The organism is Billgrantia bachuensis (genome assembly GCF_011742165.1).
In the GTDB taxonomy this organism is placed as follows: Bacteria; Pseudomonadota; Gammaproteobacteria; order Pseudomonadales; family Halomonadaceae; genus Halomonas; species Halomonas bachuensis.
Genome location: NZ_JAAQTO010000040.1, coordinates 1 through 56996 on the forward strand (window position 1 = coordinate 1; position 56996 = coordinate 56996).

The window sequence follows — 56996 nt, forward strand, 5'->3', positions numbered from 1 at the left end:
AGGGCAGCACCGCTGGCGGCAACGCCGAAGCCGGCACGCCGATGATCCAGGTCGAAAAGCTCTCAAAGACCTACGGCGACGGCTTCCAGGCGCTCAAGGAGGTCGACCTGACGATCCGCCGCGGCGAAATATTTGCCCTGCTGGGCCCCAACGGGGCCGGCAAGACCACGTTGATCAGCGTGATCTGCGGGCTGGTCAATGCCAGCGGCGGTAGCGTCAAGGTGGGCGGCTTCGACAACGTGTCGCACTATCGCGAGGCCCGGGAGCGTATCGGCCTGGTTCCCCAGGAGCTGACTAATGAAGCGTTCACTACGGTGTGGGATACGGTCAGCTTCAGCCGTGGCCTGTTCGGCAAGCCCAAGGATCCGGCACACATCGAGAACGTCTTGCGCGCCCTGCCCCTGTGGGACAAGCGCGACAACCGCCTGCTGGAACTCTCGGGCGGCATGAAGCGGCGGGTGCTGATTGCCAAGGCGCTGTCGCACAAGCCGCAGGTCTTGTTCCTCGACGAACCCACCGCAGGCGTCGACGTTGAGCTCAGACGCGAAATGTGGGAGGTGGTACGCGGCCTGCGAGATCAAGGCGTGACCATCATCCTTACCACCCACTACATCGAGGAAGCCGAGGAGATGGCCGACCGCATCGGCGTGATCCGCCGCGGCGAACTGGTACTGGTGGAGGAGAAGACCGCGCTGATGCAGCAATTGGGGCGCAAGGAGCTGACACTGCATCTCGCGTCCCCGCTGGAAACCGTACCCGCCGCCCTGGCCGGCCACGACCTGACGCTGGCCGAAGAGGGCCATGCGCTGGTCTACACCTATGATGTCACCCGCCTGGACGAAGGCACCGGCATCGCGGGACTGCTGGCCGACCTCGAAGCCACCGGCATCCGCGTCAAGGACTTGCATACCCGGCAGAGCTCGCTGGAAGAAATCTTCGTCAATCTGGTCAGGGAGAGCGCATGAACCTGCAGTCGGTCAAGACCATCTATCAGGCCGAGATGGCCCGCAGCCTGCGTACCGTATTGCAGAGCATCGTCTCGCCGGTAGTCTCGACCTCGCTCTACTTCGTGGTGTTCGGCGCCGCCATCGGTTCGCGCATCAGCGAAGTCGACGGGGTGAGCTACGGCGCCTTCATCGTGCCGGGCCTGATTATGCTGATGTTGCTGACACAGAGCGTCTCGACATCCTCGTTCGGCATCTTCTTTCCACGCTTCTCGGGAACCATCTACGAGATACTCTCGGCGCCGATCTCCTATTTCGAGGTCGTACTCGGCTTCGTCGGCGCGGCGGCCACCAAGTCGATGATACTGGGCCTGATCGTGCTGGGCACGGCACGTCTGTTCGTGCCTTTCTCGATCCAGCACCCGCTTGTGATGCTGCTGTTCCTGACACTGACCGCGCTGACCTTCAGCCTGCTCGGCTTCATCATCGGCATCTGGGCCGACGGCTTCGAGAAGCTCCAACTGGTACCGCTGCTGATCGTTACGCCACTGACCTTTCTCGGCGGCACCTTCTACTCCATCGACATGCTGCCACCCTTCTGGCAGGCCGTGACCCTGCTCAATCCAGTTGTCTACCTGGTCAGCGGCTTCCGCTGGAGCTTCTACGGCACCGGTGACGTCAGCATCTGGGCCAGCCTCGCCATCATCACGCTGTTCCTCGGTATCGCGCTGGCGGTCATCAACTGGATCTTCCGCACCGGCTACCGTCTCAAGCCCTGAGCATGGCCAAAGCGTTTGGCGTTTGAGCATAGTTATACCTGGCGCTCATGGTGGTTCTTGACCATCATTCAAAGGCATTACCTCCCGTTACAGTGACGTGAGGAAAGAGTAAGTACATAACCAGTCAGTTCAGGAAAAAACCAAAACAGAGCCGTTGGATGATGCCGGACGACATGGCGTCATCTCTCAAGGGAATCACCGATGACTGCTGGCAAGAACGAGGCTGGGGTGGGGGCTTCGCTCAATTGGCGTGACGAGTTCCACGACTCGGCGCTGGAAACCCTTTTTCGCCGTACCATGCAGATCCAGGACTCGGAGCAGCTGCGCCGAGCGCTGTGGATCGTCGCCGGCATCTTCCTGCTCTTGATCGTGGCGGATTATCTGCTGCTCGGGGCCGGAGCCGAGTTTCTGGCCTTGGCTGCCATACGTTTCGGCGTCGCACTCTGCTGCCTGGCACTGGCGCGCTTCATTGGCCATCACCCAGCCCACGCGCATTGGCCACTACCGCTCAACCTGGTTTACCTTGCCGCCAGTACCGGCCTGCTCCTGACGATTCTTCTCTACCCGGGCAGTATCGGCCTGCACGTTTCCAGTATCGTGATGGCCAGCCTGGCTATTTATCTGCTGGTTCCCAACCGCTTGACATGGATATTGACCTGGAGCGGCTACCTGGCGTTCGGGTTCGTTCTGGTAGCCGCACTATGGAAGCCCCTCTCCCCCGGGATGCTGGCAAGCAGCATTCTGATGCTCGGCTTCGCCAACCTGATGGGCTGGTTGACCTACAGCCGCCTGAACCGGCTGCAGCGCAGGCAGTTCGCGCTGCTGGTGGATGAGCGCGAAGCCAACCGCAAGCTGCAGCAGGAGATCGAAGAGCGTCAACTGCTGGAGGCCCAGTTGCGTCACATGGCCAGCACCGATCCCTTGACCGGCATTGCCAACCGGCGCCACTTCTTCGAGCAAGCGGAGCGCGAATTCCACCGGGCCCAGCGGGAAGGCACCCCTCTGACCATCTGCATGGTCGATATCGATCTGTTCAAGACCCTCAATGACCACCACGGGCATGCCGTGGGCGACCTGGTGCTGACCACCGTCGCCTCCTGCTGTGCCTCGGTGCTGCGTGAAACGGACCTCATCGGCCGCTATGGCGGCGAGGAGTTCGTCATCGCCCTGCCCCAGGCCGACCTCGAGACCGCTACCTTCATCGCCGAACGCCTGCGTCACAAGGTAACTTCCCTGCGCCTGCCGATGCTCGACGAGAGCCAGCGACTCTCGGTCACGGTAGGCATCAGCCAGGTTGAGCCCGACGAGGCGAAACTCGAATCGGCGCTGCAACGCGCCGACGATGCGCTCTATGCCGGCAAGTCCCAAGGCCGCAATTGCGTGATCGTAGCCGACGAGGCCGACCCTTCCCTTGCTGCCCGAGCCTGAGGCTGCCGGCCGATGGCTTGAACTCGCCCTTGGGCCCGGTATCATTCGCCTTTCGCTTGCCTGGCACTCTCCATCCGTGCCGCTGAGCCCTTGATCATCCTCGTCACAGGATAACCGGCCATGCCGATACAGCACTGCATCGTCCACGACATCGACAAGGCCGGAAGCGATCAGTCGGCCAGCCTGCGGCCGGCTGCCACGGAGCTGGCGACTTCACCGCTCAACGAGGACCTGCTCTCGCGCTTCCACGATGCCTACCATGCCAAGACCAAGGCGTGGGGACACTTTCTCGACGGCGGCGAACTCGAAGCCGGCTCGACCCCTGCCTTCACCCAGGCACTGGGGGCTTACCTGGATGGCGGTAGCGATTTCGTCGCCTTTACCCGCGACGTCGCCGAACGACTCCTGCCCCTGGTCGATGCGCACCTATCGGTGTCGGGCCACTTGTTGTGCGTGGACTATCAGCATGGTGAGACCCACTACCTGAGCCTGGCGCTGCTGCACCAGCGGGAGGGTTTCGGCGTGACCGAGTCGCTGCAGATCGTGCCCGCCGCCCAGCTCAATCTGGCACGCATGAGCCTGGGCCTGCGCATCAATCTCACCCAGTGGCGCGACGGCACCGCCTCACGGCACTACCTGTCCTGGATCCACGACCGAGGCGGCAAGAAGCTCTCCGAAGATTTGGCGACCCTGCTGGGCGCCACCGAGGGTATCGACGCCACCGGCGAGACGCGCACTCTGCTCAAGGCCTTCAGCGATTACGTGGAGAAGGAGGACATGGCCGAGGAACAGAGCCGGGAAAAAACCGAAGCGCTGATCGACTATGCCAACGAACAGGCCAGCCGCGGCGAGCCGATCACGCTGGAGGAACTCTCCGAAATGCTCGACGAGCAGCAGCCCAAGGCCTTCTACGACCACATTCGCAACGCCGACTACGGTCTTTCACCTGAAATCCCCCCCGACAAGCGCACCTTGAGGCAGTTTCGTCGTTTCACCGGCCGTGCCGGCGGCATGTCGATCAGCTTCGACTCCCACCTGCTCGGCTCCAGCATCGAATACGACGAGAGCCAGGACCGGCTGATCATCAAGCAAGTCCCCAAGCAGTTGAAGGAGCAGTTGAAGCAGCGCAAGGAGTAGCGCTCCGCGTCATTCGATGCCGTAAGCAGCTTCCGCATTGGCCAGCCATTCGCGCAGTACCTGCTGGCCTCGCTGCTTGAGGCCTTCGCCATGTCGCTGGGCCCGTTCGCGCAGCTCGACCGGATCGATTTCCGCCGCGGCCAACTCGGCGGCGTGGCCGATCAGCCAGGGCTCGATACTCGCCGGGTCCACCTCGAGATGAAACTGCAGGCCAAGTACCTGCTCGCCCACGGCAAAAGCCTGGTGGGCACAGGGATGACTGTACGCCAGGCGAGTGGCGCCGGGAGGCGTCTCGAACATGTCGCCATGCCAGTGCAGCACCACGTCGGGGTTGCCGATATGCCGCAGCGGCCCCTCCTGCCCTTCGCGAGTCAGGTAGACGTCGGCAAAGCCGATCTCCTTCTCGGGCATGGGAAACACCCTCCCGCCCATCGCCCGGGCGATAAGCTGGGCGCCGAGGCAGATGCCGAGTAGCGGGCGCCCCGAATCGAGACGATGTCGAATGGCATCCAGTTCGGCGCCGAGGAAGGGATAGAGCGCATCGTCGTTGGCACCGATGGGCGCGCCCAGCACCACCATCAGCTCGGGGCTGGCGACATCCAACGCCTCGAGGGCATCGGGGCCCAGCTGGCCCGGGTCGAGATAGCGGATCCGATAGCCGAACTCCTCGAGAATCGGCTCGAAGATACCCAGATCCTCGAAGGTAACGTGACGAATGGCAACGACACTCTTCATGCGCAAGAAGCTCCTTTTCCCTTGCTGACGGTACGGCACACGACCTGATCAAAGCCAGTGCATGTCTCCCTTCTTGTACTGAGAATGGCACAAGGCGACAAGTCGCGTTTGCCGTGACGGCGCAAACCCGACTAGCTTGAGTGTGCAGCAGCACGATGCGCTTCAAGCCGCCAAAGGAGGGAACCCTGGCCATGCAGGACAAGGAAGTGGCAACCCAAGGGAAACCGCTGGTCATCATCACAGGGGCTTCGGGGGGCGTGGGAACGGCCCTGACCCATAGCCTCAAGCAGAACTATCGCATCATCGCCCTGGACAGGAGCAAGGCCGAAGAGGCCGACGACAGCTACGAGTTCGACCTGACCGATGTCGATTCCATCAAGGAGGCGATGGGCAAGATCGCCGAGCGCCACGGCACGGACATCGCCGCAGTCGTGCACCTCGCCGCCTACTTCGACTTTACCGGCGAGGAGTCTCCGCTCTACGAGAAAGTCAATGAACAGGGCACCCGGAACCTGCTCGAGGCACTCGAGGGCATGAACGTCGAGCGTTTCATCTATTCCAGCACCATGCTGGTCCATGAGCCTCAGGTGCCGGGGCACAGAGTCACGGAAGACACGCCTATCGGGCCCACCTGGCCCTACCCGCAATCGAAGGCCAGGACCGAGGCGGTGATTCGCGAACATGCCAGTATGCCCTACACGCTGCTGAGGCTGGCCGGCATGTACGACGAGAAGACCAGCGTGCCCACCCTGTCACACCAAATTGCACGTATCTACGAGCACACCTTCAAGAGCCACTTCTACTCCGGCAACACCAATGCCGGCCAGGCCTGTGTGCACAAGGAAGACATGATCGACGCCTTCCGCCGAACCATCGACCGCCGCCGCGAGCTGCCCGAGCACAACGAGATCCTCATCGGTGAGGAGCACGCCGTCAGCTACGAGGCGCTGCAGAACCGCCTTGGCGAGCTGATACATGGCAAGAAGAAGTGGAAAACCGTGGTCATGCCCAAGCCGCTGGCCAAGACCGGTGCGCTGCTCGAGGAAAAGAGCGAGCCGCTGGTGCCGGATGATTTCGACAAGGGCGAGAAACCCTTCATCCGGCCTTTCATGATCGACATGGCCGACGACCATTACGAACTCGACATCCGCCGCGCCCGCAAGCAGCTCGGCTGGGAGCCGCGGCATGAGGTCTTCGATACCCTCGAAGCCATGGTCGATAACTTGCTCGCCGACCCTCACGGCTGGTACGAAGCGAATGGCATCACCCCGCCCGACTGGATCGAAGAGGCCGAGGAGAAGGGCCAGAATCCGGAAAGAGTGCTCGAAGATTACCAGGCCCATGCCCAGCGCGAGCACTTTCGCTTCTTGTGGGCGCACTTCTTCAACGTCGGCCTGGGGGCTTGGCTGGTCGCCTCCCCTGCCACGCTGGGCTACGGCGGCGGCATGGCCTACAGCGACATGGCCTCGGGGTTGCTGCTGGCGCTGTTCGGCGCCCTCTCGCTGTCATTGAAACTCAGCTGGGCACGCTGGGCCTGCGCGGCTATCGGCCTGTGGGTGCTGTTCGCCCCGCTGGTGTTCTGGAGCGAGAGTGCCGCGGCCTACCTCAACGGCACCCTTGTCGGCACCCTGGCTATCGGCTTCTCGGCTCTGGTGCGACCGGCACCCGGGATCTCCCCGGCGGCGGCGATGACCGGCCCCACCATGCCACCCGGCTGGAACAACAATCCCTCGAGCTGGTTCCAGCGCATGCCGATCATCGCCCTGGCCTTCATCGGCTTCTTCGTCTCGCGCTACCTTGCCGCCTACCAGCTCGGTCACATCGACGCGGTGTGGGATCCGTTCTTCGACGGCACCCGAGGCGGACTCAACGGCACCGAGGACATCATTACCTCGGCGGCCTCCGAGGCTTGGCCGGTGCCCGACGCCGGCCTGGGCGGCATCGTCTACATGCTGGAGATCCTGCTCGGCTTCATCGGTGCGGCCAACCGCTGGCGTACCATGCCCTGGATCGTGGCCTCCTTCGGCGTATTGATCGTGCCGCTCGGCGTGGTCTCGGTGACCTTCATCATCATCCAGCCGATCCTGATCGGCACCTGGTGCACCCTGTGCCTGATTCAGGCCGGCGCGATGCTGCTGCAGATCGCCTACGCCTTCAACGAATTCGTCGCCACTGGCGAATTCCTCAAGCGTCGCCGCCAGGTGGGTGCCCCGGTGCTCAAGATCTTCTTCACCGGCGACACCGACGAAGGCCCCAACGAAACAGCCGACGAGGACTTCCAGCGCAAGCCGAGCGCGATCGTCGGCGATGCCCTCGGCACCGGCGTGAACCTGCCCTGGAACCTGGCACTGTGCATCCTGATCGGTGCCTGGCTGATGTTCACTCGCATTACTTTCGGCGCCGAAGGCGCACTGGCCAACTGGGACCACTTGGTCGGCGCGTTGATCATCACCGTGGGCGTGGTCGGCATGGCCGAATCGGCACGCCCAGTGCGCTGGCTGTTGATCCCGCTGGCTGCCATGTTGTTCTTCACTCCTTTCCTGCATGGAGCCGGCATGCTGGCCACCGTCAATAGCCTGGCCTGCGGGGCTGCGGTGATCGCGTTGAGCCTGCGCCGTGGGCCGATCCGTGGTGAGTACGGTAGTTGGAGCCGACTGCTGGGCTGAGCGAACCGGGACAAGGTGCCCCGAGGCGCCTTGTCTCCATGTACTCTCCATGCACACATGCGGCAGCGCTGGTATCGTGTCGGCATGCCTGCCACGAGCGACCGCCCCGCCATGACTTCACGCCCCGATCCAAGGGTTCTGCTGCGCCTACTGGCGCTGTTGTCACCCTATCGTACACGGCTGGCCATGGCCGCCCTGGCGCTGTTGGTGGCCTCCGCCAGCGTGCTGCTGTTGGGACAAGGGCTGCGCCTGGTGATCGACCAGGGCTTCCTGGCCGAGGACGCCAATCGGCTCAATCAGACCCTTGTCGGCATGTTCGCCGTGGTCAGCCTGCTGGCCGGGGCTTCGGCGCTGCGCTACTACCTGGTGAGCTGGATCGGCGAGCGGCTGGCTGCCGACCTGCGCCGGCAGGTCTTCGATCACCTGCTCGAGCTCGAACCGGCCTTCTTCGAGAGTGCCGCCCACCGCGACCACGGCGCCGCCGAGATCACCTCGCGCCTGACTGCCGATACCAGCGTCCTGCAGACCCTGTTCGGTTCGTCGATCTCGCTGGCGCTGCGCAACCTTGTGATGCTGCTGGGGGCCGTGGCGTTGATGCTGGTGACACAGCCCTGGCTCTCGGCGCTGGTGCTGATCGGCATTCCCGCCACGGTACTGCCGATCCTGTGGTTCGGCCGCCGCGTGCGCCGCCTCTCCCGCTACAGCCAGGATCGAGTGGCCGAGCTGGGCCGCTACGCCAACGAAGCGCTGGACGGCATCCGTACGGTGCAGGCCTTCACCCACGAAACGATCGACCGTCACGATTATGGCGAGCGCGTCGAGCAGGCCTTCGATACCGCCGTGGTGCGCACCCGGCAGCGCGCCTGGCTTACCGGTGCGGCCATGCTGGCGGTATTCGCCGCGGTAGGGTTGATGCTGTGGCAAGGCGGCCAGGCGGTGCTCGCCGGCGAGATGAGCGCGGGCGAACTCTCGGCCTTCGTCTTCTATGCAGTGCTCGCAGCGGGGGCGGTGGCCACCCTGGCCGAAGTCGCCGGCGACGTACAGCGGGCCGCCGGCGCCGCCGAACGTCTGCTCGAACTGCTCGACGCCGAGCCCGGTATTCGCCCGCCGGCAAGGCCGATGCCCCTGCCCCAGCCGCTACGCGGCGAGATTCGCCTCGAGGGCGTCAGCTTCACCTACCTCGGGCGCGAGACGCCGGCGCTCGATTCACTCGACCTGTGGATACGTCCCGGCGAGCGCGTCGCCCTGGTGGGCCCCTCCGGCGCCGGCAAGAGCACCCTGCTGGGGCTGCTGCTGCGCTTTCACGACCCCGACCGGGGCCGCTTGACGCTGGACGGCATCGACCTGCGCGAGCTTGACCCGAAGGCACTGCGTGCCAGCATGGGCCTGGTGGCCCAGGAGCCGGTGCTGTTCACCGGCACGGTGGCCGAGAACCTGCGCTACGGCAAGCCCGACGCCACTCTCGATGAGCTACGTGGCGCCACCCGCGATGCCAACGCCCTGGGCTTCGTCCAGGCTCTGCCGCGCGGCTTCGACACTCAGCTCGGCCCCGGCGGCGTACAGCTCTCCGGCGGCCAGCGTCAGCGCCTGGCAATTGCCCGCGCGCTGCTCAAGAACCCGCGCGTACTGCTGCTCGACGAAGCCACCAGCGCGCTCGACGCCGAGAGCGAGCGCCTGGTGCAGCAGGCGCTCGACCGGCTGATGGCCGGGCGAACCAGCCTGGTGATCGCTCACCGTCTGGCCACAGTGACCGCCGCCGACCGCCTGCTGGTATTCGACGAGGGACAGCTGGTGGCCGCCGGCCGCCATGCCGAGCTGCTCGAACAGAGCCCGCTCTACCGCCACCTGGCGGAGCTGCAGTTCGGTCGACATCACCCCGCCCTGTAGATGGTGTTGCGCAGCCCCAGCTCGTACGGGTGCGGGTCCAGATAGGTCAAGCACCCTCACGAAGAGGCCCGAGTCGGCATGGCTCGGCAGGCAGGCGCTGATACCGGTATCGCCTTCGACGCTGTCGTATCAGCCAAGGCCAAGCCTTTATTGCCTGTTCACCGATTCATCGTCGCCTGCCCGCCGCTCACTGGCAAGCGCCTGCCGACCTGCAACGTTTCACCTTTACTCCCACGACGTTCGCCACTCCCAACCATCCTTTTCGAGGTAGGCGTGCCAGACGCGTTGGCTTTCCAGCCCCTCCAGGTAGTCGCGGATCTCTTCGCGGGGCTTGTCGAGTCCCGTCGTGGATGGCAGCCACGACGCGTCGATCCCCGGCACATCACGTGCTGGCCGCACGAAGTCGTGGCTGAGGACCATGAGAAAGTTCTCCAGCGAAAAGAGAGTGGCTTGGAGTTTGAAGCGTACCGAGGAGGACAGCGAGGTACTGCCATGGCAAATGATGGCAAGGGCCTGATAGAAACGGAAAAGGGCTACCGGCAGGGCTTGCTCGGCATAGCCTTGATGGTAGTAGTGCAAGATTGGGTAGGCGAGATGCTGCTGACCGACGCTGATGATGGTCGATTTCAGCGAGTCGGCCTGTTCGGCCAACTCGCTGAAATCGCCTTCTCCTTCCAGGCACTGCACGATCGCTGCCGGCGTGCTGCCAAGCGCGTGGATCGAGAGTGCCAGTTGACGTTTTTGTACCACGGCGGACATGACCGAGAGAATATAAGTCACGGCGAGCGTCAGCAGGAAGAAGCCGTTCGCCGCCGCCAGCACCGCAAATACCTGCCACCTGCCCGTACCGGCCACGAAGTCGCCGTAGCCCAGCGTGGTGATGGTATAGCCAACGAAATAGAGCCGCTCCAAGGGGTTGGCATAGGTGCCGGAGCCGGGATGAAACACCGCTGTCTCATGGCTGTTGAAGACCAGCCACCAACCCAGCCAGACCAAACCCATCCACACCGACAACAGCCCGACAGTGACCCAGGGTCCAACGGCTTGGAGCAATCCGTGCCGCGAGAAACGCCGGTACAACCACAATGCAGTAAACCAGGCGAACCGCCCCAGAAGGCGGGTAATGGGTCCCGACCTAGATGCCGAGAGCGTCGTCTGTACGGCATCGTGGATTACCAGACCCACCAGAACAAAACCGCTTAGCGCAATGAATGTCGACATAGCGCTTCCTTTGCCTAACGAATGGATTCCCTTCGATACCCTAACCCAGGTCGGGGCCATTCAGCTCGGTTTGACGCTGCATGCGCTTGGAAAATCACGGATCGTAAAGAGACTTGCCGCTGTGGGCAATCTTTCGTTAGGAAGCCCTACTTTTCTTTTCATTAGGAAACCCGACACGGGTTGATATACCGGTTGTCCGTTCCTACGTTTAACCGTGATGGCAGACGGACGCCAGCAGTGCCGGAAAACCGGTAAATGGAAGTACGCTTTCGCTTGTGTTCAACAGGCAAACTAGGAAGGAGATCTGACATGGCACAGCGCAACCAGAATCCGGGCAACTTTGCCAACGATCCGCAGAAGGCCTCAGAGGCCGGCCATAAAGGTGGCCAGCACAGCGGTGGTAACTTTGCCAACGATCCGCAGAAGGCTTCAGAGGCCGGCCAGAAAGGCGGCCATGAGAGTGGCGGTAACTTCGCCAACGACCCGCAGCGCGCCTCCGAGGCCGGTCACAAGGGCGGCCAGCAAAGCGGTGGCAATTTTGCCAACGATCCGCAACGCGCTTCCGAGGCCGGTCAGAAGGGCGGACATGAGAGCGGTGGTAACTTCGCCAACGACCCACAGCGCGCCTCCGAAGCCGGCCATAAAGGTGGCCAGCACAGCGGTGGCAATTTTGCCAATGACCCGCAGAAAGCCTCCGAAGCCGGCCAGAAAGGCGGCCAGCACAGCGGTGGCAACTTTGCCAACGACCCGCAGAAGGCCTCAGAAGCCGGCCGCAAGGGTGGCAAGAACCAGGGCCGCTGATACGGTTACGGTCCATTCCGTTCCAGTTATCAGGAACTGGCAAACGAGACACGGAAGTTTCAGAACGGAAGCGTAACACCGTCTCGAAGGCTGTCAGGGTTAGCCCTGGCAGCCTTTTTGCTGCTTCTTCAGGATTCACCATGCACGACCAAGGTCGAGTTGCGGCATGCATAGTGAGCGCGCACCCTACCCAGAAATAAAAAAGACCCCCCGAAGGGGGTCAGGTGGAGCACGCCAGCTCACATCGGTATATCGCCCGCTGTTCGTTCAGCCGTTGGCGATGTTGCCCAGGAAGGTGAAACTCGGATCGACCTCCCTGCAGCGTTGTTCGGTATCAATGATCGTTTATTCAATACAATGCGATAGCCGCGCCAACAATCATAAAATCACTTAAAAACAAAGACCTGCAAGAAGAACAGCACGCAGGCTTTGTGCCATTCCCCACCAGCTCACCCCACCTGCACCACCGAAGCCCATTTAATGGCTATTTTGCCGCATTTTGATGCATTGCAAAATCAGCGAAGCGGCATAAATCAGCCGAACGTCTCGGCGCATTCGGCCCATCGCTACAACAACTCGCGGGTGACATTCATTACACGGCCGTCCACCGTGCGCTGCACCTTGTCCTCGATCTCGCTGCACAGTGACTCGATCTTCTGCCGCTCGTTGCCCACCGCCACGAAGGTCCACTCGCTCGCTTCCAGCCGATCGTGTTCACCGCTCTCGCATACCGCCACCGCAGGATTACGGCCGAAGCGTTCGTGCAAGCCGCCCATGCGCTGCCGTTTCTCCTTCAGCGATGCGCAGCCGGGCAGCGAAACATGCAGGGTCAGAATGGCTATATGCATGCGTCTTCTCCTTAGGTGATCCCTGACCAGTCCCGCACGGGACATGGCTTCACGCTAACACATGCGTCCCCACCCATGGCCGGAAGCGCTTCGCGATGCCCTTCGTCCCCCATGCAAAACTGGCATGGGCCAGCGACATCGCACCAATATCGCAACGCAGCATTGCATGATATATAAGCGCTGAGTTCTTCCGCTCCTCCTCAGGACACACCACCATGCTTCTCGGCTGTTCATCCTCCGCCTGGCCTCGAAACCTTCGAGGCCCGGCTTTGCTGTTGCTCGTCGTTGCACTTACTACCGCCAGCCCGTTGGCGCATGCCGCCACCGGACCGCTTGTCCTGACGAATTCTCTGGTCGGCTTCGCCGCCGTTGCGCTATTCGTCCTGGCCTATGCCCTGGTGATGGCCGAAGAAAAAATTCATATGCGCAAGTCCAAGCCGGTGCTGGTCGCCGCCGGCCTCATCTGGTTCTTGATCGGCTGGGTCTACGTCCAGGCCGGCATGCCTGACGAGGCCGAACACGCCTTCCGCGAGACGTTGCTCGAGTTCGCCGAGCTGATGCTGTTCCTGCTGGTGGCGATGACCTACATCAACGCCATGGAGGAGCGACGGGTCTTTGATGCGCTGCGGTCCTGGATGGTGCGCAGGGGTTTCAGCTACCGTCAGTTGTTCTGGCTCACCGGTGGGCTCGCCTTCGTCATCTCGCCGGTGGCTGACAACCTGACTACCGCCATGCTGATGTGTGCGGTGGTGATCAAGGTGGCCGAGGGCGACAAGCGCTTCATCAACCTGGCCTGTATCAATATCGTGGTAGCGGCTAACGCCGGCGGTGCCTTCAGCCCGTTCGGCGATATCACCACGCTGATGGTATGGCAGGCCGGCATGCTGCAGTTCTACGAATTCTTCGCCCTGTTGCTACCCTCGCTAGTCAACTTCCTGGTGCCGGCAGTCGCCATGAGCCTGTTCATCGGCAATCGTACTCCCAAGGGTGACGAAGAGGAGGTCGACCTCAAGCGCGGAGCCAGGCGGATCATTCTCCTGTTCCTGCTCACCATTGCCACCGCCGTGGCCTGCCACTCCCTGCTGCACCTGCCTCCGGTGCTGGGCATGATGACCGGCCTGGGATATCTGCAGTTCTTCGGCTATTACTTGCGCCGTACCCTGCCCCGCTCGCTGGAACGTAAACGCGAGCACTACACGCTGACGGGTGACGAACGCCGCCTGGCTCAGCTTGGCAGCGTAGTGCCGTTCGATGTATTCAACCGTGTGGCGCGAGCTGAGTGGGATACCCTGCTGTTCTTCTACGGCGTGGTGATGTGCGTCGGCGGTCTGGGCTTCCTGGGTTACCTGAGCTTGGTGTCTGAATTGCTATACGGCTGGGACGCCACCTGGGCCAACATTGCGCTGGGCCTGGTCTCTGCCGTGATCGATAACATTCCGGTGATGTTCGCGGTGCTGACCATGCAGCCGGAGATGTCCCATGGAAACTGGCTATTGATCACGCTCACCGCCGGGGTCGGCGGTAGCCTGCTCTCCATTGGCTCCGCCGCTGGTGTCGCCCTGATGGGCCAGGCCCGTGGCTACTACACCTTTGCTGGGCACCTGCGCTGGGCGCCGGTGATCGCCCTGGGCTACGTCGCCAGTATACTGACCCACCTGTGGCTGAATGCCGATAGCTTTCACGTCTTCAGTTGACCGAGCCACCGTTCGGTAACGGCGCCAGGGAGGGGCGCCGTTCTCTTATCGCTCCGGCGGCACCACCTGGTACGACGGTATTGACTCAGACATTGATGACGAGGTCCGGTACGAACAAGGGTGGCTCGAACTCCCCCGGGTAACCGCCAGGGTTGGCCAGCACCCGCGTGCCGGCCACTTCACGATCCAGCGGCTCGTGGACGTGGCCGTGAATCCACAGGTCCATGCGCCCCATCATCGCCGGCAGGTGAGAAGCGAAGGCCGGCGACAGCGCATCGCCCCGGTAGCGAGGCGGAATGCACTCGGCCAAGGGCGCATGGTGGCTGACTACCACCCGAGGCCCGTCGAAGGGCTTGTCCAGCTCGACGGCAAGCCAAGCCAAGGCCTCGGAGTGCAGCCGCTGGCTCTCCCCCGGACTGAAGGTCTCCCCCTCAGGCTGCTCTATGATGCTGAAATCGGGCATCAGCCAGCGCGCCTTCTCCTCGGTCAGCGCAGGGTCGTGGCTCGGGTCATCGGCATAGAGCGCGAAGTCGGTCCATAGCGTCGTGCCGTGAAAGCGCACGCCTCCCAGCGTGAGCGAACGGTTGTCGAGCAGGTGAATGCCCCATCGCTCGGCTTCGGCCGCCAGCGCCTGGCGCAGCAGCGTCATGGAAGCACCGTAGTACTCATGATTGCCCGGTACGTAGAGGATCGGCATCCCGGCGAAGCGCTCGGCCGCCCAGGCCAGCCCCTCCGCATGGCGGTGAATGTCCCCCGCAAGAATCACCGCATCTGCCACCACTTCCGGTAGCTCGCGCCCTTCGTCGAAATGTTCCAGATGCAGATCCGACAGCACCCTGAGCCGCATGACTACCCCCTTGTTCTACGCATCGGACCATCCCTCGGCCCCTCGGTAAGAGGTTCAGCATAAGCGGTATACGGAAAGCTCCGCCAGGCTTGGCTCATACGCCAGCTCGCGTCTATGTTGAAGTGGCCTGTTGCTAAAGGCGCAACGACTCAATGGAGGAGTCTCATGAACGTGCAGAACACCACCGCGTCCGCTCAGGACGTCGTTGACATTCTCACCATCGACCATCGCGAAATGGAGGATCTGCTGGACCAGATCCAGCGCGCCCCGGATGCCGAGCAGCGCCGCGACCTGACCGATACGCTTATCGCCGAGGTGATGCGTCACGCCGTCGCCGAGGAGATGTACGTCTATCCGACGATGGAAAAGCGCATCCCTAATGGCGAGGAGGAAGCCGAGCACGACAAGGAGGAGCACGACGAGATCGTGCAGGTGATGAAGCAGTTGGAAGACGCCGATGCCGCCGAGCCGGCCTTCATGGATCGCGTGCACAAGCTGGACGAGCTGCTACGCCACCACGCCAAGGATGAGGAAGCCGATCAGTTTCCCAAGCTGCGTCAACGCATCGCCGGCGAGGACCTCGTCGAACTGGGCAAGAAGGTGGAGAAAGCCAAGCAGATGGCACCGACCCGCCCCCACCCTAGCGCGCCCCACTCCGAGCTGTTTCACAAGACGGTGGGGCCCGGTGTCGGCATGGTCGACCGACTGCGCGACCAGCTCAGCGGCCGAATGACCGGCTGATCGTCAGACCTTAGCTTCCCCCGGCGCCAGTTTCGCTACGGCGCCGGGGCGCTAATTCAACGGCACACAACGTTCATTCGCCAATCGCTGCCTCCCGCTGCCGACGGTATGTGTCGTAATCCGGCGGAAGTCGCTCGAAACACTCCTCTCTCTGGCTGGACGGCACCTGATGGCACTCAAGAGCATTGCTGTGTTTCAGCCCCTCGTACGTTCCGCGCTGGGAACAACCCAGCAAGAACCAGGGCAAGCAAAAGAAGAAAACGATACGCCAAAAGCCGCTCATCTCACGCCCTCCTTTCCGCGACCTGACTCAAGGCCAGTTTTCGGTAGCGATCCAGAATGTAGGGCCAGCCATACTCGGAGGCCATGGCGTCACGATACTCCTCGGCACCATCGCCGTGGTTTCGAAAATCGTGGTGCTCGAGTATCAGGCGGGTAGCATTCGGCCCACTCTCATGGAAACGAAATTCCACGGTGCTGGCGTTCGTGGGATCGGGCTGCGGTACTCGGCTGGGGCCGATCTGCCAGGTAATGGTCAAGCGCTCGGGCGGCTCCCAGGCCAGCACGCGCCCCCAATCCATCTGAAAGCCGCGCGGCCCCACCTCGGTACAGCGGCCATTCAACCGCGGCTCGATGCCGATAGTGTCCAAAGCCGATTGTGACCAGGTGTATTCCGCCGGCCACCGGTCAGAGAACCGTTCGGTGAAGAGCTGGAAGGCGTGTCTCTGCGCCAATGGCACGTCGACCTTGTGAAACGTCGAGTCGCTTGATGAGGGCATGGCAGGCTCCGCTTTTCGTCCTGATATGAAGCGTAGCCATACACAGGCACCTTGGCTGCACGGGAAGGGATGGCGATGCCCCCTCAGGATCGTGCCGCTGATTCTGGTATAACTTGAACTCGGTGCGTGATGCGGGGCTCATAGAACCGGCCTAAGGCTATTTCGATGTTTACCAGGAGGTACTGATGGGCGATATCGTCCGGGTGCAACGCGGCGAGATCCGCAATGCACTCTGAGTCCATCGTAGCGGTAGTGCTGGCCGCCGGTCTTTCGCGGCGCTTCGGCAAACAGGACAAGCGCATCGCCCAACTGCCGGACGGTCGCGGAATTTTGGCGGCCACTGTGAGCCGGGCGGGTGAAGCCTTTCCCGTGCTGCGCGTGGTACTACGCGAAGAGGACGATCGGAATGCCTTGGGATTGCTCTCGACCACGCCCATCATACGTGCCACACGAGCCGAGCATGGTCTGGGGGCAAGCCTCGGTGAGGCCATCACGGCCATTGGCCGCGATACCTCCCTGGCTGGCATCGAAGCTGCGGCCATTCTGCTCGGCGACATGCCCCGTATCGGCTTAGAGACCCTCCTCACCTTACGGCGCCAGGCTGGGCGCTCCCGCATCGTGCGTCCTTGCCATATGGGTAAGGCCGGCCATCCAGTGCTCTTCGGTCGTGAGTTCTGGCCCGCACTCGAAACCCTGGACGGAGACGACGGGGCCAAGAAAGTTCTCCATCATCACCGAGCTCGGCTTATTACCTGCAGTGTCGAGGATCCCGGCGTCTGCCTGGATATCGACAGGCAAGAAGACCTCATCGAAGACAAGATATGACACCACCTCGCCTCGAGTTGAAAGGCACAGTCCTCGGGCTCCCTTTTTCTTGCGCTTGTCCTCAAGCGTAGCCATGCCTAAACCAACTGGCCGCCCTTCTCGCCTCCTTGCCTTCGTGCCAAGCCGAGCTGCTAGAGTCAACGAAAGGATTCGTCACCGATACTCGGCTCAGTCAGGAGGACGCCATGGCAAACAGCATACCGGCCCCGGATCATGGGGGTGCTTTCGATATCATGGCGCGATGGGGTTACGCCGCACGTGGCATCGTGTACCTGCTTGTTGGTGGCCTGGCCATGCTGGCGGCGATTGGGCAAGGAGGCGAGACAACGGACAGCCGCGGTGCGCTGGAGAGCCTGATGGGCGCCGCATGGGGCGACGTACTGCTCGTTGCCATCAGCTTGGGCCTGTTGGGATATGCCTTGTGGCGCTGCATACAGGCCATCAAGGACACCGACCACCACGGCACCGACGCCAAGGGCATGGCCATCCGTTCAGGCTTGCTGGTGAGCGCGGCCACGCACACACTGCTGGCGTTTTTTGCCGCGAGCCTGATCTTCACCCTGGGCGGCAATTCCGGAGATTCCGGCGGTGGCTCGGAGGGCCTGGCCAGTTGGTTGATGCAACAGCCATACGGTCGCTGGCTAGTAGGCGCCGTGGGCCTGGCCATCATCGGTGCCGGCGTTGCCCATGGTATTAAAGGCTGGAAAGCGAAATTCGATCGTCACTTCGACATGTCGGCGCGAACCCAGCGCTGGGCCTACCCCATCTGCCGCTTCGGCCTGGTGATTCGCGGCCTGGTATTCCTGCTCATCGGTGCGTTCTTCATCATTGCCGCCTACCAGGTGGATCCCGACCAGGCGGGTGGTCTTGCCGAGGTCTTCAGCACCTTGCGCAGCCAGGCCTTCGGCCGCTGGCTATTGGCCTTCGTTGCCCTGGGCCTGTTCGCCTTCGGTCTCTATAGCCTGCTCGAAGCCATATACCGGCGCGTTAACCCCTAGAGAGGACGTTACGCCAAGACGGTTGCGGTTGAGCCTATCGAACGCCCTGCCTGGGCAGTTGATGGAAAACACTTCCATTGTGCATGCTAGGCGCTCCGCTGGCTGGCCAACCTGGAGAAACGAAATGACTCAACCCCGCCTCGGCTTCATCGGCATCGGCCTGATGGGCGACCCCATGACGCGCCGCCTGCTGGGTGCCGGCTTCGATGTGACGGTATGGAACCGCACTGCGGCAAAGTGCGAGCCGTTGCTAGAAGCTGGCGCTACGGTAGCCGGCTCCATCGCCGAGTTGATGCAGCGTGTCGATGTAGTGATGCTGTGCCTGGCCAATACCGACGTGGTGGAGGGTGTCGTGTTCGGCGAGGACGGCGTGGCGGCCCATGGCCAGGCGGGACAGCGACTGATCGACCTCTCCAGCAGCGATCCGGCAGCAACGCGCGCCTTTGCCGAGAAGCTGGAAGAAGAGAGTGGCATGCATTGGGTCGATGCGCCGGTCTCCGGCGGCGTGGCGGGAGCCGAGGCTGGCAGCCTGGCGATCATGTGCGGCGGCGCGGAAGCGGACGTCATGGCCGTGCAGCCCCTGCTCGCCACGCTCTCGGCACGGGTCACGCACATGGGTCCGGTGGGCGCCGGCCAAGTCACCAAGGTGTGTAACCAGATGATCGTCGGCTGCCAGGCAGCGGTGATTGCCGAGATGGTAGCCCTGGCAGAGGCCAGCGGCGTGGACGCCAGCCGCCTGACCGAGGCGCTGGCAGGTGGCTTCGCCGATTCCAAGCCGTTCCGGATCCTCACCCCGCGCATGGCGGCCAGCGAGTACGCCAACCCGGCCTGGCACTTGCGCACCCTGCTCAAGGACCTCGACATGGCCACGGCCCAGAGCCAACGCACCGGTAGCGCCACGCCAATGAGCGGCCTTGCGGCACAGCTGATGCGCGCCCACGTCAGCCATGGCCACGCCGAGCACGACCCGGCGACGCTGGTGGAAACTTATCGCCGAAAGGAGGACTAACCTTGCGACTCCTGGCCGCGGTTCTGCGCGGCGGGAGGCCTGGGATTCAGCAAAGGCTGGATCAGCATGCGATCCAGCCTCAGCTCACGGGGCTCGCGGAATGCCTCGATGCCAAGCGTCATGCCGTGGTGGCCTGCATCGGGCTGATCGCGATAGGTGCCGAATAGCCGGTCCCACCAGGGCAGGTTGAAACCGAAGTTGCTGTCGGTTTCGCGGCGCACGATCGAGTGATGAACACGGTGCATGTCCGGCGTCACCACCAGGAGGCGCAGCCGACGGTCGACCCGCTCGGGCAGGCGTATATTGCCGTGATTGAACATGGAGGTGGCATTGAGCAAAACCTCGAAGATCAGCACCGCTACGGCCGGCGCCCCCAGCAGCGTTACCGCGGCGATCTTGATCCCCATCGAGATCAGGATCTCCAGCGGATGGAAGCGCAGCCCGGTGGTCACGTCGAACTCCAGGTCTGCATGGTGCATGCGATGCAGGCGCCACAGCCAGGGCACGGCATGAAACAGCCGATGCTGGAAGTAGATTGCCGCGTCCAGCAGCAGCACGGATAGCGGCAATGCCAGCCACAGCGGCGCCGCAACCAGATGGAAGAGCCCCCAGCCGCGCTCGGCGGCCACCAAGGCAGCCCCCACCGCCGCCAGAGGAAAGACCAGGCGAACCGCCAGGGTATCCAGCACGACGATCAACAGGTTACTCGGCCAGCGCTGCCGGCGCCGGATTCGCTGCTCACGGCGCGCAGCAAGGATTTCCCACAGCACCATCGCCGCCAGCACCAGCAGGAAGATGCCGAGGCGGATCAGCGGCTCATGCAGGAGAAGCGTCTCGCTCATGTTCATGGCTCCCTGCCGGCGTGCAACGGCAGACCGGCCCACTACCTTACGCGATGGTATCGCTTTCGAGCAGGATTTGTCCCTTGCCCCACCCTTCCGTACACTTGTTTGACTCTCCCCGACACGATGCTACGCCGAGGCACGACCATGGCTTTCGATTCGACTTCTACCTATGTGGCTACCGATGCCTTGAAGCAGGCGGTGAATGCCGCCGTGACGCTGGAGCGCCCGCTGCTGATCAAGGGCGAGCCTGGTACCGGCAAGACCCTGCTGGCCGAGGAATTGGCGGCCTCGCTGGGTACGCAACTGATCACCTGGCACATCAAGTCCACCACCAAGGCAGCCCAGGGACTCTACGAGTACGACGCAGTGAGCCGCCTGCGCGACTCCCAGCTCGGCGTCGAAGGCGTGGAGAACGTCGAGAACTATATCCGCCCCGGCAAGCTGTGGGAGGCCTTCACCGCCGACGAGCGTGTAGTGCTTTTGATCGACGAGATCGACAAGGCCGACATCGAATTCCCCAACGACCTGCTCCAGGAGCTGGATCGCATGGAATTCCACGTCTACGAGACCGGTGAGACCATCGCCGCCCGCCACCGACCGATCATCGTCATCACCTCGAACAACGAGAAGGAGCTGCCCGACGCCTTCCTGCGCCGCTGCTTCTTCCACTACATCGAGTTCCCCGACCGCGAAACCATGCAGGCCATCGTCGACGTGCACTTCCCCGACATCGCACCGAAGCTGGTCAGTGAGGCGCTGGAAGTGTTCTTCGACCTGCGCCAGGCGCCAGGGCTAAAGAAAAAGCCCTCCACCTCGGAGCTGGTCGACTGGCTGAAGCTGCTGATGGCCGACGAGCTGGCTCGCGAGGCGCTCTACCACCGCGACCCGGTGAAGGCGATTCCGCCGCTGGCAGGGGCTCTGGTGAAGAACGAGCAGGATACCCAACTGCTCGAGCGGCTGGCTTTCATGATGCGCCGTCAAGGCAACCAGAGGCGCTGAGTCATGTTCATCGGCCTGTTCGAGACCCTCAAGCGCGCCGGTGTGCCGGTATCGCTGCGCGAACTGCTCGATCTGCACGCCGTGGTCGAGCGCGGCGTGGTGTTCGCCGACATGGAGGCGTTCTATCGGGTGGCGCGCACCGTGCTGGTCAAGGATGAGCGCCACTTCGACCGCTTCGATCGTGCCTTCGCCGCCTGGTTCGACGGCTTGGAGAACCTCGATGCCGCCATCGAAGCGCTGATTCCCGACGACTGGCTGCGCCGCGAGTTCGAAAAGCAGCTCAGCGAGGAAGAGAAGGCCCAGATCGAATCGCTGGGCGGGCTCGAGAAGCTGATCGAGACCTTCAAGCAGCGCCTCGAGGAGCAGAAGGAGCGCCACGCCGGCGGCAACAAGTGGATCGGCACCGGCGGCACCAGCCCCTTCGGTGCCTACGGCTACAACCCCGAGGGCATCCGCATCGGCCAGGAGGGTTCGCGCCATCGCCGGGCAATCAAGGTGTGGGATGAGCGCCGCTTCCGTGATTACGACGATTCGCTCGAACTCGGTACGCGCAACATCAAGATGGCGCTGCGCCGGCTGCGCAAGTTCGCCCGCCAGGGCGCGGCCGAGGAGTTCGACGTCGATGCCACCATTCGCGACACCGCCCGCGATGCCGGCCTGCTCAACGTGCGCATGCGCCCCGAGCGTCACAACACGGTGAAGGTGTTGCTGTTCCTCGACGTGGGCGGTTCCATGGACGACCACATCCGAGTGTGCGAGGAGCTGTTCTCCGCCGCCCGCTCGGAGTTCAAGCACCTGGAGCACTACTATTTTCACAACTGCTTGTACGAAGGTGTTTGGCGCAACAACTACCGACGCACCAGCGAACGCATCCCCACCATGGACGTGCTGCACACCTACGGGCGTGACTATCAGGTAGTGATCGTCGGCGATGCCGCCATGTCGCCCTATGAGGTGACCCACCCCGGCGGTAGCGTGGAACACTTCAACGACGAGGCCGGCGCGGTGTGGCTGAAGCGCCTGGCCGACAAGTTTCCCCGTCTGGCGTGGCTCAATCCCATGCCGCCGCGCGCTTGGGAGTACACTCACTCCACCCAGCTGATTCGCCAGTTGATCGACGATCGCATGTACCCCATGACCCTGGAGGGGCTGGAGAGCGCCATGCGCGAGCTGGCGCGCGGATAGTAACGCCGGGCGGGTTCGATAATCCTGCGACGGCTTGCTCATCTACGGACCGCTCTCTATACTGTATTTTCATACAGTTTTCGTATGACGAACCAGTCATACCTGGTCTCGGGCAAGTGTCGATAGCGGACAAGCCGCTATAACCCTTTATGGTTATAAACTTGAAAAATAACCCTTAGGGGCTATTATCCTTCCATACCTTCATGCAGAACGGGCCTATGGTGCAGCGCATTGCCGTACTCACGGGCGACCTTGTCGATTCCCGCAAGGCCAGCGACCCGAAGCGACTCTTCAAGGTGCTCGATGACGCTCTCGAGGCGATCACCGACCGCTATGGCGGCCAGGGTGAGCGGTACCGTGGAGACGGTTTCCAGATCGCTCTTCCCGAGCCCGCAATAGCCATGCATGCTGCGGTATTGTTGCGTGCGGCACTGATTCGCCATTCGGAGGAAGATCAGCGCTGGGATGCACGCATCGCCGTCGCCGTCGGCAAGGATCGCTGGCACCCCGAACAGCGAGTGACCGAAGCCAGCGGCGAGGTGTTCGTGCGCTCCGGCCAGACCCTGGATGCCATGAGCGAAGGGGCTTCCCACCTGTGTCTCAAGCTGGTCGAGGAGCCCGAGAGCGAATGCCTGGCCCTGCTGACCCGTTTCGTCGACGACCTGATCGATGGCTGGTCGCGCTACGCCGCCGAAGCCGTCTACCTGAGTCTGTGGCACGATGAGCCCCAGCAGGCGCTTGCCAAGCGGCTCGGTATCAGCCAGCCCGGCGTGCACAAGCGGCTGCGGGCCGCCCGCTGGGCGCTGATCGACGATTACCTCCGCCATCTCAGCCAACGCTTCAAGGAAGACCCACGATGAACGCCGATCTCTCGCTGCTGCTGGGGCTGGTGCTGGTCCATCTGCTTGGTGATTTTGCCCTGCAGCCAAGGCGTTGGGTCGAGGCTCGCTACGTGCGCAAGGTGCGCTCCCCCCAACTCTACCTGCACGCAGCGCTGCATGGCGGTTTGGCCTTCGCGGTGCTGGGCGCGGCCACCCTCACCCACTCGAACGCCACGACTTCCTTGACCATGGTGCTGGGAGGCGCGCTTACCGTCGCCGTGAGCCATATGGCAATCGACCTCGGCAAGTCCTATCTGTCGCCGTCAAGGCTGCGCTGGTTCATGCTCGACCAGGCGTTGCACCTGCTGGTGCTGCTGGGAGTCTGGCTGGCCTGGCTGGGCAGTTGGCAGCCGTTGGTCACGTTCTGGCAATGGTTGTTCACCCCGTCGGTACTCGGCATCGTCGTTGCGTACGTGCTCGTCACTCGTCCGCTGTCGATCGTCATCGCCCTGGTCATACAGCGCTGGAGTGCCGAAATCGACAACCCAGGCACGCTCATCGCCGCCGGGGCACGCATCGGCATGGCCGAGCGCGTTCTGGTGCTGACCCTGGTGCTGCTCGACCAGTTGACTGCCATCGGTTTCCTGCTCGCCGCCAAGTCGGTGCTGCGCTTCGGTGAACTGCGCGGCGCGCAGGATCGCAAGCTGACCGAATACGTGCTCATGGGGACCTTGCTCAGTGTCTCGACCGCCATGGTACTCGGCTTGCTGATACGGATAGTGACAGAGGGGAGCTGATCATGACGCGCCGCTGGATCGCCGTACTGGGCCTGGCAATGGCAGGCGCTTGGCTGGCCGGCTGTGCCGCGCCGGAGCATCTGGAAAAGCGCGACGGCTACGTGGTGGACCACACCCACGTATCGCCCTCGCATGGCAGCCGTGTGCATCATCTTGTGCTGCACTACACCGATGTCGACGAGGCCGAATCGCTGGCCGTGCTCACAGGACCTCACGTCAGCTCCCACTACGTCTTGCCGATGCCGGCGCGGGAGCGCCGTGGCCAGCCGCTGGTCTACCAACTCGTCGACGAGTCTCGCCGTGCCTGGCACGCTGGCGCCAGCGGCTGGAAAGGCCGCCCCAACATCAACGACACCTCGATCGGCATCGAGATCGTCAATACCGGGCCCGACCGCCCCTACGCCGAAGTGGAACGGTTGCTGGAGGCGCATCCCGAGGCCGCCGCAGAGGTGAAGTGGGCGCCCTACCCCGACGAGCAGATCGAGGCGTTGATCGCGCTGTCGCGCGACATCATCGAGCGCCACGGTATCCACCCCACCAACGTGGTGGCGCATTCCGACATCGCGCCGACGCGCAAGATCGATCCCGGCCCCCGGTTTCCCTGGCGCGAGCTTTTTGATGCCGGCATTGGCGTATGGCCTGAGGCTGAAGTCGTATCGCGCTGGCAGGCTCGCTTCGAAGCAGAGGAACCACCCCTCGTCACTCTGCAGGAGGCGCTAAGCACCTGGGGCTATCCGCTGGAGGCAACGGCTGAGCTGGACCACCAGACGCGCGCAGTACTGCGTGCCTTCCAGATGCGCTTTCGCCCCGCCGACTACCGCGGCCGGCCGGACGCCGAGACGGCAGCCATTCTCTGGGCGCTGCTGGAAACGTATCGTCCCCTCGACCTGGAGCGGCTCGAGGGGACGATGAGGCAGTCGGAAGGTTAGCGGTTTGGCATCCTCGGGCTCGAGCTACCGTCGAGCCTGGCGAATTACATGGTCGCCAGCCGCTCCTGGTCGTTGATGCCGGCCATGCGCACCAGCGCCAAGGCCTCGTCGAGGCTTTCCACTTCTTCGACTCGTACCAGTTCGCTGTCCAGGCTGATCGCCTTGCCGGTCTTTTCGGAGAGCAGTCTTTCCAGGGTGGGTACGTCCATGCCCTCTTCCATCTGCAAGACATCGACGCTGGCGCTGTCGTGCGTACCAGGCAGGTAGATGGTGCCGTTGGAGAAATCCACGGCGTAGGCGATCACGCCCGGAACGATGAAGAACAGCAGGCCCACACCGTTGGCAATGGCGACTACCGGGTCGATTCGTCCACTCATCTGGCCCTTGCGCTCGGGATGGAAGACGGTACCGCAGCCCACCAGGGCGGTGATGAAAGCACCAAGCACCAAGCCGGTCAGGGCACGACGGATTCGGGTCCTCATGGAACGGATGCTCCGTAGAAAGTCAGCTTACCGACGCCGGACGATTGCCGCCCTTGGCGCCGCCATGGAGAATGGCGGGAGATTACCACAACGCCAACTAATACGAGCGTTTACATTGTTCACGGAGGCCGCCATGAGTGAAACGGTACTGAGTATCCGCCAAGGCAATGCGATCGAGCCGCGACTGGACGAACTGGCCCACCTGCGGATCACCGTGTTCCGCGATTTCCCCTACCTCTACGATGGCAGCTTCGATTACGAGGCCAACTACTTGCGCCGCTATGCCGAATGCCCCGACAGCCTGTTCGTACTGGCCGAGGATGGCGATGCCTTGGTGGGGGCCGCCACGGGCATGCCGCTGGCCGAGGACGTGGAAGAGTTTCGCACGCCGTTCGAGCAGGCCGGCTTCGATGTCGGCAGCGTGTTCTACTACGGCGAATCGGTACTGCTGCCGAGCTACCGTGGCCGTGGCATCGGCAAGGCCTTCCTCGCCGAGCGCGAGCGCCACGCGGCCAGACGCGGCTTTGCCACCGTGGCCTTCTGCGCCGTGGAGCGCCCCGACGACCATCCGCTGAAGCCGGAGGGCTACGTTCCATTGCACGGCTTCTGGCGCTCGCAGGGTTACGAGCGCCACCCGGAGCTCGCTACCACTTTCCGCTGGAAGGACATCGGCGAGCCGGAGGAAACCGACAAGCCGATGGTGTTCTGGCTAAAGTCGTTGGCATGATGATCGCTCGGAGCTGATCCGACGACAGGCCTGCGAGGAGGCGCTGTGAACCCATCCTTGGGCGCTACATTTGCCATCCATGGCAAATGACCTCCTCTTCGGCCTGTCCTCGGCGCTCCTCGCTTGCTCAGCAGCAGCCCGCTCTTTTGCTGCAATTCGTCGTTGGCCGTACAATGCCCCGAACGCCGCCCGTCGCGGCACGCCGACTCATGCCAAGCCCATGCTGGAAGGAAACGCCGGACCCATGCGCGCCACTCAACTGTTGATCGCCACTCTCAAGGAAACGCCTGCCGACGCCGAGGTCATCAGCCATCAGCTGATGCTGCGTGCCGGCATGATCCGCCGCCTCACCTCGGGCCTGTACACCTGGCTGCCGGTCGGCCTGCGCACCCTGCGCAAGGTGGAGAGGATCGTGCGCGAGGAGATGGACCGCGCCGGGGCCCAGGAGGTGCTGATGCCGGCGGTACAGCCCGCCGAGCTGTGGCAGGAGTCCGGCCGCTGGGAGCAGTACGGCCCCGAGCTGCTGCGCCTGAAGGATCGTCACGAGCGCGACTACTGTGTCGGCCCCACCCATGAAGAGGTGATTACCGACCTGATGCGCCGCGAACTCTCCAGCTACAAGCAGCTGCCGGCCAATTTCTACCAGATCCAGACCAAGTTCCGCGACGAGATCCGCCCGCGCTTCGGGGTGATGCGCTCGCGCGAATTCATCATGAAGGACGCCTACTCCTTCCACATCGACCAGGCCTCCCTCAAGGAGACCTACCAGGCGATGTACGATGCCTACGTACGGATCTTCACCCGCCTGGGATTGGACTTCCGCCCGGTGCTGGCCGACAACGGCGCCATCGGCGGCACCGGCTCCCATGAATTCCACGTGCTGGCCGACTCCGGCGAGGACGATATCGCGTTCTCCACCGAATCCGATTACGCCGCCAATATCGAGAAAGCCGAGGCGCTGCCCGCGCCGCTGGGTACCACACCTGAGCGAGCCGCACCCAGCGAGGAGCTGCGCCTGGTCGATACGCCCAACGCCAAGACCATCGCCGCCCTGGTGGAGCAGCACGGACTGCCCATCGAAAAGACCATCAAGACGCTGATGGTGCGCGCGGCCGAGGGCGGCCTGATCGCCCTGCTGGTGCGTGGCGACCACGAGCTCAACGAGGTCAAGGCCGAGAATCTGCCCGAAGTGGCCGCACCGCTGACCATGGCCACGGAAGAGGAAATTCGCGCCGTAGTGGGAGCCGGCCCCGGCTCGCTGGGTCCGGTAAACCTCGACATGCCGGTCATCATCGACCGCAGCGTGGCGCTGATGAGCGACTTCGGCGCCGGCGCCAATGTCGACGGCAAGCACTACTTCGGTATCAACTGGGAACGCGACGCGGCATTGCCCAAGGTCGCCGACATCCGCAATGTGGTCGAGGGCGACCCCTCGCCGGACGGCAAGGGCACGCTCTCGATCAAGCGCGGCATCGAGGTCGGCCACGTGTTCCAGTTGGGCAAGAAGTACTCCGAGTCGATGAACGCCACGGTGCTCGACGACAACGGCAAGGCAGCCCACCCCTGGATGGGCTGCTATGGCATCGGCGTGACCCGCGTGGTCGCCGCCGCCATCGAACAGAATCACGATGAGAATGGCATCATCTGGCCCAATACCATTGCCCCCTTCCAGGTCGCCCTGGTGCCCATGAACGCGCACAAGTCGCAGCGCGTGCGCGGGGAGTCAGAGCGGCTCTATCAGGCGCTAACGGCGGCAGGCATCGACGTGCTGCTGGACGACCGCGACCTGCGCCCCGGGGTGAAGTTCGCCGACCAGGAGCTGATCGGCATCCCTCACCGACTGGTGGTCGGCGACCGCGGACTGGACAATGGCGAACTGGAGTACAAGGGGCGGCGTGACAGTGAAGCGACCATGGTGCCTGCCGAAAGTATCGTCGAGTTCCTGCGCGAGCGGGCCGGGGTGTAATCGTCGGCTGGCCGCGGTGTTGTTGGTCGCGGCCAGCCTGCTTGGCACACAGCCAACTTCCGCGCGGGAGCAGGGCAAGGATACCGACGGTGAGGGATCGGGCTTTCTCGACGCCTTGCCCGTTGCCTTGCAATCTTCTCCCGCCCAGCGAGCACGGGTGGAACCCGATACACCCCCCTCGCTGCGCCAGACCCTCGATACGCTGGTCACTACGACGCCCTCGCCGGACCAGATATGGGCGGCACGCCAGTGGATGACCCAGATGGAGCCCAGGCTCGCACGCTTCGTGCGCGACGAGGCCCTGCGCGGCGAGATGCTGACCCGCATCTACCATGAGGCCCGGCTAGCCGGGCTGTCCCCCGAGATCATCCTCGCACTTATCCAGGTAGAGAGCGCCTTTCAGCCCGAGGCAGTGTCGTCTGCCGGCGCGGTGGGGCTGATGCAGATCATGCCGTTCTGGATTCGCGAGCTGGGCCGCAGTGCCGACGACTTGATGGACCCCTGGCTCAACCTGCGCTACGGCTGCACGATTCTCGCCCATTATCTGGCCGTCGAGCGCGGCGATCTCACCCGCGCACTGGCTCGCTACAACGGCAGCCTGGGCCAGACCTGGTATCCCGAGCGGGTGATGCGGGCCTGGACCGAAAACTGGTGGGTCGGACGCTGATACGGCGTGGCGAACAATCCAACAAAAAATGCCGGCCCAATTGGGCCGGCTACTGGGGGGAAATCCCCCCTCCCCTGACGACTTGCTACAGACTGGATCAGTGCTTGCGCTTGCGACGGTGGTCGCGGATCACGAAACCGACCCAACCTGCCATGAAAGCGACCATCATCGCGACGGTTACCAACCCAAAAACGACTGCATCATCCCAGTACATGGTGGTTCTCCCCGTCACCTGATGTGATGGGTTCACTCTAGCCGGATGATGCATATGGAATACTGACCTGCATCAAATTTCGCCTCGGCTGCGGCGAGTGCCGCGCAGCGAATTGACACAGGTCAGTTTTTCGAGCGGGCTCGAGCTTCTCGAGAGATCAGGGTGCCTTGCGGTCTTCGACCTGGGACGGTTCGACACCCGCGGGAAGCGGATGCCCCTTGGCCAGTTCGGCACGAGTCGCCTCGCGCACGTCGAGCACTTCCAGCGCATAACTCAGGGTGTGCCCGGCCAGTGGGTGGTTGGTGTCTATCACTACCGAATCATCACGCACCTCGAGCACCGTGACGATCTGAGGACCGTCGTCGCCGGGAGTCTGGAAGCGCATTCCAGGCGCCAGGTCGTCCTGGGGGAAGGCACCGCGACCGACCTCCTGGATCAGGTTGTCGTTGCGCTCGCCGTAGGCCTCTTCGGGCGGCAGCGTAACGCTCAATTGTACACCGGGCTCCTGGCCCGTCAGGGACCGCTCGAGGCCGGCCATGATGTTGTCGTGACCATGCAGGTATTCGAGTGGTTTGGCGCGTGCCTGCGAGTCGTCCAGCACTTGGCCCTGTTCGTCGCTGAGTACGTAGTGCAGGGTCACGACCCGCTGCGGAGCGATATTCATGGCGGTCTCCTTTGGTCGGTTGGCGAGGCGGGCGCCAGGAGGAATCATGTCCGCGGGCGTAGGTTCGCTACGGGCATCTCCAGCTGCTGCTGGCGATTGAGCAGGTTGAGCAGCACGATTGCCCGCTCGTCGCCCTTGTGGCTGGCAAAGACCGCCTGCAGATCCTTGAACGGCCCTTCGGTGATCTCTACCTTCTCGCCGGCGCGGAAATAGACGTTGGCGACGCTCTCCTGCCCCTGGGCGCCCTGCTCTCGCAGCATCGCAACCAGCTCGTCGTCGACCGGCAGCGGGCGGTCGCCGAAAGTGACGATCCGGAGTACGCCCCGAGTCGAGCGGATCGGTCGCCAGTTGCTGGCGATACGGTCGAGACGGATGAACAGGTAATGGGGAAACAGCGGCTCGTCCAGCCATACCAGCTTGCCACCGCGCTTCTTCTGCACTTGCAGAACGGGGTGGAACAGCTCGTAACCCTGGTTGGCCAGATGCTCCGAGGCACGGAAGGACTCCCCTCCCTTGCACTGAACGACGTACCAGCGCGGCAGGCTATCGTTCTCGTCGTCGATCGGCTGACGTTCGCTGTGGCTCATGAAGGCCTCCTACCGGGATATCCTGCTGGCATCGGTGCCGGGGCTCTGCAACAATCGAGCGGCCGGAATATAGGCCTCCTGGGCCGCCCACCTCCGCCGAGCGGTGGGCCATTCTAACACTGTTGCCGGCGGCGGGCCGCCCCCCGGCCACTGTTCATCAAGGAGTTTCGCCACGCATGACCATCCCTACCGCTCAGCGCAGTTGGGGAGCCGCATTTGCCATCTATCTTCGGGCTCCCGTGATCACCATGCTGTTCCTGGGGTTTTCAGCCGGCTTGCCATTCCTGCTGGTATTCTCGACCCTCTCTGCCTGGCTGCGCAGCGACGGTGTCCAGGTCGCTGCCATCGGCTTCTTCGCCTGGATCGGCATGCTCTATTCGATCAAGTTCTTCTGGGCGCCGGTGGTGGATCGCCTGGCCTTGCCGGGATTGACGCGCGTTCTTGGCCAGCGACGCAGCTGGATGCTGGTGGCCCAGGCCATGATCATCGGCGGCCTGGTGGGCCTGGCAAGCCTCGAACCACAGCAGAACCTGACGCTGGTGGCCGCTTTCGCCCTGTTGGTGGCCTTCGGCTCGGCCACCCAAGACATCGCCATCGATGCCTTCCGCATCGAGTCGGCGCCGGATGACATGCAGGCGGCCATGGCCTCGACCTACATCATCGGTTATCGCGGCGGGCTGCTGGCTGCCGGGGCCGGCGCCCTTTACGTGGCCGCCTGGCTCTCCTGGCAGGCCGCCTACCTGAGCATGGCGCTATTGGTCGGTGTTGGTGTGATCACGGTACTGCTACGTCCGGAACCCAAGCGCCTGTCGCTGAACACGCAACTGATCCATGAGCCCCGTGTGCGCGCCTTCATCCGTGCCAGCCGTGGCAAGCCGCGCCTGCTGCGCCGCCTGGGCGCCTGGCTGATCGGCGCCGTGGTCTGCCCATTCACCGATTTCATCACTCGACACCGACTCAAGGCGCTGTGGCTGCTGGTGTTCGTGGCCGTGTTTCGCATCAGCGACCTGGCCATGGCCTCTATGGCCAACCCCCTTTATATCGACATGGGCTTTTCGCTGGAAACCATTGCCAACGTCACCAACGTGTTCGGCATCGCCATGAGCATCGGTGGCGGCATTCTGGGCGGGCTGCTGGTGGCACGCTACGGTATCGGTCCGATCCTGGTATTGGGCGCGGCAGCGGCCACCCTGACCAACCTGCTGTTCGCTGCCCTGGCGCTGGCTGGCCAGAGCCTACCAATGTTGGTGATGGCCATCATCGGCGACAACCTGGCCAACGGCCTGGCCAGCGCGGTATTCATCGCTTTCCTGTCGAGCTTGACCTCGCGCGCCTACACTGCGACCCAGTACGCCCTGTTCTCGTCGCTGATGACGCTGCCGGGCAAGTTCCTGAGCGGCTTCGGCGGGCTAGTGGTGGAGGCACAGGGTTACGCCACCTTTTTCCTCATCTCCACGGCCTTGGGGCTGCCGGCCATCGCACTGGCTATCTGGATCAGCCGCGACAAGGAGCTGGTACCAACCCCCACTCCTCGCGCGGCTTGACAGGGTACCTCAACCGTCGATCTGTTCCTGCAGCCAAGCCAGGGCGCCCGGCGTGGCACGCCATTGGTCGCGCATCAGCGTGCGATACTGCCACGCCTCGGCGCGGGTGCCAGGCTCGGCGACGCTATCCGGACCCAGTTGCACCGGGCGGGTCTGCTCGGCGCAAAGCATGGGCAACGCATGTGGATTGTGGTGACGCACTTCGCGCAGCGCTTCGTTGGCCTCGTCGATGCGCTCGAGCCGAAACAACGCTAGCGCCCGACCCATGAGAAGGCCCAGCACTGGAGCGTCGTCGCGTCGAGTCTCGGCCACGGCCAAGGCTTCGCGGTTGCGCCCTTCGCGCAGCAGTTGGTCGAGCACCAGTTCCTGCAGGCCCAGGCTGTCCTGGTCATCGAGCGACAGCAAGCGTTCGGCCAGGCGTCGGGAACGCTCCCGGGCGCCCCGCTCCATGCCGACCACGAGCGCCAGACCGGTACGCAGCAGCACGGCGTTGTCGGCGCTGTCCCACAGGAAGGAACCCGCGCCCTCGTCGCGGACCCGTTCGAGCCAGCGCTCCAGACGATCGGCCAAGGGTTCGAACAGGCTCGGAGACATCCACGGCAGGCTGCCGAAGCGGCTGGTCAGGGCCAGGGTCAGCGACTCCACCACACGCGGCGAGTCGAGCCATTCGGGGTGGGCGCAGATTTCGCGCAGCCAGTCGCCGGCCTGAACCCAGGGGTCACCTTTGAGCCCCAGCGCGCTTTCGTCATCCACTTCCACCTGGAAGACCTTCTGCCAAGCGGCGAACAGGGTGTCCTCGCGGGCGCTGCTGTGATACTCCAGCTCCCCCGTGGCGGTGCGGTGCACGTCCAGACCGCGCGCCGTGGGCAGTTCCGACAGCAACTCCTGCAAGGCGGCCAGCGGCTCCGCCAGGTCCTCCTCGGCGTTGAGTAACTGATCGGCCAGGGTAGCGCCGGGGTTCTCCGCCAGGTCGGCCAGGAACTGCAACTGGTCGGGCTCCAGTTCGCCCTTGCGGGCCAGACGCCGGAACCAGAAGCGCGCCCGCTCGGCGGCTTCCTCTTCGTGCCCCTCGTGCAGCAGCAGCATGGCTTCGATATAGGCCAGGGTCGGCGAATCGGGCAGTGCCTGCTGGGCCCGCACGAAGGCCGAACGGGCGCTGTCGAGGTCGTCGTTGTCCAGATGCATCAGGCACAGCCGCTCCAGGGCCACGCCACGCAGGAAGAGCGGGCCGCGATCGAGCACTTCGTCGAGCAGTTCGGCGCGCTTGCGGATGAAGCCGCGCTCCTGGTAGAGGTCGATCAGCAGTTCGAAGGCGGGCTCGGCCTGGGTCGGCAGGCGCGACCAGTCGGCCCGCTGGAACAGCGATTCCAGGATCTGCTGGGCACGCCCTCGCTGGCCCGTTTCGGCGGCGATCAGCCCGGCCTCCAACAGGGCCTGGGCGGGAGCATTGCCGCTCTCCAGGGCCGCCTTGAGCGTCGGCCCCTTCCAGTCGCGCAGCGAGAGCATCCACATCAGGTGGTCGGGCACTTCGGCAGGCATCGAGACGGCCCCGCAGCAATGCTTGGTCTTGCGTCCGGAGTCGCACCAGCAGGGCTCGTTACGGCCCGGGCGTGCCAAGGGCTCGCAGGTAAAGCCGGCGCGTTCGAGCGGAGTCTGGCTCCACAGGATGGGTGCGAGTGCCTGGGCCATGGCCAGGTCGCCGCCCATCAGCACGGCACCCTCCTCACGCGCCCAGGCCATGAAGGCCGGGTAGCGCTCCTCCTCACGGATGGCTGCCAAGGCACCCGAAGCATAGCCCAGCAGCTGTTCCACCCATACTGCCAGCATCACTCTCTCCGCCAGTTCAAAAAGGCGCATATTGTAACAGGGAAGCGTGGTTCGATGCTGCACACAAGCCAGGCATCGCTGCATGGAATCATCGTCGCGCCCAGGCCAGCAGTGGGCGGGTGCGGGCATGCATGTCGAGGCGAGCCCCGAGGCGTACCAGGTTCCAGTAGTGCCCGTTCAACGTGCGTGACAACAGCAGCACGTCCGCCGGCGGCTGCAGGCGATCCATGGCAGCCCACACCTTGGGTGTAAGGTCGCGCAGGCGGCGATGCACCCGTACGTCGGAGAAGTCCTGTGGTCCAGGCTCGAACAGCGGCGCCACTGCCTCGGCGGATTCGCGATAGAGCGCCAGTGGCGCCCCGTGACCCTGGCGACCGCCCAGTCGGCGCAGGGCGTCGTCCATGGCCATGGGGTCAGCCGCGAGGGTGGCATCGAGCAACTGCATCGTCGCCTTCAGGTGCGCTTGGGGCACCGCGATCACCGCGCCAAGGTCATAGATCACCAGCCGGCCCTCGGCGTCGACGGCAAAGTTGCCGGCATGCGGATCGGCATGCAGCTCGCCGTAGGTGAAGAGCTCTTCGGTGAGCCAGTCTGCCAGGGTCGCGGCGACACGCTGCCGCACGGCGTCGTCCATCACTTCCAGCTCGCGCAGCGGCGTGCCTACCACATAGCGCATGGCCAGCACCCGCGGGCCGGAGAGCTCGACCAATGGCTCGGGAAACAGCAGCCCTTCCAGATGGGCATAGCGCTGCCGATAGCGCGTCAGTGCTAGGGCCTCGGCGTGGTAATCGAGCTCGCTGCGCAGGCTGGCGGCGAGCTCCTCGAACAACGCGTCCAGGCGCGTCTGGGAAACCTTGAGCCAGCGGCCGAGGCGCATGATGCGCCGAAGCTGGGCCAGGTCGCTCTCCAGCACTTCGGCCAGGCCCGGGTACTGCACCTTGAGTACCAGCGTCTCGCCATCCTGGGTCACGGCACGATGCACCTGCCCCATGGAGGCACTGGCGAAGGGCCGGGGTTCGATCTCGCGAAAATGGACGTCCAGCTCGCCGTACTGCTCGACCAGGGTACTTCGTATGCTTTCCCATGGCATGGGCTCGGCCTGACGCTGCAGGCGTGCCAGCTCGTCGGCAAGATCCGGCGGCAGCAAGTCGTCCCATTGGGCCATGATCTGAGCCAACTTCATGGCCGGCCCCTTCAGCTCGGAAAGCCCTTCGAAAAGCGCCTCACCCAGCGCGCGCCAGTCGGCCTCGCCACCGAGCCGGCTGCGCAGCAGGGTGCCGCCGGTACGCGCCCCGAGACCAAGCAGCCGTCGCGTCCTTCCCCGCTCCCGCATGTTGGCGCTCTCCACTCTGTCGTTTTTCCGTCTTGGCATTGTACAGCTCGTCGCACTTTCGGACCCTGGCCATGTCGATCGATTACTGTAAGAATATCCATAAATGACTCGACTGCAGCGGAAAGGTGACATGCGCCTGATCATCGCCGAAAAACCCAGCCTGGCCCGGGCCATCGCCGAGGCCCTACCGGGCGGGGCACGCCGTGAAGACGGCGCGCTTCACGCCGGCGAAACCGTGGTGACCTGGTGTTTGGGTCACCTGCTGGAGCAGGCACCACCCGACGCCTACGATCCCGCTTTCAAGCAGTGGAGGCTGGATCACTTGCCGATCCTGCCGACGCGCTGGCAACTCAGCCCCCGGCCCAAGGCCAGGGGGCAACTCGCCGTCATTCGCAAGTTGCTCAAGCAGGCGCGAGAGGTGGTACATGCCGGCGATCCGGACCGCGAGGGGCAACTGCTGGTACAGGAAGTGATCGAGTACCTGGGCTGGAAGGGGCCCGTGTCGCGACTGCTGGTCAGCGACCTCAATCGGCCCGCGGTACAGCGTGCTCTAGCGCGGCTGGAGGACAACGCCTGCTTTCAGCCCCTCTACCGTGCCGCCGAGTCGCGCTCACGTGCCGACTGGCTGTACGGCATCAACCTGACCCGTGCCTGGACCCTGACCGGTCGACAGGCCGGCCATGACGGCGTGCTCTCGGTGGGCCGGGTGCAGACCCCGGTACTCGGGCTGGTGGTACGCCGCGACGCCGAGATACGCGATTTCAAGCCTTACCCCTTTCATGTGCTGTGGGCCGACCTGGCGGTTGCCGGCGGCCAGTTGCGTGCCTGGTGGCAGCCCGGCGAGAACCACCGGCTCGACGAACAGGGCCGCCTGCTCGAGCGCGCTCCGGCCGAGGCGCTGGCAGCGCAATTGCCCGGCACCGAGGGTAAGCTGACCTCGCTCGAGTCGCGCCAGAAGCGTCAATCCGCCCCGCTGCCCTATTCGCTTTCGGCACTACAGGTAGACGCTGCGCGGCGCTTCGGGCTCTCGGCCCAGGCCGTACTGGACATCTGCCAGCGCCTCTACGAGCGCCACAAGCTGATCACCTATCCGCGTTCGGACTGCCGCTACCTGCCCGAGGAACACCTGGCCCAGGCGCGCTCCACGTTGGAGAGCGCCTGCGGCAGCGACGACACCCTGCGCGGCTGGCTGGCCGGAGCCGACTTCTCGCTGCGCTCCAAGGCGTGGGACGACAAGAAAGTGGGTGCCCATCATGCCCTGGCACCCACCGGCAAACCGGCCGAACTCGAGCGGCTTGAGCGCGCCGAGGCCGACGTGTACCGCCTGATTGCGCGCAACGTGCTGGCGCAGTTTTATCCACCGCTGGTCGTCTGCGAGGTGAAGGCGGAGTTCACCCTTCAAGGCGAGTGCTTTCGTGCCGGCGGCCAGGAGATGCTCCAGCCGGGCTGGAAACCGCTGTTCACCACCCGCGAGGAAGCTCCACCGCTGCCGCCTCTCACGGAGGGCGAAGGCTGCCGGGTCACAGCATGCGAAGTCGAGGACCGCGAGACACGCTCGCCGGAGGCCTTCACCGACGCCAGCCTGATCAAGGCGATGATGAACATTGCCCGCTACGTCGACGACCCCGTGGTCAGGCGCACGCTGCGCGAGCACGACGGACTGGGCACCGAGGCGACCCGCGCCGGCATCATCGAGACGCTGATCGAGCGCGGCTACCTGGTACGCCAGAAGAAGTCGCTGCGCGCTACTCGGCTGGGCACGGGCCTGATCGCCTCGTTGCCCGAGGCCGCGTCCCGCCCGGAGCGTACGGCCCTGTGGGAACAGAGGCTGACGGCCATCGCCGAGCGTGACGACGATCCGGCCCCCTTCCTTGCCTCGCTGATCGAAGATTTGCATGGCCTGCTGGGCAGCGCCGACGCGAATCGCCTGCGTCAGGCCATGGCCACCGCCCAGGGCGAGGCCGCTGCAGCCGTATCGAAGCGACGCGGGGCGGTTGGCAAGAGTCGACGCGGCCGCGGCGCTACGGGACGGACTCGCCGCAAACAGCGCACAAAGGCGTGATCCCGCGGGCTGGCATCAGGCCACCGGGCATCGGTATGCTGATCCTGTCCGATGACCAAGGCACACCATGAACGACCAGACCCACTTGATCGTCGGCCCCGGCGCCCTGGGCCGGCTGCTGGCCATGTACCTGGCTGATGTCGTGCCGGTGATGCTGGCCGGCCGACGCACGCTGCCTGCCGAGCAGACCCTGACCACAGCGGAAGGCACCTGCCGCTCCCGCCAGCTTGCCGCGCTCGAGGTCGACCGCCTGCCGCCCGAGACGCCCGCCTTTCTTCACCTGACAACCAAGGCCTATGCCGCCGAAGCCGCCTACGAGGCCGCCATGGCCCGGTTGTCCGGCACGCCGACGCTGGTGCTGTGGCAGAACGGCTATCAGGTACAGCCCGGGCTCGACCGCCGCCATCCGGGCCCGGTACTGTGCGCCTCGACCACCGAAGGTGCCTGGGTCAAGGGCGATAAAGGCGTGACCCATGCCGGTCGCGGCCTCACGTATATCGGCGACCTCGCCCATCGCCATGCGCCGCTCTGCCACGAGCTGGCCGCACTCTTCGGCCAGGCGGGGCTGGCCGCCAAAGCAGTCGACGACATCGAGACCCGGCTATGGCACAAGCTGGCGGTGAACGCCGCCATCAATCCGCTGGTGGCCCGCTTTCGCATTCGCAATGGTCAACTGCGCGACCGCCCTTTCCGTCCCATGGTGGAGCGTATCATCGAGGAAGTCGCCACGATCATGACCGCCGAGGACATCGTACCTCCGGCATTGGGCTGGCATGCCCTGGTATGGCAGGTGGTCGCGGCAACCGCCAACAACCGCGCCTCCATGTTGCAGGATGTGATAGCCGGGAGACCCACCGAACGCGAGGCCATCCTTGGTCCCCTGCTGTCCACTGCCCATCGGCACGGCATCGCCACTCCCAACCTGAGTGAGCTCGACCGCTTCCTGGCAGGAGATGTGCATCCCCAGCGTTGAGGAGCCGCCTGGCGGTCACGGTCCCCGGCTGCTAAGCTCTTGTAGTTGGCTTCGTACGCCCGAGCTAGGCGCAGATTTCGCTTCCACTCGATTTCTGTTGGGCGAAGCTGAACCGCATCGCACAGGGAATGGGTCAGGGAACATGAGAGCGTGTTTCAGAGGTGCCATCAGCATGGCTGCCGGTCTGATGCTACTGCCACTCGTGGCCATGGCAGAGACGAACGCGTCTCACGGCGAGAGCATGCCCCTGCACAGCGAGCCTGCCGCCTATACCGAGGCCTCTCGCGACCTGCTGGCTTCCTTGACACTTCCTTCCTTGAACAGGCCCTCCTACGCCAGCAGAACCAGCGACTTGATATACCTCGATAATGGCGTCGTGCTGGAAGGCGGCGACCTCGAGACGATCGATGGTTATACCTCGGGCTTCCGCTTGACGGCGGGCTTCTCGCCGGTGAACCTGCCGCAGCTCGACCTCGGTGCCGAATTCACCTACCGCGAGAGCGACGAGGTCCCGACCCGTTATTCCGATCAGGCGCTGCTGGTCAATACCACCACACTGGGCGGAAGCCTGGTGGCTGGGGTGCGCATGGGCCAACTCGGGTTCTACGCCAAATCGGGCTTCGCCGAGTGGGAGGGTGATCCGGTTACCCAGAGCGAGCCGCTCTACATGGCGACGACCGGCACCGCCCGCATCCAGGGATTCGGTGCACGGCTACAGCACAACCGCCTGGTGAGCCGGCTGGAATTCGAGGAGATCGATGCCCCCAGTATGGCCCACCTGAATCTGATCACGGCTTCGCTCCACTTCGCATTTTGACGTGACCGAGCCTGCCACTGCACTCGGCGAAGCGCCTCGTTCAAGCATGTTCTATATTCAAGCAGCGCTGCATGACATCATGCGGCCTTCACATGAACTCAGGATCCTGGAGTCACCACGATGAGTCTCAGAATCGGCGACATCGCGCCAGATTTCACAGCGCAAACCACACAGGGAACCTTGAACTTCCATGAATGGATCGGCGACAGCTGGTGCATTCTCTTTTCGCACCCCAAGGATTTTACGCCGGTATGCACCACCGAGCTTGGCTACATGGCCAAGCTCAAGCCCGAGTTCGACAAGCGCAACACCAAGATCATCGGCCTTTCGGTGGACCCGGTGGACAATCACGCCGCCTGGTCCAAGGATATCGAGGAAACCCAGGGCACGGCGCCCAACTATCCGATGATCGGCGACGACAAGCTCGAGGTCGCCAAGCTCTACGACATGCTGCCAGCCGAGGAGACCGGCAGCGCCGAGGGCCGTACCCCGGCTGACAATGCCACGGTACGCTCGGTATTCGTCATCGGCCCGGACAAGAAGGTCAAGGCGATGCTGGTCTACCCGATGACTTCAGGTCGGGATTTCAACGAGGTAATGCGCCTGCTCGACTCGATCCAGCTCAATGCCAAGCATACTGTGGCCACGCCGGTGAACTGGCGGCCCGGGGACGACGTGATCATTCCTCCCGCGGTCAGCGACGAGGAAGCCAAGCAGAAGTACCCGGAAGGCTTCACCACCATCAAGCCCTACCTGCGCACCGTCAAGCAGCCTCAATAAGCTCGCTTGCGCTGCCACTCTCATGAATCGCCCCGGCCAAGGCCGGGGCGTTCCTGTCTGAGGGTAGCGCAGTAACTTTTCAGCCCGTATTGCGCAGGCCTGCGGCAATCCCCGCCATGGTCACCATCAGGGCGCGCGAAAGCTCCCCGCTGATGGCACCGTCGGCGTCACGATTACGCTGCAGCAGTTCGGCCTGCAGCCCATGCAGCGGGTCGATATAGGGATTGCGCACCTCGATGGCCTGGCGGATCAACGGCGTCTGTTCCAGCAACTGCGGCTGGTCGAGAATCTCCAGCAAGACCGACTGCAGCTTGGTGAAGCGCTGGCGCAGTTGGGTGCCAAGCTCCTTGAGCGCGGGCTCGTCGACCAGGCGCTGCTCATAGTAAGAGGCGATGCCCACGTCACCCTTGGCCAGCAGCATCTCGAGCATGTCCAGGTAGGTACCGAAGAAGGGCCAGCGGTCGCGCATCTCGCGCAGCACCTCAAGGCCGCCCTCTTCTTCCATGCGCGTGGAAAAGGCTTCGCCACTGCCAAGCCAGGCCGGCAGCATCAGGCGAATCTGGGTCCAGGCGAAGATCCACGGAATCGCGCGCAGCGTCTCGACACCACCATCCTGGCGTCGTTTGGTCGGGCGCGAACCCAGCGGCAGATGCCCCAGCACACCCTCGGGCGTCACCGCGCGGAAGTAGGGCACGAAATCGGGATCCTCGCGCACTACACCGACATAGGCACGGTGCGCGATCTCGGCCAGGCGGTCCATCTCCTCGCGCCAGCGAGGCTCGGGTGCCGGCGGGGGCAGCAGGCTCGCCTCCAACACCGCGCAGGCGTAGATCTCCATGGAACGCAGGGCGATATCCGGCTGACCGAATTTGAAGCGGATCATCTCGCCCTGCTCGGTGACGCGTAGGCTACCGTTCACCGAGCCTGGCGGCTGCGACAGGATGGCCGCATAGGCCGGGCCGCCGCCGCGGCCCACCGCCCCACCGCGGCCGTGGAACAGGGTCAGGTCCACAGCGTGACTGCGGCACACCTCCACCAGGCGCTCCTGTGCGCGGTACTGGGCCCAGGCCGCCGCCAACTGACCGGCATCCTTGGCCGAATCGGAGTAGCCGATCATCACTTCCTGGCGCTCGCCGACCAGCGCTCGGTAACCCGGCAATGCCAGCAACCGGTCGATCACGTCGCCGGCGCGATTGAGATCGTCGAGGGTCTCGAACAGCGGGGCGATGGGCAGCGAGACGACGCCCCCCACTTCCTTCATCAGCAGCGCGACCGTCAGCACGTCGGAGGGCTGAGCGGCCATGGAGATGATGTAGGTGCCAAGCGCCTCGGACTGTTCGCTGGCGATGACCATGAAGGTGTCGAGCACCTCGCGGGTCTCGGCCGAACACTCCCAGCGCCGCGGAATCAGTGGCCGGCGAGACTCGAGTTCGGCGAGCAGGAAAGCCTGACGCTGCTCCTCGCTCCAGTCGCGGTAGTGGCCAAGCCCGAGCGCATCGGTGAGCTCCTCCATGACCATGGCATGGCGGCTCGCCTCCTGGCGGATGTCGAGCTTGGTCAGGGTCACGCCGAATACCGCGACCCGACGCAGGGTGTCGAGCAACGCGCCGTTGGCGATGGTGTCGAGGCCGACGTCGCACAGCGAACGGTAGCAGGTCAGCAGCGGTGCGTAGAGCTGGTCGCTGCTCTCGATGATGGGGCCGCCTTCATAGGTACGCCCGTCCAGTTGGGCCTTGGCCCAGTCACGCGTCGCCTCGACCCGCTGCAGCAGGCGCTTGAGCAGCTCGCGGTAGGGCTCGGCGACGTTGCCGACTTCGGCCCGCAGGGCACTGTTGCATTTCCACATCGAGAGCTCAGCCTTGAGCTGCTCCAGGTCGCGCAAGTAGAGATCCGCCGCCATCCAGCGCCCCAGTAGCAGTACTTCGCGGGTCACTCGTGAGGTGACGTTGGGGTTGCCATCCCGGTCGCCTCCCATCCACGAGGCGAACACGAGCGGCGCGGCATCCAGCGGCAAGCGTTCACCGGCGGACTCCAGCAGCAGGCTGTCGAGGTCACGATGGAAGGCCGGTACCGCCTGCCACAGCGAGTTTTCGATCACCGCGAACCCCCACTTCGCTTCGTCCACCGGCGTGGGACGCTCGTGGCGAATCTCGTCGGTGTGCCAGGCCTGGCTGATCAGTTCCTCGAGGCGTCCACGGGCACGGCTGGCCCGCTCGGGATAGTCCAGTGAAGATTCGATGACGGTCAGGCACTCGTCGATGGCATCGTACTTCTGGATCAAAGTGCGTCGGATGACCTCGGTGGGGTGAGCGGTCAGCACCAGCTCGACGCGCATGCTGGCCAGGCTCTCGACCAGCTTGCGCGGTGCGTGACCGGCATTGCGAGCACGCTGCAGCAGCTCGGAGAGCACCGGCTGCGAGCCGGGTTTGTAGTCCTCGACGCGGCGGAAGCGAGCCCGATAGTGTTGCTCGGCAATGTTGGCAAGGTTGAGGAATTGATTGAAAGCGCGGGTCACCGGCAGCAGGTCGCGATCGGGCAGCTTGCGCAGGTACTCGATCAGCTCACGACTGCTCTGTCCGTCCCCCTGCCGGCCGCTCTTGGCCAGCCCACGAATGGTCTCGATGCGATCGACGAAACCTTGGCCCAGATCATCGGCGATGGTTCGGCCCAGGCTGTCGCCGAGGATACGTACGTTGTCGCGTAGGGATTCGTGCAGATCGCCGCTCATAGCCGATCTCCTCCTGAAGACGATTCGGAATGTTCAGCTGACGTTTCGTATACGGGACTCTCGAGCCGCTTGGCCTCCTGCCAATGGCGCTCCATGGTGGCCAGATTGACTTCGCGGGTGGTCATGCCGCCTTCGGCCAGGGCCGCCTCGACATGGCGGAAGCGCCGCTCGAACTTGGCATTGGTGTCGCGCAGGCATCGCTCGGGATCGGCCTTCAGCGTGCGGGCCAGGTTGGTCACGGCGAATAGCAGATCGCCCACTTCTTCGGTGGCATGAGCGCGATCGCCCTCGGCCAGGGCCTGCTCGACCTCGTCGAGCTCTTCGCGAATCTTGGCGATCACGCCGGTGGCGTCGGGCCAGTCGAAGCCTACCCGGGCGGCGCGCTTGGAGAGCTTGGCGGCACGCGACAGCGCCGGCAGCGTGCGCGGCACGTCGTCCAACACCGAAGCGGGGACCGTATCGGCGGCGCGTCCGGCGCGCTCGTCGGCCTTGAGCGCTTCCCAGCGGCTGTTCACGTTTTCAAGTTCAGCCTGGCGAGCCTCCACCTGCTCGGCACCGACGCCTGGGGGACGACGCGATTCCAGGGTGCCGTCGGGAAAGACATGCGGATGTCGGCGCACCATCTTGGCGGTCAGCGTATGCACCACGTCGTGAAAATCGAAGCGCTCTTCCTCGGCACCGAACTGGCTGTAGTAGACCACCTGGAACAGCAGGTCACCGAGTTCCCCCGGCAGCTCGTCGAAGGCGCGACGCTCGATAGCATCGGCGACTTCATAGGCCTCTTCCAAGGTATGCGGCACGATGCTGTCCCAGTCCTGCTTGATATCCCACGGGCAGCCCTGCCCGGGATCGCGCAGCACGGCCATCAGCGTCAGCAGGTCGTCGATGCCGTGTCGGATCTCGCTCATGTGCTGCTCCCCTTGTGCTTCATCCCCTTGGCACCCGTGCGCAAGCGCTGGACCTCGATCACGTTGGACAGCTGCTGGATGCGTGAAAAGAGCCTGCCCAGCGTCTCCAGGCCATCGACCTCCACGGTGATGCGCATCCGGGCGATGCCGTCGCTGGTATCGGTCAGTGTATTCACCGACAGGACGTTGACCTTTTCATTGCTCAGGATACCCGTAACGTCGCGCAGCAGGCCGGAGCGGTCCCAGGCCTGGATCTCGATCTCCACCGGATACTGGGTGCGGGCACGCTGGCCCCACTCCACCTCGATCACCCGCTGCGGCTCGTCGATACGCAGCTGCAGAATGTTGGGGCAATCCTGGCGATGCACGGTGACGCCCCGGCCCTGAGTGATGAAGCCGACGATCGGCTCGCCGGGTACCGGATGGCAGCAGTTGGCCATGCTGGTCTTGAGATTGCCCACGCCCAGCACGGTGATATCGCTGGTGGTGCCCTTGCCCTGGTCGCGCCGCGGCTTGGCCAGCAGGCGGTCGAGCTGCTCCTGATCGTCGGTCTCGCCGAACAGCTGCTGAGCCTGGTGCAGCACCTGGCCGATACGCAGGTCGCCCGCCCCCAGCGCGGCGTACATGTCCTCGGGGTTCTGGTAGTTGACCTTGTGCGCCAGGGTATCGAGATCCATGTCCTCCACGTCGAGGCGCTTCATCTCGCGGTCGAACAGCGCCTTGCCCTCTTCCACGTTCTGCTCGCGGGCCTGATGCTTGAACCAGGACTGAATCTTGGCGCGTGCCCGCGAGGTGCGCACATAGCCAAGACTGGGGTTGAGCCAGTCGCGGCTGGGCCCGCCCTTGCTGGCGGTAAGGATCTCGACCTGCTGGCCCGTCCTGAGCTTGTAGGTGAGCGGCACGATGCGGCCGTCGACCTTGGCCCCGCGGCAGCGGTGGCCGACTTCGGTATGCACGCGGTAGGCGAAATCGATCGGCGTGGCGATACGCGGCAGATCGATGACGTGGCCGTCCGGCGTGAACACGTAGATGCGGTCCGGCGCCACGTCACTCGAGAGCCCTTCGCGCAGGTCGCTGAAGTCACCGACCTCGTCCTGCCATTCGAGCACCTGGCGCAACCAGGCGATCTTCTCCTCGTAACTGGAGCTCTTGCCGCCGGTATCGTGCCCCTTGTAGCGCCAATGGGCGCAGACGCCGAGTTCGGCCTCGTCATGCATGGCGAAGGTGCGAATCTGAATCTCGAGGACCTTGTTTTCCGGCCCCAGCACGGCAGTGTGCAGCGACTGATAGCCGTTCTTCTTGGGGTTGGCGATGTAGTCGTCGAACTCGTTGGGCACGTGGTGCCAACGCGAATGAACCAGCCCCAGCACGGTGTAGCAGTCGGCCACTTCCGGCACCAGGATGCGCACCGCACGCACGTCGTTGACCTGGGAGAAATCGATGCGCTTGCGCTTCATCTTGCGCCAGATCGAATAGATGTGCTTGGCGCGCCCGTTGACCTCGTACTGGATGATGCCCTGCGCCTCGAGCATGCCCTTGAGCACTTCCACCACGTCGTGGATGTAGCGATCGCGGTCCAGGCGCTTCTCGGCCAATTGGCGCGCGATCGCCTTGTAGTCGTCCTCGTGCAGGTAGCGGAAGGAGAGATCCTCGAGTTCCCACTTGACCTGGCCGATGCCGAGGCGGTGGGCCAGCGGCGCATAGATGTCGAACACCTCGCGGGCGACCTGCAAGCGCTTCTCGCGCGGGGCGTCCTTGACCTGGCGCAGCGCGCAGGTGCGCTCGGCGATCTTGATCAGCGCCACGCGCACGTCGTCGATCATGGTCACCAGCATCTTGCGCAGGTTGTCCTGCTGGTCATGCTGGACCAGCCCCTGGCTGGGGACCTGGGCATTGCTGATGGCCGCCATCTGCAACACCCCCTCGATCAGATGCGCCACTTCCCTGCCGAAGCGCCGGGCCACGGCATCCACCGAGACCAGCCCCTCACGCACGGCGCGATAGAGCACCGCCGCTTCGAGCGCCGGCTGGTCGAGCTTGAGCTGGGCCAGGATGTCCGCCATCTCCAGGCCCATGCGATAAGTCGTGTCCCGAGGCAGCCAGGCCTTGTGGGGACGGTCGGCTTCCTGCGCGAGGCGCCTGGCCTGTTCACAGGCCTCATGCATTTCACCGGGATCGCGCAGCTTGACGTCTTCCTGAAGGCGCTCCAGCCAGTGACCGATATCGACGTCACCATTGTCTGTCAGTGGCTGATCGTCGCGAACTTTCACCATCTCTCTAGGCTCCTTGCGATGACGGCTGCGTTGCACCGTGCTCGAGCAGCAACAGGGACTCCAGGTGCGAGGTGTGCACGAACATGTCGGCCACCGCCACCCGAGTGATGCGGTAACCGCCATGCACGAGTCGTGCCGCATCGCGCGCCAGCGTGGCAGGGTCACAGGCAATGTAGACCAGCCGCGGCACGGGGCGTTCGATCAGCGCACGACACACCGCATCGGCACCGTCACGGGGCGGGTCCAGTACCACCGCTTCGGGTGAAAGGCGAGCCAGGAGTTCCGCCACGGCCGCTTGATCGTTGAGGTCGAGCTGAAGGGCCTCGATGTCGAATTCATTGCTGCTCGCATTGCGCCGCAACCGGGTCACCATGGCGGGGTTGCCTTCCGCCGCCGTGACCTTGGCTCCATCGGCCGCCAGCGGCAGGCCGAAGTTGCCGATGCCGGCGAACAGGTCCAGCACGCAGTGACCGGCAATCGGCGCTAGCCATTGCCGCACCGTGGCCACCAGCTCACGATTGACCTCCTCGTTGACCTGCACGAAATCGCCGGGAGCAAAGTCGAGGTGCAACTCTTGCTTGCCCCCCGGCAGCCGATAACCAAGCGTCGGTGCCTCGCCCAGCCACTCGAGGGCCGGCTCCTCGCGTCCCAGCAGCTGCGCCACGGCCACGCCATGGCTCTCGCCGAATGCGCGCCAGCGCTGCAGGTCGGCGCGATTGGCGCGCAGCTGACGAACCACCAACACGCGAGTGGAATCGGTGGCGATCAGCTCCAGATGCCCCACCAGGCGCGGTGCCTCGAGCTCGGCCAGCAATTCCCGCAGCGGTCCGATCAGCGCCGAGAGCTTGGCTAGCAGCACCTCGCACCCTTGGATATCGACCAGGCGGCTGGCGTGGCGCGCACGGAAGCCAAGATGCACGCCACCCTCGGCATCCACCTTGACCCCCAGCCGGGCGCGGCGCCGGTAACCGAGCGGATCCCCGACCAGCAGCCTGGGGGGCTCGGCGAGCTTGATGCCCTCCCGCGCCAGCAAGTCGGCAAGTACCGCGCGCTTGTGCTCGCGCTGGGCCTCGACGGCGAGGTGCTGCAGGTCGCAGCCGCCACACTGGCCATAATGAGCGCAGGGCGGCTCGACCCGCTCCGCCGATGGCTCGAGCAGTTCGCGGACATGCGCCTCGTCGTAACGCTTGCGCGTGCGATGGACGGCCGCCTCGACGCGCTCGCCCGGCAGCGCCCCTTCGACGAACAGGGTCTTGCCGCTGGCGGCACGCGCCACGCCACGCCCATCGTGGGCCAGCCGCTCGATGAGCGTAGCCGTATCCGCGGGCGGTGTCGCTGCAGGAGGGGCTTCCCCCGAACGCCGCTGCAGTCCCGAGACGCCGGAGCGCTGGCGCGCCGGACGTCGCTTGCCAAGCATTGCCACCTCAGGCCTCCGGGGCGAACAGCCCGGTCGAGAGATAGCGATCGCCGCGGTCGCAGACGATGAAGACGATCACTGCGTTCTCGACCTGCTCGGCGATGCGCAGCGCACCGGCCAGGGCGCCCCCGGACGAGACCCCGGCGAGAATGCCCTCCTCACGTGCCAGGCGACGCATGTGCTCCTCGGCTTCGTACTGGCCGATGTCGAGCACCTGGTCGACGCGTGTGGCATCGAAAATGCTCGGCAGGTACTCCTTCGGCCAGCGCCGAATACCAGCAATGCTGGCACCGTCTTCCGGTTGCAGGCCGACGATCTGGATCTGGGGATTGCGCTCCTTGAGGTAGCGCGACACCCCCATGATCGTTCCTGTGGTTCCCATGGAACTGACGAAGTGCGTGATCGTGCCCCCGGTCTGCTCCCACAGCTCGGGGCCGGTGCCACGATAGTGCGCCAACGGATTGTCGGGATTGGCGAATTGATTGAGCGGCTTGCCCTCGCCGCGCGCGATCATTGCCTCGGCCAGGTCGCGTGCCTCTTCCATGCCGCCCTCCTTGCTGACCGTGATCAACTTGGCACCATAGGCCGCCATGGCCTGCTTGCGCTCGCTGGAGGCGCTCTCGGGCATGGTCAGGATTAGGCGGTAACCCTTGATCGTCGCGGCCATGGCCAGCGCGATCCCGGTGTTGCCCGACGTCGCTTCGATCAGGGTGTCGCCGGGCACAATGTCGCCCCTGGCCTCGGCCTGCTCGAGCATCGAAAGCGCGGGCCGATCCTTTACCGACCCGGCAGGATTGTTGCCTTCCAGCTTGGCCAGCAGGGTGTTGTTGCGACCCGCCGCAATGCGCTTCAGTCGAATCAATGGCGTATGGCCGACGACATCCTCGATGGTGGGAAACTGCATGTAAGCGTCCTTAGGGTAAGGTCTTTTCGGTAGTATATCCGTGCCGTCATCCACTGGACAGGCATGCCCCAACAATGTGGCATACTGGAAGAGAAAGGCCGTGACCAAGGAATACCGATGTCGCTCGGAAATCGCATGACACTGTGGATACTGTGTCTCCCCCTATCGGTGCTGCTGCTCGTGGCGGTTTTCGTGCTGCACCTGGACACCGAATGGCGCAAGTCGGCCCTGCTTGACCGCGTCGTCACCGCTGCCGAACAGCAAGCACCGGAAATGGCCCAGGCCGTCATCGAGGCCGAGCAGTCACGGCTGGACAGCATGGCCAGACGCCTGCTCGACATCGATGAGGCGCGTGGCGTGGGGATCTATTCCGACAGCGGCATGATCCAGCTGGAACTGGGCCGTAACCGCGCCCAGGTCGCGACGTCGCCACCGCTCGAGCAGCATCTCGATACCAGCAGCGACCTTTGGCGTCTGATGGTGCCGCTCACCCCCACCGAGCTGGAAGGCAGCGTGACCAGCCGTGCCTGGCTGGAGCTCGATATCGACAGCCGTCCACTCACCCTCGATTACTATCGGCGCCTTGCCACTACGGGCCTTGGCCTGCTGATTCTCGGCCTGCTGCTGTTCGTGATCGCCTCGGCCCTCGGTCGTCGCGTGGACACCAGCCTGGACGATGCCGCCGAGGCACTACGGCGGCTGCGTAGCGGCGATTTCGAGGCACGCCTGCCCGAGGCGGGCGCCCCCGAGCTGCGGCGCCTGGCCCGGCATGTGAATGCGCTGGGTGACGAACTCAAGCAGTCTCACGAGAACATGCAGCGCCAGATCGAGCAGACCACCACCGATCTGGAAGAGTCGATGGAAACCATCGAGATCAAGAACATCGAGCTCGACCTGGCCCACCGCAGGGCACTGGAGGCCAACCGGATCAAGTCCGAGTTCCTGGCCAGCATGAGCCATGAAATTCGCACTCCGCTCAATGGCATCGTCGGCTTCTGCCGCCTGCTGGGGCGTTCACGCCTCGAGCCCCGCCAGCGCGAGTGGCTCGATCAGGTGCAGATCGCCTGTGACAACCTGCTGGCACTGGTCAACGACGTACTCGATTTTTCGCGCATGGAGGCGGGCCGCCTCGAGCTGGATCGTGCCGAGCTGGACATGGTTTCGCTGGTCGACGAGGCGTTGGGCCAACAGGCACCGCTGGCTCACCAGAAGGGGCTGCATCTGCTGGGCCTGGTCTACGACGACGTGCCTTCATTGCTGCGTGGCGATCCGCTGCGGATTCGCCAGGTATTGACCAACCTGATCCACAACGCGCTCAAATTCACCGAGCAGGGCGAAGTCATCGTCCGCGTGATGCTCGAGGAGCAGAACTCTCAGGGGCGCGCGTTGCTGCGCGTCAGCATCAGCGATACCGGGATCGGTCTCACGCCGCAGGAGCAGCACAGCCTGTTCCAGGCCTTTCGCCAGGCCGCAGCCAGTCACTCTCGCCATTACGGCGGTTCCGGACTGGGCCTTGCCATCAGCCGGCAACTGGTCGAGCAGATGGGTGGGCAAATCACGGTGGAGAGCGAACCGTCACGGGGCTCGACCTTCTCCTTCACCCTGCCGCTGGACGTGATCGACAAGGGTGAGATCGCTCATGCAGCCATTTTCGAAAATGAACGGGTCGCCCTCTACGAGCCGCATGACCCGACACGCCATGCACTCAACCACTCGCTGACGCTCTGGGGAGGCCAGGTGGAGGAGCTCCGCCAACCGGACCTGCTCCCTCCCTATCCGTCGCTGCTGGTTGCCGCCCTGCCCGCCGACCCGAACGAAGCCCTGCTGGAGGAGTGGCGATCAAGACTTCAGGCAAGCCCCTGCCCCGTGCTGCTACTGGTCAATGCGGCACCGCTGGAAATGCCGGACCTGCACCTGCCCAACGGCTGCGAGATCCTGTCCAAGCCGGTATCGCGCCAGGCACTGGCGGATGCCCTGCGTCGCTGTAGAGCTGCACAACCCAGCCATGAGGTCGTGGAAGAACGCCGGGCTCGCGTGCTGATCGTCGATGACAACGCCATCAATCGCCGGCTGCTGCGGGAGCTGTTGCAACGACCCGGTCTTGAGTTGATCGAAGCCGGCAGTGGCGAAGAGGCTCTGGCGCTAGCCGAAGGAAGCCCGTTCCAACTGGTGCTGATGGACATTCGCATGCCGGGGATGGACGGCATCGAGACGACTCAGGCTCTACGCCGCCTGGGAGGGCAGTGGTCGAGCTGCCCGGTTATTGCGGTGACAGCGCATGCCCACGATAGTGAGCGCGAGCGGTTACAGGCTTCAGGCATGCAGGAAATACTGGTCAAGCCGGTGGATTCCAACCGCCTGGAGGCTGTCCTGCATCGTCACCTTGGCCCGGTGGCGTCCCCTCCCGCAGCGGCCTTGCCCGCGCCTCGTGATACCGCCGTTGCAAGCGACCTGGCGGTGGTCGACATGGAACTGGGCACCCGCCTGGCAAACGGCAATGAAAGTTTGGCCCGCGAACTGCTGGACGAACTCGTCGCTTCCCTGCCGAAAACCGTGAATGAACTGCAGGCTGCCCATGCCACCGGCGACCCGGAGACGCTACTGGATGTCGTGCACGCGCTCAATGGAGCCTGCCGTTACTGCGGTGCACCCGCACTTGCCTTGGTAGCGGAAACCTTGGAGACCCGACTGCGCTCGCGCGGGATGACGGACGTCGATACGCTGATCGAAGACCTTCTTCAAGCCATTCAACGGCTACGCGAATGGCACGGCGGGCATCAGGACAAGCCTTCCAGCACCACCATCGCCAGCGCCAGCTCGGCCTCGTCGCTCAAGGACAGGTGAATGGACCTGACGCCTGCCGCGGTAGCCAGTTCGTGCGCCCGGCCTGCAAGCATCAAGGACGGACGGCCCAGGGCATCGTTGACCACCTGAATCTCGGCCCAGCGCATGCCATGGCGCAACCCGGTACCCAGCGCCTTGACGAAAGCTTCCTTGGCGGCAAAACGCTTGGCGAGGAAGGTAGCCTTGTTGCCGCGCAGCGCCCAGTGCTCGCGCTCGAGCTCACCGAGCACACGCGCCGGGAAGCGCTCACCATGGCGTGCCATGGCGGCCTCGAAGCGTGCCACCCGGGCGATGTCGGTGCCGACGCCGATGATCATTCGTGCTCGTGATGATGATCGTGGTCATGCTCTTCCAGCGAGGCGATGAAACCTGCCTCCTGGCCGGCAATCATAAGCCGCTTCATCTCGGCCACGGCCTCCTTGAGCCCGACGAATAGCGCTCGCGCCATGATGGCATGGCCGATGTTGAGCTCATGCAGACCCGGGATCGCCGCGATCGCTTCGACGTTGTGGTAATGCAGGCCATGCCCGGCATTGACCGTGAGCCCCAGCTCCAGTGCCATCTCCGTTGCCGCCGTCAGCCGCGCATGTTCCTCCCGGGCCGCCTGGCCGGTGCACTCGGCATAGGCCCCGGTATGCAACTCGATCACTGGCGCCCCGGCGCGCTTGGCCGCCTCGATCTGCTTCGGATCCGGATCGATGAACAGCGACACCTCGCAGCCCACCGCCGCCAGGCGACGACAGGCAGCCGCAATGGCATCGAAACCGCCGACCACGTCCAGGCCGCCTTCGGTGGTCAGCTCCTCGCGCTTCTCCGGCACCAGGCACACATGCGCCGGACGGATCTCCTCGGCCAAGGCCAGCATCTCCTCGGTGACCGCCATCTCCAGGTTCATGCGCGTGTTGAGCACTTCGGCGAGAATTCGCACGTCGCGCTCCTGAATGTGACGGCGGTCCTCGCGCAGGTGCACGGTGATGCCATCAGCGCCGGCTTCCTCGGCCAACAGCGCCGCCTGGACCGGGTCTGGGTAGCGGGTGCCACGTGCCTGGCGCAACGTGGCAATGTGGTCGATGTTGACACCAAGCAGAATGCGCGGGGGGTACATGAGGGACTCCAGCTGCAGGTCGGGGGAATGTCGCGATCAGTTTGAGGGGGAACGGCGTCGCTCGGCAAGCTGGCGCATCAGTTCGCGTGAACGCAGCGGGCGGGCGCCGAGCAAGGGGGCAAGCGCCGCCCGTGCAATCGCCTTGGCCGGACCGGCCAGACCGGGGGTCGCCCAATCGCCGCCGGCCAACAGGCGCAAGGTACGCCCGTCGAGGCCGTGCTCACCGGGCACGAAGGCACGCGAGGCCGTATCGAAGCGATAGCGACATACGGGATCGAGCTCCCCACCCTCCGGTGTGGTATAGCGCGGTGCGGCATCCAGCGTATCGAGCAGGGCGAACTCCAGGCGCCGTAGCGCCACGGCACGGCCATCGGGACGCGGCAGCGCCTCGATCAGCGCCGTGTAATAGGCAAACACTTCCGCCGTTGGCAGTTCCACCGGCAGCGTTCGCGTCAGCAATTCGTTGGCATAGAGCCCGCACAACAGCCCCTCGCCCGCCAGCAGAGCCGCCGAGCCGCGGCTCTCCATCAAGCGCAACCGCTTGAGCTCACCGTCCCCCACCCAGGTCACGTGCAACGGGGCGAAGGGTTGTAGCCGCCCACGCGAGCGCGACCCGGGGCGCTGTACCCCCTGGGCCACCGCCCGCACGCGGCCATGCTCGAGGGTCAGCAGCTCGACCAGTGCACTGGTCTCACGGTAGGGGCGCTTGTGGAGAAGAAAGGCCGGTTGCGGCTGCATGGTCGGGAGCGTCAGGTGAGGTCAGTCGAGATCATAGCCAAGGCTCTTGAGCGCCCTCTCGTCGTCCGACCAGCCGCGTTTCACCTTGACCCACAGGTTGAGCATTACCTTGGCATCCAGGGCACGCTCCATGTCGAGCCGCGCCTCGCGGCCGATGTTCTTGATCCGCTCGCCCTTGTCGCCAATGAGGATTTTCTTCTGCCCGTCACGTTCCACCAGGATCAAGGCACTGATATGCACCACCCTGCCTTCGTCGCGGAACTCCTCGATCTCCACCGTTACCTGGTAAGGCAGCTCATCGCCGAGCTGACGCATGATCTTCTCGCGTACCAGCTCAGCGGCAAGGAAGCGCTGGCTGCGATCGGTGATCTGGTCATCGGGGAAATGGTGAATTCCTTCGGGCAGGTGCTTGGCCACCTCCGCCTCCAGCTCTGGCACATTGGTGCCGTGCTTGGCGGAAATAGGGATGATGGCGGCGAAGTCGCGCCGCGCTCCGACCTCGGCAAGCCATGGCAACAGCGTGCTCTTGTCCTCGAGCCGGTCGACCTTGTTCACGGCCAGGATGATGGGCGCCTCGACGTGCTCGAGCCGAGTCAGCACCACTTGGTCCTCTTCGGTCCAGCGCGTGCGGTCGATGATGAAGACCACGCAGTCCACGTCACGCAGGGCTTGGGTAGCGGCCTGATTCATGAAGCGATTGATCGCCTTGTTGCGATCGCGGCCTAGAATGTGGATGCCTGGCGTGTCGACGTAGATGAACTGCGCCTCGCCTTCGGTCTTGATACCCATGACCTGATGCCGGGTGGTCTGGGGCCGGCGTGAGGTAATCGAGACCTTCTGCCCGAGAATACGGTTCATCAGGGTCGACTTGCCGACGTTGGGGCGGCCGACGATGGCTACGAAGCCACAGGTCTCGCTCATGATTTCTGCCCTTTACGATTCTCGAGCTGGAGCAGCGCAAGCTCGGCGGCTTGCTGCTCGGCGTGGCGACGACTGGACCCGGTGCCCAGAGTATGCGATTCCAGCAGCTCGATGTGACACTCCACGGTAAAAGTCTGGTCGTGGGCCTCGCCCTCCACCGAGACTACCTCATAGCGCGGCAGCGGCGACTGGCGCGACTGCAGGAACTCCTGCAGTCGCGTCTTGGGATCCTTCTGCGTGTCCTGCAGGTCGATCGCCTCCAGGCGCTCGGCGTACCAGGCCAGCACGCGGGTCCGGGCCACATCCATGCCGGCATCGAGATAGATCGCCCCGAGCACGGCCTCGACCGCATCTGCCAGGATCGAATCGCGCCGGTGCCCACCGCTCTTCATCTCGCCGGAACCCAGGCGCAAACACTCGCCGAAGGACATCTCACGCGCCAGCTCGGCCAATGTTTGCCCACGCACCAGGCGCGCGCGCAGACGCGAAAGCTGCCCTTCACGAGCCTGCGGGAAACGCTCGTACAGGGCTTCGGCAATGACGAAATTGACGATGGAGTCACCGAGGAACTCCAGCCGTTCATTGTTCTGGCCCCCGAAGCTGCGGTGGGTCATGGCCAGTTCCAGCAGCGAATCGTCGCGGAAGCTGTGGCCGATGCGGCGGCTGAAGGCACTAAGGGATTTGCTCACGAAATTCCTGTTATTTCTGGTCCATCAATGGATGCGGCGAACCTGAGTGAAGCTGGGGAGGCCGCCATTCCAGTGCATCCACACGGCGAACGCCTTGCCGACGACGTTCTCTTCGGGCACGAAGCCCCAGTAGCGGCTGTCGTTGGAGTGGTCGCGGTTGTCACCCATGGTGAAATAGTGCCCGTCGGGCACGACGATCTCACGCACCCGGGGGCCCGGGTCACGTGGGTTATTGTAGATATGATGACTCATCTCGCCCAGTTGCTCTTCGAGCAGCCACTCGCCTGGCGCGGTGGCAGGCGCCTCGTCCAGCAGTTGCTTGGGCACGAGTTCGCCGTTGATGTAGAGCTGCTTGTCCTCGTAGCGCACGGTGTCTCCCGGCAGCCCCACCACCCGCTTGATGAAGTTCACCGAGGGTTCGCTGGGAAAACGGAACACCATGACGTCGCCACGCTCGGGCTCGCCGAACTCGACGATGCGGGTATGCGTCACCGGCAGGCGCAAGCCATAGGCGTACTTGTTGACCAGGATGAAGTCGCCGATTTCCAGGGTCGGGCGCATGGAACCGGAAGGTATCTGGAACGGCTCCACCAGAAAGCTGCGTAGCAGCAACACCACCAGCAGCACAGGGAAGAAGGAGCGCGCATAGTCTACCGGCCAAGGCTCCTTCATCGCCCGTTCGCGGGCGGTCTCGTCGAGCCCTTCCGTGGTACCCGCCTCCACGGCGGCCAGTTTCCGACGGCGAACGGAACGCCACCAGACGATATCGAGCAGCCAGATCAGCCCAGTGATGGCGACGGCCACCACCAACAGAAGAGAAAAATCCATAATATCGCCGGTCCTAGTCGTTCACCTTGAGCACGGCCAGGAAGGCGTCTTGGGGAATCTCCACCCGACCGACCTGCTTCATGCGTTTCTTGCCCGCCTTCTGTTTCTCGAGCAATTTCTTCTTGCGCGTCACGTCGCCACCATAGCACTTCGCAGTGACGTTCTTGCGCAGCGCCTTGACGGTTGAGCGCGCCATCACCTGGCCACCGATGGCGGCCTGAATCGCCACGTCGAACATCTGACGCGGTATCAGTTCCTTCATCTTCTCGACCAGCAACCGACCACGGCCATGAGCATGATCCCGATGGATGATCACCGCCAAGGCATCGACGCGGTCACCGTTGATCAACACGTCCAGACGCACCAGCTTGGCCGCCTCGAAACGCTCGAAGTTGTAATCCAGCGAGGCATAGCCCTTGGAGATGGATTTGAGGCGATCGAAGAAATCCATCACCACCTCGGACATGGGCAGCTCGTAGGTGAGCTGGATCTGGCTACCGAGGAATTGCATGTCGAGCTGGTTGCCGCGACGATTCTCGCATTCCATGATGACGTTGCCGACGAACTCCTGCGGCACCAGGATGCTGGCGCGCACGATCGGCTCGCGCATCTCCTCCACGTCGGCCATATCGGGCAGCTTGGAAGGGTTGGAGACGTAGCGGATGTCGCCGTTCTTCATCGCCAGCTCGTAGACCACGGTAGGTGCCGTGGTGAGCAGATCCAGATTGTACTCGCGCTCGAGACGCTCCTGGATGATCTCCATGTGCAGCGTGCCGAGGAAGCCGACGCGGAAGCCGAAGCCCAGGGCATCGGAATTCTCGGGTTCGTATTCCAGCGAGGCGTCGTTGAGCGCCAACTTCTCGAGCGCGTCGCGGAAGTCCTCGTAGTCGTCGGCGCTGACCGGGAACATGCCGGCATAGACCTGCGGCTTGACCTTCTGGAAGCCAGGCAGGCGCGGCACGTCCGGCGTCTTGGCGTGGGTGATGGTATCCCCCACCGGCGCACCCTGAATATCCTTGATGCCGGCCACCACGAAGCCCACCTCACCGGCACGCAGAATGTTGGTCTCCTTGCGCAGCGGCGTGAAGATACCCACCTCGTTGGCCTGCCAATCACGGCCGGTGGACTTGATGCGGATCTTCTCGCCCTTCTTCAGGGTGCCATCGAAGAGTCTTACCAGTGATACCACGCCAAGATAATTATCGAACCAGGAGTCGATGATCAGCGCCTGCAGCGGTGCTTCAGGATCGCCCTTGGGCGAGGGAATGTCCCGCACCAGGCGCTCGAGCAGCGCATCGATACCCAGGCCGCTCTTGGCCGAAACCTGGCAGGCATCGGTGGCGTCCAGCCCGATGATCTCTTCGATCTCGTGAGCGACCTTGTCGGGATCGGCCTGAGGCAGGTCCATCTTGTTCAGCACCGGCAACACCTCGAGCCCCTGCTCGATGGCTGTGTAGCAGTTGGCTACCGATTGGGCCTCGACGCCCTGAGCGGCATCTACGACCAGCAAGGCACCTTCGCAGGCGTAGAGCGAGCGCGATACCTCGTAGGAGAAGTCGACGTGCCCCGGCGTGTCGATGAAGTTGAGCTGGTAGGTATTGCCGTCCTGAGCCAGGTAGTCAAGAGTGACCGACTGCGCCTTGATGGTGATGCCGCGCTCGCGCTCGAGGTCCATCGAATCGAGGACCTGCTCCTTCAACTCACGCTCGGTAAGCCCACCGCAGCTCTGGATCAAGCGGTCCGCCAAGGTCGACTTGCCGTGGTCGATGTGGGCAATTATCGAGAAATTCCGAATGTGCTTCAGTTTTTCATTGCTTGCTTCGTTGCTCATCTAGCCCAATCCGATGTTCGACACGAGCGCGGCAGCGGCGGAGTCATCGGCGCCCGCTAACGTCATGAGAATTCAATGGCCGGTATTGTACCGGCATGACCATGGGTTGGACAGCACAGCCTCACGAGGCCGACAAAACGCGGACACCTCCCGCCATGAGCAGGAGGTGTCCAGTCATTCCCCAGAGTCAGCTCGAATCAGCCGAGGCGCAGCGCCACGAACAGGGAGCGACCCTCGCGGTAAAGGCGCACG

Annotated in this window: 51 protein-coding genes (1 of these 51 running past the window's edge); 26 read left to right on the forward strand and 25 right to left on the reverse strand. The window is 64.0% G+C overall.

Translation table 11 applies throughout. The annotated features are described in order from the left end of the window. Positions 1-41: 41 nt before the first annotated feature. From HBJ55_RS14510 to yejK, 4 genes are all read left to right on the forward strand, one after another. Positions 42-965: an ABC transporter ATP-binding protein gene (locus HBJ55_RS14510; protein WP_167116425.1), complete on the forward strand. Its 924-nt coding sequence runs from the start codon at positions 42-44 to the stop codon at positions 963-965. After that, positions 962-1723, forward strand: a complete 762-nt coding sequence (locus HBJ55_RS14515; protein ID WP_167116286.1) for an ABC transporter permease — start codon at positions 962-964, stop codon at positions 1721-1723. Before HBJ55_RS14510 ends, HBJ55_RS14515 begins: the two co-directional genes overlap by 4 nt. A 201-nt stretch (positions 1724-1924) precedes the next feature. After that, a complete protein-coding gene (locus HBJ55_RS14520) occupies positions 1925-3151 on the forward strand; it encodes a GGDEF domain-containing protein (RefSeq protein WP_167116289.1) in 1227 nt (408 codons plus the stop codon). A gap of 120 nt (positions 3152-3271) precedes the next feature. After that, a complete protein-coding gene (gene yejK, locus HBJ55_RS14525; RefSeq protein WP_167116292.1) occupies positions 3272-4288 on the forward strand; it encodes a nucleoid-associated protein YejK in 1017 nt (338 codons plus the stop codon). Positions 4289-4297: 9 nt separating this feature from the next. Here the strand turns inward: yejK and HBJ55_RS14530 are convergent, their stop codons facing one another. Beyond that, complete coding sequence (locus HBJ55_RS14530) at positions 4298-5023, reverse strand: glutamine amidotransferase (RefSeq protein ID WP_167116294.1); 726 nt, start codon at positions 5021-5023, stop codon at positions 4298-4300. 191 nt (positions 5024-5214) lie between these two features. On the opposite strand from HBJ55_RS14530, the gene HBJ55_RS14535 reads away from it, so the two are divergent. Both HBJ55_RS14535 and HBJ55_RS14540 read left to right on the forward strand, forming a co-directional pair. Next, on the forward strand, positions 5215-7689 hold the full coding sequence (locus HBJ55_RS14535) for an NAD-dependent epimerase/dehydratase family protein (RefSeq protein WP_167116297.1): 2475 nt from the start codon (positions 5215-5217) through the stop codon (positions 7687-7689). 111 nt (positions 7690-7800) lie between these two features. Beyond that, positions 7801-9576: an ABC transporter transmembrane domain-containing protein gene (locus HBJ55_RS14540; RefSeq protein WP_167116300.1), complete on the forward strand. Its 1776-nt coding sequence runs from the start codon at positions 7801-7803 to the stop codon at positions 9574-9576. Positions 9577-9801: 225 nt separating this feature from the next. Here HBJ55_RS14540 and HBJ55_RS14545 read toward each other — a convergent pair whose 3' ends face one another. Then, positions 9802-10797 carry a potassium channel family protein gene (locus HBJ55_RS14545; protein ID WP_167116303.1) on the reverse strand — a complete coding sequence of 332 codons (996 nt, stop codon included), beginning with the start codon at positions 10795-10797 and terminating at the stop codon, positions 9802-9804. Between the two features lie 255 nt (positions 10798-11052). Here HBJ55_RS14545 and HBJ55_RS22765 point away from each other — a divergent pair, with 255 nt between their 5' ends. Continuing rightward, positions 11053-11598 (forward strand): con-10 family general stress protein, encoded by a 546-nt coding sequence (locus tag HBJ55_RS22765; protein WP_479688609.1) that lies wholly within the window; start codon positions 11053-11055, stop codon positions 11596-11598. 566 nt (positions 11599-12164) lie between these two features. Here the strand turns inward: HBJ55_RS22765 and HBJ55_RS14555 are convergent. Continuing rightward, positions 12165-12446 (reverse strand): DUF503 domain-containing protein, encoded by a 282-nt coding sequence (locus HBJ55_RS14555; protein WP_167116306.1) that lies wholly within the window; start codon positions 12444-12446, stop codon positions 12165-12167. Positions 12447-12661: 215 nt separating this feature from the next. Here HBJ55_RS14555 and nhaD point away from each other — a divergent pair, with 215 nt between their 5' ends. Then, entirely contained in the window at positions 12662-14140 is a 1479-nt protein-coding gene (gene nhaD, locus HBJ55_RS14560; RefSeq protein WP_167116309.1) for a sodium:proton antiporter NhaD, read from the forward strand. An 85-nt stretch (positions 14141-14225) separates the two neighbouring features. Here nhaD and HBJ55_RS14565 read toward each other — a convergent pair whose 3' ends face one another. Then, entirely contained in the window at positions 14226-14987 is a 762-nt protein-coding gene (locus HBJ55_RS14565; RefSeq protein ID WP_167116311.1) for a metallophosphoesterase family protein, read from the reverse strand. A gap of 165 nt (positions 14988-15152) precedes the next feature. On the opposite strand from HBJ55_RS14565, the gene HBJ55_RS14570 reads away from it, so the two are divergent. Next, complete coding sequence (locus HBJ55_RS14570; protein ID WP_167116314.1) at positions 15153-15728, forward strand: hemerythrin domain-containing protein; 576 nt, start codon at positions 15153-15155, stop codon at positions 15726-15728. Positions 15729-16012: 284 nt separating this feature from the next. Here the strand turns inward: HBJ55_RS14570 and HBJ55_RS14575 are convergent, their stop codons facing one another. Continuing rightward, positions 16013-16507 (reverse strand): SRPBCC family protein, encoded by a 495-nt coding sequence (locus HBJ55_RS14575; protein WP_167116317.1) that lies wholly within the window; start codon positions 16505-16507, stop codon positions 16013-16015. Between the two features lie 225 nt (positions 16508-16732). On the opposite strand from HBJ55_RS14575, the gene HBJ55_RS14580 reads away from it, so the two are divergent. The 3 genes from HBJ55_RS14580 (at position 16733) to HBJ55_RS14590 (ending at position 19339) form a co-directional block, all read left to right on the forward strand. After that, a complete protein-coding gene (locus HBJ55_RS14580; protein ID WP_167116320.1) occupies positions 16733-17332 on the forward strand; it encodes a nucleotidyltransferase family protein in 600 nt (199 codons plus the stop codon). A 185-nt stretch (positions 17333-17517) separates the two neighbouring features. Then, a complete protein-coding gene (locus HBJ55_RS14585; RefSeq protein ID WP_167116323.1) occupies positions 17518-18330 on the forward strand; it encodes a DUF1206 domain-containing protein in 813 nt (270 codons plus the stop codon). A gap of 124 nt (positions 18331-18454) precedes the next feature. Then, positions 18455-19339 (forward strand): NAD(P)-dependent oxidoreductase, encoded by an 885-nt coding sequence (locus HBJ55_RS14590; protein WP_167116326.1) that lies wholly within the window; start codon positions 18455-18457, stop codon positions 19337-19339. Here the strand turns inward: HBJ55_RS14590 and HBJ55_RS14595 are convergent. Further along, a complete protein-coding gene (locus tag HBJ55_RS14595) occupies positions 19336-20181 on the reverse strand; it encodes a sterol desaturase family protein (RefSeq protein ID WP_167116329.1) in 846 nt (281 codons plus the stop codon). The two genes, HBJ55_RS14590 and HBJ55_RS14595, sit on opposite strands and share 4 nt — an antisense overlap. Before the next feature lie 147 nt (positions 20182-20328). On the opposite strand from HBJ55_RS14595, the gene HBJ55_RS14600 reads away from it, so the two are divergent. From HBJ55_RS14600 to HBJ55_RS14620, 5 genes are all read left to right on the forward strand, one after another. Continuing rightward, positions 20329-21183 carry an AAA family ATPase gene (locus HBJ55_RS14600; protein ID WP_167116332.1) on the forward strand — a complete coding sequence of 285 codons (855 nt, stop codon included), beginning with the start codon at positions 20329-20331 and terminating at the stop codon, positions 21181-21183. Positions 21184-21186: 3 nt separating this feature from the next. After that, the gene (locus HBJ55_RS14605) at positions 21187-22368 is read left to right on the forward strand and encodes a vWA domain-containing protein (protein WP_167116335.1); all 1182 of its coding nucleotides are present in this window, start codon (positions 21187-21189) and stop codon (positions 22366-22368) included. Positions 22369-22571: 203 nt separating this feature from the next. After that, a complete protein-coding gene (locus HBJ55_RS14610) occupies positions 22572-23228 on the forward strand; it encodes a hypothetical protein (protein ID WP_240936133.1) in 657 nt (218 codons plus the stop codon). Beyond that, a complete protein-coding gene (locus tag HBJ55_RS14615; RefSeq protein WP_167116337.1) occupies positions 23225-23986 on the forward strand; it encodes a DUF3307 domain-containing protein in 762 nt (253 codons plus the stop codon). The genes HBJ55_RS14610 and HBJ55_RS14615 overlap by 4 nt, the downstream gene beginning before the upstream one ends. A 2-nt stretch (positions 23987-23988) precedes the next feature. Continuing rightward, positions 23989-24915 (forward strand): peptidoglycan recognition protein family protein, encoded by a 927-nt coding sequence (locus HBJ55_RS14620; RefSeq protein WP_167116340.1) that lies wholly within the window; start codon positions 23989-23991, stop codon positions 24913-24915. 44 nt (positions 24916-24959) lie between these two features. Here HBJ55_RS14620 and HBJ55_RS14625 read toward each other — a convergent pair whose 3' ends face one another. Next, positions 24960-25397 (reverse strand): hypothetical protein, encoded by a 438-nt coding sequence (locus HBJ55_RS14625; RefSeq protein WP_167116343.1) that lies wholly within the window; start codon positions 25395-25397, stop codon positions 24960-24962. 133 nt (positions 25398-25530) lie between these two features. Between HBJ55_RS14625 and HBJ55_RS14630 the strand changes: the two genes are divergently transcribed. From HBJ55_RS14630 to HBJ55_RS14640, 3 genes are all read left to right on the forward strand, one after another. Next, positions 25531-26124, forward strand: a complete 594-nt coding sequence (locus HBJ55_RS14630) for a GNAT family N-acetyltransferase (protein WP_167116346.1) — start codon at positions 25531-25533, stop codon at positions 26122-26124. 244 nt (positions 26125-26368) lie between these two features. Beyond that, positions 26369-28090: a proline--tRNA ligase gene (locus HBJ55_RS14635; protein ID WP_167116349.1), complete on the forward strand. Its 1722-nt coding sequence runs from the start codon at positions 26369-26371 to the stop codon at positions 28088-28090. A gap of 115 nt (positions 28091-28205) precedes the next feature. Then, positions 28206-28757, forward strand: coding sequence for a lytic transglycosylase domain-containing protein (locus HBJ55_RS14640; protein WP_422674205.1), 552 nt, complete (start codon positions 28206-28208; stop codon positions 28755-28757). A gap of 97 nt (positions 28758-28854) precedes the next feature. On the opposite strand, the gene ccoM is transcribed toward HBJ55_RS14640, so the two are convergent. The 3 genes from ccoM to rfaH all read right to left on the reverse strand — a co-directional run bounded on the left by ccoM (position 28855) and on the right by rfaH (position 30222). Further along, positions 28855-28971, reverse strand: coding sequence for a cytochrome c oxidase subunit CcoM (gene ccoM / locus HBJ55_RS22585; protein WP_275951365.1), 117 nt, complete (start codon positions 28969-28971; stop codon positions 28855-28857). 157 nt (positions 28972-29128) lie between these two features. After that, positions 29129-29635: an FKBP-type peptidyl-prolyl cis-trans isomerase gene (locus HBJ55_RS14645; protein WP_167116352.1), complete on the reverse strand. Its 507-nt coding sequence runs from the start codon at positions 29633-29635 to the stop codon at positions 29129-29131. A gap of 44 nt (positions 29636-29679) precedes the next feature. Next, positions 29680-30222: a transcription/translation regulatory transformer protein RfaH gene (rfaH, locus tag HBJ55_RS14650; protein WP_167116355.1), complete on the reverse strand. Its 543-nt coding sequence runs from the start codon at positions 30220-30222 to the stop codon at positions 29680-29682. A 176-nt stretch (positions 30223-30398) separates the two neighbouring features. On the opposite strand from rfaH, the gene HBJ55_RS14655 reads away from it, so the two are divergent. Beyond that, complete coding sequence (locus HBJ55_RS14655) at positions 30399-31766, forward strand: AmpG family muropeptide MFS transporter (RefSeq protein WP_167116357.1); 1368 nt, start codon at positions 30399-30401, stop codon at positions 31764-31766. 9 nt (positions 31767-31775) lie between these two features. Here the strand turns inward: HBJ55_RS14655 and HBJ55_RS14660 are convergent, their stop codons facing one another. Together HBJ55_RS14660 and HBJ55_RS14665 are read right to left on the reverse strand one after the other, a co-directional pair. Next, positions 31776-33593 carry an SEC-C domain-containing protein gene (locus HBJ55_RS14660; protein WP_167116360.1) on the reverse strand — a complete coding sequence of 606 codons (1818 nt, stop codon included), beginning with the start codon at positions 33591-33593 and terminating at the stop codon, positions 31776-31778. Positions 33594-33681: 88 nt separating this feature from the next. Continuing rightward, the gene (locus tag HBJ55_RS14665; RefSeq protein ID WP_167116435.1) at positions 33682-34926 is read right to left on the reverse strand and encodes an ABC1 kinase family protein; all 1245 of its coding nucleotides are present in this window, start codon (positions 34924-34926) and stop codon (positions 33682-33684) included. A gap of 130 nt (positions 34927-35056) precedes the next feature. On the opposite strand from HBJ55_RS14665, the gene HBJ55_RS14670 reads away from it, so the two are divergent. The 4 genes from HBJ55_RS14670 (at position 35057) to HBJ55_RS14685 (ending at position 39558) form a co-directional block, all read left to right on the forward strand. After that, on the forward strand, positions 35057-36988 hold the full coding sequence (locus tag HBJ55_RS14670; protein WP_167116362.1) for a DNA topoisomerase III: 1932 nt from the start codon (positions 35057-35059) through the stop codon (positions 36986-36988). A gap of 67 nt (positions 36989-37055) precedes the next feature. Continuing rightward, positions 37056-37961 carry a ketopantoate reductase family protein gene (locus tag HBJ55_RS14675; protein WP_167116364.1) on the forward strand — a complete coding sequence of 302 codons (906 nt, stop codon included), beginning with the start codon at positions 37056-37058 and terminating at the stop codon, positions 37959-37961. Between the two features lie 172 nt (positions 37962-38133). After that, positions 38134-38778, forward strand: coding sequence for a hypothetical protein (locus tag HBJ55_RS14680; protein ID WP_240936134.1), 645 nt, complete (start codon positions 38134-38136; stop codon positions 38776-38778). Between the two features lie 120 nt (positions 38779-38898). Continuing rightward, positions 38899-39558: a peroxiredoxin gene (locus HBJ55_RS14685; RefSeq protein WP_167116370.1), complete on the forward strand. Its 660-nt coding sequence runs from the start codon at positions 38899-38901 to the stop codon at positions 39556-39558. 79 nt (positions 39559-39637) lie between these two features. Here HBJ55_RS14685 and ppc read toward each other — a convergent pair whose 3' ends face one another. From ppc to cysM, 5 genes are read right to left on the reverse strand one after another with little or no spacing between them, the layout of a single operon-like run. Then, the gene (gene ppc, locus HBJ55_RS14690) at positions 39638-42286 is read right to left on the reverse strand and encodes a phosphoenolpyruvate carboxylase (RefSeq protein WP_167116373.1); all 2649 of its coding nucleotides are present in this window, start codon (positions 42284-42286) and stop codon (positions 39638-39640) included. Further along, positions 42283-43194, reverse strand: coding sequence for a nucleoside triphosphate pyrophosphohydrolase (gene mazG / locus HBJ55_RS14695; protein ID WP_167116375.1), 912 nt, complete (start codon positions 43192-43194; stop codon positions 42283-42285). Before mazG ends, ppc begins: the two co-directional genes overlap by 4 nt. Beyond that, the gene (gene relA, locus HBJ55_RS14700; protein WP_167116378.1) at positions 43191-45467 is read right to left on the reverse strand and encodes a GTP diphosphokinase; all 2277 of its coding nucleotides are present in this window, start codon (positions 45465-45467) and stop codon (positions 43191-43193) included. The genes mazG and relA overlap by 4 nt, the downstream gene beginning before the upstream one ends. Before the next feature lie 4 nt (positions 45468-45471). Continuing rightward, complete coding sequence (locus HBJ55_RS14705) at positions 45472-46890, reverse strand: TRAM domain-containing protein (protein WP_167116380.1); 1419 nt, start codon at positions 46888-46890, stop codon at positions 45472-45474. Position 46891: 1 nt separating this feature from the next. Next, a complete protein-coding gene (gene cysM / locus HBJ55_RS14710) occupies positions 46892-47788 on the reverse strand; it encodes a cysteine synthase CysM (RefSeq protein ID WP_167116383.1) in 897 nt (298 codons plus the stop codon). A 135-nt stretch (positions 47789-47923) separates the two neighbouring features. On the opposite strand from cysM, the gene HBJ55_RS14715 reads away from it, so the two are divergent. Next, entirely contained in the window at positions 47924-50632 is a 2709-nt protein-coding gene (locus HBJ55_RS14715) for an ATP-binding protein (protein WP_240936135.1), read from the forward strand. Here HBJ55_RS14715 and acpS read toward each other — a convergent pair. From acpS to HBJ55_RS14755, 8 genes are all read right to left on the reverse strand, one after another. Next, complete coding sequence (gene acpS / locus HBJ55_RS14720; protein ID WP_167116389.1) at positions 50566-50949, reverse strand: holo-ACP synthase; 384 nt, start codon at positions 50947-50949, stop codon at positions 50566-50568. The genes HBJ55_RS14715 and acpS overlap by 67 nt on opposite strands. Next, positions 50946-51737, reverse strand: a complete 792-nt coding sequence (gene pdxJ / locus HBJ55_RS14725; protein ID WP_167116392.1) for a pyridoxine 5'-phosphate synthase — start codon at positions 51735-51737, stop codon at positions 50946-50948. Before pdxJ ends, acpS begins: the two co-directional genes overlap by 4 nt. A gap of 36 nt (positions 51738-51773) precedes the next feature. Further along, a complete protein-coding gene (gene recO / locus HBJ55_RS14730; protein ID WP_167116395.1) occupies positions 51774-52475 on the reverse strand; it encodes a DNA repair protein RecO in 702 nt (233 codons plus the stop codon). Positions 52476-52496: 21 nt separating this feature from the next. Beyond that, on the reverse strand, positions 52497-53396 hold the full coding sequence (era, locus tag HBJ55_RS14735) for a GTPase Era (protein WP_167116398.1): 900 nt from the start codon (positions 53394-53396) through the stop codon (positions 52497-52499). After that, positions 53393-54085 carry a ribonuclease III gene (gene rnc / locus HBJ55_RS14740; protein WP_167116401.1) on the reverse strand — a complete coding sequence of 231 codons (693 nt, stop codon included), beginning with the start codon at positions 54083-54085 and terminating at the stop codon, positions 53393-53395. Before rnc ends, era begins: the two co-directional genes overlap by 4 nt. Before the next feature lie 24 nt (positions 54086-54109). Further along, positions 54110-54913: a signal peptidase I gene (lepB, locus tag HBJ55_RS14745; RefSeq protein ID WP_167116403.1), complete on the reverse strand. Its 804-nt coding sequence runs from the start codon at positions 54911-54913 to the stop codon at positions 54110-54112. 13 nt (positions 54914-54926) lie between these two features. After that, positions 54927-56744, reverse strand: a complete 1818-nt coding sequence (gene lepA / locus HBJ55_RS14750; protein ID WP_167116406.1) for a translation elongation factor 4 — start codon at positions 56742-56744, stop codon at positions 54927-54929. A gap of 197 nt (positions 56745-56941) precedes the next feature. Then, positions 56942-56996, reverse strand: the 3' portion of a protein-coding gene (locus tag HBJ55_RS14755; protein ID WP_167116408.1) for a DegQ family serine endoprotease. It continues 1358 nt past the right edge of the window; the window shows 55 of its 1413 coding nt (coding positions 1359-1413); its start codon lies off the right edge, out of view; the stop codon is at positions 56942-56944.

Bases quoted from the DNA above. Each gene is read 5' to 3' on its own strand.
- HBJ55_RS14510 (WP_167116425.1), top strand. From the start codon at position 42: ATGATCCAGGTCGAAAAGCTCTCAAAGACCTACGGCGACGGCTTCCAG.
- HBJ55_RS14515 (WP_167116286.1), top strand. From the start codon at position 962: ATGAACCTGCAGTCGGTCAAGACCATCTATCAGGCCGAGATGGCCCGC.
- HBJ55_RS14520 (WP_167116289.1), top strand. From the start codon at position 1,925: ATGACTGCTGGCAAGAACGAGGCTGGGGTGGGGGCTTCGCTCAATTGG.
- yejK (WP_167116292.1), top strand. From the start codon at position 3,272: ATGCCGATACAGCACTGCATCGTCCACGACATCGACAAGGCCGGAAGC.
- HBJ55_RS14530 (WP_167116294.1), bottom strand. From the start codon at position 5,023: ATGAAGAGTGTCGTTGCCATTCGTCACGTTACCTTCGAGGATCTGGGT.
- HBJ55_RS14535 (WP_167116297.1), top strand. From the start codon at position 5,215: ATGCAGGACAAGGAAGTGGCAACCCAAGGGAAACCGCTGGTCATCATC.
- HBJ55_RS14540 (WP_167116300.1), top strand. From the start codon at position 7,801: ATGACTTCACGCCCCGATCCAAGGGTTCTGCTGCGCCTACTGGCGCTG.
- HBJ55_RS14545 (WP_167116303.1), bottom strand. From the start codon at position 10,797: ATGTCGACATTCATTGCGCTAAGCGGTTTTGTTCTGGTGGGTCTGGTA.
- HBJ55_RS22765 (WP_479688609.1), top strand. From the start codon at position 11,053: ATGGAAGTACGCTTTCGCTTGTGTTCAACAGGCAAACTAGGAAGGAGA.
- HBJ55_RS14555 (WP_167116306.1), bottom strand. From the start codon at position 12,446: ATGCATATAGCCATTCTGACCCTGCATGTTTCGCTGCCCGGCTGCGCA.
- nhaD (WP_167116309.1), top strand. From the start codon at position 12,662: ATGCTTCTCGGCTGTTCATCCTCCGCCTGGCCTCGAAACCTTCGAGGC.
- HBJ55_RS14565 (WP_167116311.1), bottom strand. From the start codon at position 14,987: ATGCGGCTCAGGGTGCTGTCGGATCTGCATCTGGAACATTTCGACGAA.
- HBJ55_RS14570 (WP_167116314.1), top strand. From the start codon at position 15,153: ATGAACGTGCAGAACACCACCGCGTCCGCTCAGGACGTCGTTGACATT.
- HBJ55_RS14575 (WP_167116317.1), bottom strand. From the start codon at position 16,507: ATGCCCTCATCAAGCGACTCGACGTTTCACAAGGTCGACGTGCCATTG.
- HBJ55_RS14580 (WP_167116320.1), top strand. From the start codon at position 16,733: ATGCACTCTGAGTCCATCGTAGCGGTAGTGCTGGCCGCCGGTCTTTCG.
- HBJ55_RS14585 (WP_167116323.1), top strand. From the start codon at position 17,518: ATGGCAAACAGCATACCGGCCCCGGATCATGGGGGTGCTTTCGATATC.
- HBJ55_RS14590 (WP_167116326.1), top strand. From the start codon at position 18,455: ATGACTCAACCCCGCCTCGGCTTCATCGGCATCGGCCTGATGGGCGAC.
- HBJ55_RS14595 (WP_167116329.1), bottom strand. From the start codon at position 20,181: ATGAGCGAGACGCTTCTCCTGCATGAGCCGCTGATCCGCCTCGGCATC.
- HBJ55_RS14600 (WP_167116332.1), top strand. From the start codon at position 20,329: ATGGCTTTCGATTCGACTTCTACCTATGTGGCTACCGATGCCTTGAAG.
- HBJ55_RS14605 (WP_167116335.1), top strand. From the start codon at position 21,187: ATGTTCATCGGCCTGTTCGAGACCCTCAAGCGCGCCGGTGTGCCGGTA.
- HBJ55_RS14610 (WP_240936133.1), top strand. From the start codon at position 22,572: ATGCAGAACGGGCCTATGGTGCAGCGCATTGCCGTACTCACGGGCGAC.
- HBJ55_RS14615 (WP_167116337.1), top strand. From the start codon at position 23,225: ATGAACGCCGATCTCTCGCTGCTGCTGGGGCTGGTGCTGGTCCATCTG.
- HBJ55_RS14620 (WP_167116340.1), top strand. From the start codon at position 23,989: ATGACGCGCCGCTGGATCGCCGTACTGGGCCTGGCAATGGCAGGCGCT.
- HBJ55_RS14625 (WP_167116343.1), bottom strand. From the start codon at position 25,397: ATGAGGACCCGAATCCGTCGTGCCCTGACCGGCTTGGTGCTTGGTGCT.
- HBJ55_RS14630 (WP_167116346.1), top strand. From the start codon at position 25,531: ATGAGTGAAACGGTACTGAGTATCCGCCAAGGCAATGCGATCGAGCCG.
- HBJ55_RS14635 (WP_167116349.1), top strand. From the start codon at position 26,369: ATGCGCGCCACTCAACTGTTGATCGCCACTCTCAAGGAAACGCCTGCC.
- ccoM (WP_275951365.1), bottom strand. From the start codon at position 28,971: ATGTACTGGGATGATGCAGTCGTTTTTGGGTTGGTAACCGTCGCGATG.
- HBJ55_RS14645 (WP_167116352.1), bottom strand. From the start codon at position 29,635: ATGAATATCGCTCCGCAGCGGGTCGTGACCCTGCACTACGTACTCAGC.
- rfaH (WP_167116355.1), bottom strand. From the start codon at position 30,222: ATGAGCCACAGCGAACGTCAGCCGATCGACGACGAGAACGATAGCCTG.
- HBJ55_RS14655 (WP_167116357.1), top strand. From the start codon at position 30,399: ATGACCATCCCTACCGCTCAGCGCAGTTGGGGAGCCGCATTTGCCATC.
- HBJ55_RS14660 (WP_167116360.1), bottom strand. From the start codon at position 33,593: ATGCTGGCAGTATGGGTGGAACAGCTGCTGGGCTATGCTTCGGGTGCC.
- HBJ55_RS14665 (WP_167116435.1), bottom strand. From the start codon at position 34,926: ATGCGGGAGCGGGGAAGGACGCGACGGCTGCTTGGTCTCGGGGCGCGT.
- HBJ55_RS14670 (WP_167116362.1), top strand. From the start codon at position 35,057: ATGCGCCTGATCATCGCCGAAAAACCCAGCCTGGCCCGGGCCATCGCC.
- HBJ55_RS14675 (WP_167116364.1), top strand. From the start codon at position 37,056: ATGAACGACCAGACCCACTTGATCGTCGGCCCCGGCGCCCTGGGCCGG.
- HBJ55_RS14680 (WP_240936134.1), top strand. From the start codon at position 38,134: ATGGCTGCCGGTCTGATGCTACTGCCACTCGTGGCCATGGCAGAGACG.
- HBJ55_RS14685 (WP_167116370.1), top strand. From the start codon at position 38,899: ATGAGTCTCAGAATCGGCGACATCGCGCCAGATTTCACAGCGCAAACC.
- ppc (WP_167116373.1), bottom strand. From the start codon at position 42,286: ATGAGCGGCGATCTGCACGAATCCCTACGCGACAACGTACGTATCCTC.
- mazG (WP_167116375.1), bottom strand. From the start codon at position 43,194: ATGAGCGAGATCCGACACGGCATCGACGACCTGCTGACGCTGATGGCC.
- relA (WP_167116378.1), bottom strand. From the start codon at position 45,467: ATGGTGAAAGTTCGCGACGATCAGCCACTGACAGACAATGGTGACGTC.
- cysM (WP_167116383.1), bottom strand. From the start codon at position 47,788: ATGCAGTTTCCCACCATCGAGGATGTCGTCGGCCATACGCCATTGATT.
- HBJ55_RS14715 (WP_240936135.1), top strand. From the start codon at position 47,924: ATGACACTGTGGATACTGTGTCTCCCCCTATCGGTGCTGCTGCTCGTG.
- acpS (WP_167116389.1), bottom strand. From the start codon at position 50,949: ATGATCATCGGCGTCGGCACCGACATCGCCCGGGTGGCACGCTTCGAG.
- pdxJ (WP_167116392.1), bottom strand. From the start codon at position 51,737: ATGTACCCCCCGCGCATTCTGCTTGGTGTCAACATCGACCACATTGCC.
- recO (WP_167116395.1), bottom strand. From the start codon at position 52,475: ATGCAGCCGCAACCGGCCTTTCTTCTCCACAAGCGCCCCTACCGTGAG.
- era (WP_167116398.1), bottom strand. From the start codon at position 53,396: ATGAGCGAGACCTGTGGCTTCGTAGCCATCGTCGGCCGCCCCAACGTC.
- lepB (WP_167116403.1), bottom strand. From the start codon at position 54,913: ATGGATTTTTCTCTTCTGTTGGTGGTGGCCGTCGCCATCACTGGGCTG.
- lepA (WP_167116406.1), bottom strand. From the start codon at position 56,744: ATGAGCAACGAAGCAAGCAATGAAAAACTGAAGCACATTCGGAATTTC.